The organism is Labrys miyagiensis (genome assembly GCF_030160835.1).
GTDB classification, from domain to species: domain Bacteria; phylum Pseudomonadota; class Alphaproteobacteria; order Rhizobiales; family Labraceae; genus Labrys; species Labrys miyagiensis.
This window is the reverse complement of record NZ_BSPC01000024.1, coordinates 1-57,671: the sequence shown is the minus strand read 5'-3', so window position 1 is coordinate 57,671 and position 57,671 is coordinate 1. Positions and strand designations below refer to the sequence as shown.

General features: G+C 59.1%; 51 protein-coding genes and 4 pseudogenes (1 of these 55 running past the window's edge). 28 read left to right on the top strand and 27 right to left on the bottom strand.

Annotated features, from left to right (window positions below; translation table 11 throughout):
- The 7 genes from QQL24_RS13515 to QQL24_RS13485 form a co-directional block, all read left to right on the top strand.
- On the top strand, window positions 1–124 hold the 3' end of the coding sequence (locus QQL24_RS13515) for an amino acid ABC transporter substrate-binding protein (protein WP_284312674.1). 893 nt of this gene lie to the left of the window's left edge; 124 of the gene's 1,017 nt are visible here — the last part of the coding sequence; its start codon lies off the left edge, out of view; the stop codon is at window positions 122–124.
- Between the two features lie 466 nt (window positions 125–590).
- Window positions 591–1,604, top strand: coding sequence for a LacI family DNA-binding transcriptional regulator (locus QQL24_RS13510; RefSeq protein ID WP_284312673.1), 1,014 nt, complete (start codon window positions 591–593; stop codon window positions 1,602–1,604).
- 22 nt (window positions 1,605–1,626) lie between these two features.
- The gene (locus QQL24_RS13505; protein WP_284312672.1) at window positions 1,627–2,946 is read left to right on the top strand and encodes an ABC transporter substrate-binding protein; all 1,320 of its coding nucleotides are present in this window, start codon (window positions 1,627–1,629) and stop codon (window positions 2,944–2,946) included.
- Window positions 2,947–3,095: 149 nt separating this feature from the next.
- Window positions 3,096–3,941: a carbohydrate ABC transporter permease gene (locus tag QQL24_RS13500; RefSeq protein ID WP_284312671.1), complete on the top strand. Its 846-nt coding sequence runs from the start codon at window positions 3,096–3,098 to the stop codon at window positions 3,939–3,941.
- 17 nt (window positions 3,942–3,958) lie between these two features.
- On the top strand, window positions 3,959–4,771 hold the full coding sequence (locus QQL24_RS13495; RefSeq protein ID WP_284312669.1) for a carbohydrate ABC transporter permease: 813 nt from the start codon (window positions 3,959–3,961) through the stop codon (window positions 4,769–4,771).
- A 30-nt stretch (window positions 4,772–4,801) separates the two neighbouring features.
- Window positions 4,802–6,910, top strand: coding sequence for an ADP-ribosylglycohydrolase family protein (locus QQL24_RS13490; protein ID WP_284312668.1), 2,109 nt, complete (start codon window positions 4,802–4,804; stop codon window positions 6,908–6,910).
- Entirely contained in the window at window positions 6,910–8,016 is a 1,107-nt protein-coding gene (locus tag QQL24_RS13485; RefSeq protein WP_284312667.1) for an ABC transporter ATP-binding protein, read from the top strand. The genes QQL24_RS13490 and QQL24_RS13485 overlap by 1 nt, the downstream gene beginning before the upstream one ends.
- A 63-nt stretch (window positions 8,017–8,079) precedes the next feature.
- Here the strand turns inward: QQL24_RS13485 and QQL24_RS13480 are convergent, their stop codons facing one another.
- From QQL24_RS13480 to QQL24_RS13430, 11 genes are all read right to left on the bottom strand, one after another.
- Window positions 8,080–9,615: a sugar ABC transporter ATP-binding protein gene (locus tag QQL24_RS13480; protein ID WP_284312666.1), complete on the bottom strand. Its 1,536-nt coding sequence runs from the start codon at window positions 9,613–9,615 to the stop codon at window positions 8,080–8,082.
- Window positions 9,612–10,646: a sugar ABC transporter substrate-binding protein gene (locus QQL24_RS13475; RefSeq protein ID WP_284312664.1), complete on the bottom strand. Its 1,035-nt coding sequence runs from the start codon at window positions 10,644–10,646 to the stop codon at window positions 9,612–9,614. Before QQL24_RS13475 ends, QQL24_RS13480 begins: the two co-directional genes overlap by 4 nt.
- A 68-nt stretch (window positions 10,647–10,714) precedes the next feature.
- Window positions 10,715–11,713 carry an ABC transporter permease gene (locus QQL24_RS13470; RefSeq protein ID WP_284312897.1) on the bottom strand — a complete coding sequence of 333 codons (999 nt, stop codon included), beginning with the start codon at window positions 11,711–11,713 and terminating at the stop codon, window positions 10,715–10,717.
- A gap of 33 nt (window positions 11,714–11,746) precedes the next feature.
- Window positions 11,747–12,580 carry an amidohydrolase family protein gene (locus tag QQL24_RS13465; RefSeq protein WP_284312663.1) on the bottom strand — a complete coding sequence of 278 codons (834 nt, stop codon included), beginning with the start codon at window positions 12,578–12,580 and terminating at the stop codon, window positions 11,747–11,749.
- Window positions 12,581–12,697: 117 nt separating this feature from the next.
- Complete coding sequence (locus QQL24_RS13460) at window positions 12,698–13,501, bottom strand: SDR family NAD(P)-dependent oxidoreductase (protein ID WP_284312662.1); 804 nt, start codon at window positions 13,499–13,501, stop codon at window positions 12,698–12,700.
- Window positions 13,502–13,549: 48 nt separating this feature from the next.
- Entirely contained in the window at window positions 13,550–14,665 is a 1,116-nt protein-coding gene (locus tag QQL24_RS13455) for a mandelate racemase/muconate lactonizing enzyme family protein (protein ID WP_284312661.1), read from the bottom strand.
- Between the two features lie 32 nt (window positions 14,666–14,697).
- Window positions 14,698–15,576, bottom strand: coding sequence for a substrate-binding domain-containing protein (locus tag QQL24_RS13450; protein ID WP_284312660.1), 879 nt, complete (start codon window positions 15,574–15,576; stop codon window positions 14,698–14,700).
- 77 nt (window positions 15,577–15,653) lie between these two features.
- A complete protein-coding gene (locus tag QQL24_RS13445; RefSeq protein ID WP_284312659.1) occupies window positions 15,654–16,658 on the bottom strand; it encodes a sugar ABC transporter substrate-binding protein in 1,005 nt (334 codons plus the stop codon).
- A 66-nt stretch (window positions 16,659–16,724) separates the two neighbouring features.
- A complete protein-coding gene (locus tag QQL24_RS13440) occupies window positions 16,725–17,729 on the bottom strand; it encodes an ABC transporter permease (RefSeq protein WP_284312658.1) in 1,005 nt (334 codons plus the stop codon).
- A complete protein-coding gene (locus tag QQL24_RS13435) occupies window positions 17,726–19,234 on the bottom strand; it encodes a sugar ABC transporter ATP-binding protein (RefSeq protein ID WP_284312657.1) in 1,509 nt (502 codons plus the stop codon). Before QQL24_RS13435 ends, QQL24_RS13440 begins: the two co-directional genes overlap by 4 nt.
- A 4-nt stretch (window positions 19,235–19,238) precedes the next feature.
- On the bottom strand, window positions 19,239–20,153 hold the full coding sequence (locus QQL24_RS13430) for an ABC transporter permease (RefSeq protein WP_284312656.1): 915 nt from the start codon (window positions 20,151–20,153) through the stop codon (window positions 19,239–19,241).
- A 305-nt stretch (window positions 20,154–20,458) separates the two neighbouring features.
- On the opposite strand from QQL24_RS13430, the gene QQL24_RS13425 reads away from it, so the two are divergent.
- Window positions 20,459–21,169, top strand: a complete 711-nt coding sequence (locus tag QQL24_RS13425; RefSeq protein WP_284312654.1) for a FadR/GntR family transcriptional regulator — start codon at window positions 20,459–20,461, stop codon at window positions 21,167–21,169.
- Between the two features lie 72 nt (window positions 21,170–21,241).
- Here QQL24_RS13425 and QQL24_RS13420 read toward each other — a convergent pair whose 3' ends face one another.
- From QQL24_RS13420 to QQL24_RS13390, 7 genes are all read right to left on the bottom strand, one after another.
- On the bottom strand, window positions 21,242–22,228 hold the full coding sequence (locus QQL24_RS13420) for a sugar ABC transporter substrate-binding protein (protein ID WP_284312652.1): 987 nt from the start codon (window positions 22,226–22,228) through the stop codon (window positions 21,242–21,244).
- Between the two features lie 60 nt (window positions 22,229–22,288).
- Window positions 22,289–23,254, bottom strand: a complete 966-nt coding sequence (locus QQL24_RS13415; RefSeq protein ID WP_284312651.1) for an ABC transporter permease — start codon at window positions 23,252–23,254, stop codon at window positions 22,289–22,291.
- A complete protein-coding gene (locus QQL24_RS13410) occupies window positions 23,251–23,973 on the bottom strand; it encodes an ATP-binding cassette domain-containing protein (RefSeq protein WP_284312650.1) in 723 nt (240 codons plus the stop codon). The genes QQL24_RS13415 and QQL24_RS13410 overlap by 4 nt, the downstream gene beginning before the upstream one ends.
- Window positions 23,970–24,785 (bottom strand): ATP-binding cassette domain-containing protein, encoded by an 816-nt coding sequence (locus tag QQL24_RS13405; RefSeq protein WP_284312648.1) that lies wholly within the window; start codon window positions 24,783–24,785, stop codon window positions 23,970–23,972. The genes QQL24_RS13410 and QQL24_RS13405 overlap by 4 nt, the downstream gene beginning before the upstream one ends.
- Window positions 24,782–25,750 (bottom strand): ABC transporter permease, encoded by a 969-nt coding sequence (locus QQL24_RS13400; RefSeq protein WP_284312647.1) that lies wholly within the window; start codon window positions 25,748–25,750, stop codon window positions 24,782–24,784. Before QQL24_RS13400 ends, QQL24_RS13405 begins: the two co-directional genes overlap by 4 nt.
- Window positions 25,751–25,866: 116 nt before the next feature.
- Complete coding sequence (locus QQL24_RS13395; RefSeq protein ID WP_284312646.1) at window positions 25,867–26,658, bottom strand: SDR family NAD(P)-dependent oxidoreductase; 792 nt, start codon at window positions 26,656–26,658, stop codon at window positions 25,867–25,869.
- Window positions 26,655–27,665, bottom strand: a complete 1,011-nt coding sequence (locus tag QQL24_RS13390; protein ID WP_284312645.1) for a LacI family DNA-binding transcriptional regulator — start codon at window positions 27,663–27,665, stop codon at window positions 26,655–26,657. The genes QQL24_RS13395 and QQL24_RS13390 overlap by 4 nt, the downstream gene beginning before the upstream one ends.
- A gap of 1,395 nt (window positions 27,666–29,060) precedes the next feature.
- On the opposite strand from QQL24_RS13390, the gene thyX reads away from it, so the two are divergent.
- The 5 genes from thyX to QQL24_RS13365 are packed head-to-tail and all read left to right on the top strand — an operon-like array spanning window position 29,061 to window position 35,233.
- Entirely contained in the window at window positions 29,061–29,981 is a 921-nt protein-coding gene (gene thyX, locus QQL24_RS13385; RefSeq protein ID WP_431310683.1) for an FAD-dependent thymidylate synthase, read from the top strand.
- A gap of 41 nt (window positions 29,982–30,022) precedes the next feature.
- Window positions 30,023–31,330 (top strand): TRM11 family methyltransferase, encoded by a 1,308-nt coding sequence (locus QQL24_RS13380; RefSeq protein ID WP_284312643.1) that lies wholly within the window; start codon window positions 30,023–30,025, stop codon window positions 31,328–31,330.
- A 10-nt stretch (window positions 31,331–31,340) separates the two neighbouring features.
- On the top strand, window positions 31,341–32,285 hold the full coding sequence (locus tag QQL24_RS13375; protein ID WP_284312641.1) for a phosphoribosyltransferase-like protein: 945 nt from the start codon (window positions 31,341–31,343) through the stop codon (window positions 32,283–32,285).
- A 10-nt stretch (window positions 32,286–32,295) separates the two neighbouring features.
- On the top strand, window positions 32,296–34,296 hold the full coding sequence (locus QQL24_RS13370) for an ORC-CDC6 family AAA ATPase (RefSeq protein WP_284312639.1): 2,001 nt from the start codon (window positions 32,296–32,298) through the stop codon (window positions 34,294–34,296).
- A complete protein-coding gene (locus QQL24_RS13365; protein ID WP_284312637.1) occupies window positions 34,289–35,233 on the top strand; it encodes a hypothetical protein in 945 nt (314 codons plus the stop codon). Before QQL24_RS13370 ends, QQL24_RS13365 begins: the two co-directional genes overlap by 8 nt.
- Before the next feature lie 62 nt (window positions 35,234–35,295).
- Here the strand turns inward: QQL24_RS13365 and QQL24_RS13360 are convergent.
- Both QQL24_RS13360 and QQL24_RS13355 read right to left on the bottom strand, forming a co-directional pair.
- Window positions 35,296–35,583, bottom strand: a pseudogene (locus QQL24_RS13360) (DNA gyrase subunit B); the annotation flags it as partial.
- A gap of 109 nt (window positions 35,584–35,692) precedes the next feature.
- Window positions 35,693–36,670 (bottom strand): LysR substrate-binding domain-containing protein, encoded by a 978-nt coding sequence (locus tag QQL24_RS13355; protein ID WP_284312636.1) that lies wholly within the window; start codon window positions 36,668–36,670, stop codon window positions 35,693–35,695.
- A gap of 88 nt (window positions 36,671–36,758) precedes the next feature.
- Between QQL24_RS13355 and QQL24_RS13350 the strand changes: the two genes are divergently transcribed.
- Complete coding sequence (locus tag QQL24_RS13350; protein ID WP_284312635.1) at window positions 36,759–37,664, top strand: fatty acid desaturase family protein; 906 nt, start codon at window positions 36,759–36,761, stop codon at window positions 37,662–37,664.
- A gap of 54 nt (window positions 37,665–37,718) precedes the next feature.
- Here QQL24_RS13350 and QQL24_RS13345 read toward each other — a convergent pair whose 3' ends face one another.
- The 4 genes and pseudogenes from QQL24_RS13345 to QQL24_RS13330 form a co-directional block, all read right to left on the bottom strand.
- Complete coding sequence (locus QQL24_RS13345; protein ID WP_284312633.1) at window positions 37,719–38,117, bottom strand: hypothetical protein; 399 nt, start codon at window positions 38,115–38,117, stop codon at window positions 37,719–37,721.
- 495 nt (window positions 38,118–38,612) lie between these two features.
- Window positions 38,613–38,909, bottom strand: a complete 297-nt coding sequence (locus QQL24_RS13340; RefSeq protein ID WP_284312631.1) for a BufA1 family periplasmic bufferin-type metallophore — start codon at window positions 38,907–38,909, stop codon at window positions 38,613–38,615.
- 291 nt (window positions 38,910–39,200) lie between these two features.
- Complete coding sequence (locus tag QQL24_RS13335) at window positions 39,201–39,866, bottom strand: haloacid dehalogenase type II (RefSeq protein ID WP_284312629.1); 666 nt, start codon at window positions 39,864–39,866, stop codon at window positions 39,201–39,203.
- Window positions 39,845–40,927, bottom strand: a pseudogene (locus QQL24_RS13330) (IS630 family transposase). The gene QQL24_RS13335 and the pseudogene QQL24_RS13330 overlap by 22 nt, the downstream one beginning before the upstream one ends.
- A 275-nt stretch (window positions 40,928–41,202) precedes the next feature.
- On the opposite strand from QQL24_RS13330, the gene QQL24_RS13325 reads away from it, so the two are divergent.
- The 3 genes from QQL24_RS13325 (at window position 41,203) to QQL24_RS13315 (ending at window position 43,076) form a co-directional block, all read left to right on the top strand.
- Window positions 41,203–41,787: a TetR/AcrR family transcriptional regulator gene (locus tag QQL24_RS13325; protein ID WP_284312627.1), complete on the top strand. Its 585-nt coding sequence runs from the start codon at window positions 41,203–41,205 to the stop codon at window positions 41,785–41,787.
- A gap of 91 nt (window positions 41,788–41,878) precedes the next feature.
- Window positions 41,879–42,454 (top strand): DUF308 domain-containing protein, encoded by a 576-nt coding sequence (locus QQL24_RS13320; protein ID WP_284312626.1) that lies wholly within the window; start codon window positions 41,879–41,881, stop codon window positions 42,452–42,454.
- A 106-nt stretch (window positions 42,455–42,560) separates the two neighbouring features.
- On the top strand, window positions 42,561–43,076 hold the full coding sequence (locus QQL24_RS13315; RefSeq protein ID WP_284312624.1) for a hypothetical protein: 516 nt from the start codon (window positions 42,561–42,563) through the stop codon (window positions 43,074–43,076).
- 90 nt (window positions 43,077–43,166) lie between these two features.
- Here the strand turns inward: QQL24_RS13315 and QQL24_RS13310 are convergent.
- A pseudogene (locus QQL24_RS13310) lies at window positions 43,167–43,820 on the bottom strand (ABC transporter permease); the annotation flags it as partial.
- Window positions 43,821–44,840: 1,020 nt separating this feature from the next.
- Here QQL24_RS13310 and QQL24_RS13305 point away from each other — a divergent pair.
- The 5 genes and pseudogenes from QQL24_RS13305 (at window position 44,841) to QQL24_RS13285 (ending at window position 47,669) form a co-directional block, all read left to right on the top strand.
- Window positions 44,841–45,005, top strand: coding sequence for a hypothetical protein (locus QQL24_RS13305; protein ID WP_284312623.1), 165 nt, complete (start codon window positions 44,841–44,843; stop codon window positions 45,003–45,005).
- Between the two features lie 366 nt (window positions 45,006–45,371).
- Window positions 45,372–45,701 carry a four-helix bundle copper-binding protein gene (locus QQL24_RS13300; protein ID WP_284312622.1) on the top strand — a complete coding sequence of 110 codons (330 nt, stop codon included), beginning with the start codon at window positions 45,372–45,374 and terminating at the stop codon, window positions 45,699–45,701.
- 58 nt (window positions 45,702–45,759) lie between these two features.
- Window positions 45,760–45,969: pseudogene (locus tag QQL24_RS13295) on the top strand (PCC domain-containing protein); the annotation flags it as partial.
- Between the two features lie 16 nt (window positions 45,970–45,985).
- Window positions 45,986–46,246 carry an alcohol dehydrogenase catalytic domain-containing protein gene (locus QQL24_RS13290; RefSeq protein ID WP_284312621.1) on the top strand — a complete coding sequence of 87 codons (261 nt, stop codon included), beginning with the start codon at window positions 45,986–45,988 and terminating at the stop codon, window positions 46,244–46,246.
- Window positions 46,247–46,658: 412 nt separating this feature from the next.
- A complete protein-coding gene (locus QQL24_RS13285) occupies window positions 46,659–47,669 on the top strand; it encodes a peptidoglycan-binding protein (protein ID WP_284312620.1) in 1,011 nt (336 codons plus the stop codon).
- A gap of 726 nt (window positions 47,670–48,395) precedes the next feature.
- On the opposite strand, the gene QQL24_RS13280 is transcribed toward QQL24_RS13285, so the two are convergent.
- Window positions 48,396–48,797: a hypothetical protein gene (locus QQL24_RS13280; RefSeq protein WP_284312619.1), complete on the bottom strand. Its 402-nt coding sequence runs from the start codon at window positions 48,795–48,797 to the stop codon at window positions 48,396–48,398.
- Between the two features lie 329 nt (window positions 48,798–49,126).
- On the opposite strand from QQL24_RS13280, the gene QQL24_RS13275 reads away from it, so the two are divergent.
- On the top strand, window positions 49,127–49,339 hold the full coding sequence (locus QQL24_RS13275) for a hypothetical protein (protein ID WP_284312618.1): 213 nt from the start codon (window positions 49,127–49,129) through the stop codon (window positions 49,337–49,339).
- On the opposite strand, the gene QQL24_RS36625 is transcribed toward QQL24_RS13275, so the two are convergent.
- Window positions 49,284–49,706: a Na+/H+ antiporter NhaA gene (locus QQL24_RS36625; protein ID WP_431310682.1), complete on the bottom strand. Its 423-nt coding sequence runs from the start codon at window positions 49,704–49,706 to the stop codon at window positions 49,284–49,286. The two genes, QQL24_RS13275 and QQL24_RS36625, sit on opposite strands and share 56 nt — an antisense overlap.
- Window positions 49,707–50,277: 571 nt before the next feature.
- Here QQL24_RS36625 and QQL24_RS13270 point away from each other — a divergent pair.
- The 5 genes from QQL24_RS13270 to QQL24_RS13250 form a co-directional block, all read left to right on the top strand.
- Complete coding sequence (locus tag QQL24_RS13270; RefSeq protein WP_284312617.1) at window positions 50,278–50,796, top strand: hypothetical protein; 519 nt, start codon at window positions 50,278–50,280, stop codon at window positions 50,794–50,796.
- 53 nt (window positions 50,797–50,849) lie between these two features.
- Window positions 50,850–52,751 carry a SulP family inorganic anion transporter gene (locus tag QQL24_RS13265; RefSeq protein ID WP_284312616.1) on the top strand — a complete coding sequence of 634 codons (1,902 nt, stop codon included), beginning with the start codon at window positions 50,850–50,852 and terminating at the stop codon, window positions 52,749–52,751.
- Window positions 52,752–53,113: 362 nt separating this feature from the next.
- Window positions 53,114–53,335, top strand: a complete 222-nt coding sequence (locus tag QQL24_RS13260) for a Na+/H+ antiporter NhaA (protein ID WP_284312615.1) — start codon at window positions 53,114–53,116, stop codon at window positions 53,333–53,335.
- Between the two features lie 52 nt (window positions 53,336–53,387).
- A complete protein-coding gene (locus tag QQL24_RS13255) occupies window positions 53,388–54,500 on the top strand; it encodes an efflux RND transporter periplasmic adaptor subunit (protein ID WP_284312614.1) in 1,113 nt (370 codons plus the stop codon).
- Between the two features lie 6 nt (window positions 54,501–54,506).
- The coding region (locus QQL24_RS13250; RefSeq protein ID WP_284312613.1) for an efflux RND transporter permease subunit at window positions 54,507–57,671 on the top strand (3,165 nt) is incomplete at its 3' end.

Sequence of the window (57,671 nt, the reverse complement as noted above, 5' to 3'; positions counted from 1 at the left end):
GGTCGGCAATTATGACGAGGTCTATGAACGCAATCTCGGCACGAAATCCAAGCTGGGCATCCCGCGCGGCCTGAATCAGCTCTGGAGCCTTGGCGGCATTCAATACGCCCCACCGGCCGAGTGACGATCGGACGTCCCGTCGGCGCGGGTCCAGGCACCGGCCAAGCAAGACCCGCTGCTGGTTGCCGCCGGACAATCGTCCCACGACCTCGCGAAGTGCACTGATGCGCACGCCGACCTCGGTCATGCGTGCGGATGCCTCCCGCTCCATTCTGGCCCTCTTGAGCCATTGGAAGACGGGCATGCGGAGCCTCTCGCGCGCCGTTCGGCGTTACGGCCGGCCTTGGCATCGGCGATGCCCCGGATTCGCATGACGGCACGTATCGAGCAGGCCTCTTCCACCGATCGACAATAGAGCTTTCGGCCGAAGCTCGGGCGATATCCCCGGCGGCCGAAGCAGCGGTTGATGAGCATCGCGAGCAGGCGCTCGATGTCCGCCGCTCGTTCCTGGCTTGAAAAAGCGGCACTTGACTTAAACGCAGCTCGACGGCTAATTATACGTATAAGTAATACGTATCAGAAAGCTGTCGATGATGAGCGGCCGTGCTACCCAGAAGGACGTGGCAAGACTGGCTGGCGTGTCCCAAGCGACCGTCTCCATGGTGCTCAGTGGCGGCGGTGCATCCATTCCGGCGGAAACCTGGGCGCGGATAACCAAGGCGGCAAAGGATCTGGGCTACGTTCCAAACCGCTTCGCGCAGGCACTCAAGACAAGCCGATCCATGACGATCGCGTGTATCGTGCCCGATATCACCAACCCGTTCTATCCATCGCTGATCCGCGGCATTCAATCGGTCGCGGATGGCCTCAGCTATGATGTAATCGCCGTGAATACAGACGGTTCGCCCGAACGGGAGCGCCACTTTCTCGACTGGGCACGGCAAGGGCGGGTCGACGGCGTGATCGGCGTGTTCTTCACGCTACGCGCCCAGGACTTCAGCCCCCTGATCGAGGCCGGCGTGCCTGTCGTGCGTATCGAATCGTCAAAGAAACACGGCGGCGAGATCGCCGTCGATGACATCTTTGTCGACAGTCGCGCCGCAGCTTATGCCGTAACCGAACATCTGATCACTCAGGGTCATTCGCGCATCGCCATGGTGGCCGGCCGGGGCGGTCCACAGACCACCCGCATCGAGGGGTACCGCACGGCGCTTGCCACCGCCGGCTACGAGGATCACGTCGTTGTCGACGGAGAATTCAGCGAGATCGGTGGCATGCGTGCCGCAGAAACCATCCTGGGAGGCACATTCGGACCGACCGCGATATTTGCCGCCAACGACTTGATGGCAATCGGCGTCATGCAGGCATTGCGTGAGCGCAACATCGAGATCCCTCGTGAGATGGCGGTCGTCGGCTTCGACGACATCTCGGCTGCCAGGCTGGTCACGCCGTCGCTGACCACGGTCGCGCAATTTCAATGGCAAATGGGCGAACGCGCCGCCCAGACACTGATGGATCGGTTACGCGGCGAGAAAAGCGGTCCGGGAACCGCAGTCGAAATGCCGTTCAATCTAATCCAAAGGGGCACGACGAAAGCCGTCTGAAACAAGCTGGAGGAGAAAAAATATGCAACGTCGTACAGTATTGAAAGCCGGGCTTGGTCTCACGATCCTGCCATTTATGACCCGTTTCGGGTTTGCAGCCGACCAGAAGCCGGTCGGATTTTGGTACGAGTCTGCATCGCCCGAAAATCAGGACAATCTCAAGACTATCCTGATCGACCCGTTCAACGCTGCCCATCCCGAAGACTTGCTGAGTATTGATTTCCGCGGTTCGGATCTCGACAATCAGCTGCGTATCGCCATGCTTTCAGGCACCGGCCCAGATGTCGTCTTCACGGCCGGACCGAGTTATGTGGCAGCCAAGGCCCAGGCTGGCCAGCTCCTGCCCCTTGACGACTACGCCAAGAAATACGGCTGGAATGACAATCTGCTGCCGCTCTTCCTCGACCTCGGCAAGTACGATGGCAAACTCTATGCGCTTGCCAAGACCTACGAAACGCTTGGTCTTTTCTACAACAAGACAACGTTCAAAACCAATGGCTGGAATGTACCAACCACCATCGCGGAGTTCGAAAGCCTGGCCGATGAGATGAAGGCCAAGGGGCTTATCCCGTTCGGCGCGGGCAATGCGGACTGGCGGCCAGCCAACGAGCACTATGTCTCGATCGTTCTGAATTCCATCGCTGGGCCGGACAAGGTCTATAAGGCGCTGACAGGCGCGATCCCATGGACCGACCCGGCCTTCGTGGCTGCGATCGACAAGCTGGCGCAGTGGTGGGACAAGGGCTATTTCGGCGACAACTACTTCTCGCTGACGCTGGAACAGGCCTTTGCGCAGATCGCCACCGGCCAGGCAGGCATGGCGCCGACAGGCACCTGGAACTTCACTGAGATTCCCAACTATTTCCCGCAGAACAATGCCGAGCCGGGCTTTGTCGGCTTTCCAAGCGCCAGCGGTGATCCGGTCTACGCGCTCGGCATTGGTTCGACGCTCTCGATCAACGCGAAGTCAGACAACGCCGATGGTGCCGCGGCGGTCCTGGATTACATCTTCAAGGACGATTTCTACAGCAAGATGAATTCGGTCTGGCAAGGCGAATGGAACCTGCCGCTCAACGATCTCTCCGGAGTAAAGCTCTCCGACAAGGTGTCGCCGCTTTACATCGAGGTCATGAACACGCTGTCCAAAGCTGTCAAGGCCGGCAATTACGGTTACACGACCTGGACTTTCCTGCCGCCCGCAACCGACACCTATCTGGTCAGCGGCATGGAGGAGGTCTGGCTCAAGAAGACCACCTCGGCTGATTTCCTCAAGAAGCTGGACCAAACCTTCAAGACCGAAAAGGACGCCGGGAAGGCGCCGGCTGTCCCAGCTCGCGTCTAAAGCGTTTTGCGATTTGCCGGACTCGGCAAGAATCACAAAGGCGCGTCGAAACAAAGAGTTAGAGCAAATTAGGGTTTACGCTTGAACGAGCTTTGCTCGAGGTTGCAGAAGGGCGGCGCCGATCGCGCCGCCCTCGCACGGAGGAAGACATGTATCGGCTCTATCTCATCCCAACGATGATTATCAATGTGGTGATCATCCTCATTCCCGCATTGCTGACAGCCGTTCTTGCCTTCTACAATTGGGATGGCATCTCGACGCCGACCTTCGCCGGCCTCGATAATTTTCGGGCACTCGCAGCCGATGGTGTCTTCTGGCGGGCACTCGGCAACAATATCCTCTGGACGCTGGTTTTTCTCACCCTGCCCATCCTGATGGGCTTGCTTGCGGCATCCATGCTCCTGATCGTGCGCCGGGGCAGCAATGTCTTCCAGATCGTCTATTTCCTGCCCGTTGTTATCGCCACGGCCATCACGGCACGCATTTGGCAGGGCATGATCTACAGTCCGGTTACAGGCGTATTCGGCGTTCTCAAGAGATATGGCCTGCCGATCCCCAATCCCCTGACCCAGCCCTCCATTTCTCTCTTCGGGGTGGCGACTGTCGACCTGTGGCACTGGTGGGGCTTCCTCTGTGTGATTTTCTTCGCCGCGCTCCGCCAAGTGCCGCAGGAGCAGATCGAGGCTGCCCGCATTGAAGGGGCCACTTACTTCCAGATGATGCGCTATGTGCTCCTGCCTGGCATCCGGTCAACGATCACTCTGATGATGATCATGACCGTGATCTGGTCATTCCTCGCCTTCGACTTCGTCTACATCCTGACCCAGGGTGGACCTGCGCTCTCAAGCGAACTTCTCTCCACCCTGGCCTACCGCAAGGCCTTCTACGACCTCAATGTCGGGCAGGCCGCGGCGGCAGCCTTGGTCATCAGCGTCTTCGGACTGGTTAGTACGTTCTTCTACGTCCGCATCCAATCGAAAGAAGGCGAGCAATGAGATTGGTCGAGAGCCGCATGACTCTGTGGATCTGCTATGCTGTCCTGGGTCTATTCGCCTTCATCGCACTCTTCCCGATCGCGCTGCTGGTGCTGAATTCGCTGAAGCCTGCCGCAGCGATTGTACAAAATCCGCTCGGCCTGCCGGAACAGATACGATGGCAGAATTTCGTCAACGCCTGGAACCATGCGAAATTCTCCAAGACCTTCATCAACTCGCTGATTGTCTCAGGTACGACGATTGTCCTCGTGAGTACAACGTCATCTCTGACTGCATATGTACTTGCACGTCATAAGATCAAAAGTTGGAAAATTTTTACCTTCTACCTCCTGGCAACCACGACTGCGCCAATCCAGCTGTACATCTTCCCGCTATATTTCGGCTTCGCCAGGCTGGGGCTGATCAACAACATCTTCGGTGTAGCGCTGATCTACACCGCACTTTACAGCCCCTTTGCCGTGATGCTGCTGAGGACTTACTTCCTGGCGGTGCCGAAAGAGCTGGAGGAAGCCGCAATCGTCGACGGCGCGACACATTGGCAGGTCTTCTGGCGGGTCATGCTGCCGATTGTCTCACCGGGTATTTTGACCGTCGCGCTGATCATTGGGCTGAATTCCTGGAATGAATTCCTGATCGCGACCACCTTCCTTCAGAAGCAGGACAACGCCACTGCCGTCATCGCTTTCTACCTGTTGTCCGGCCAGTACAGCTCCGACTGGGGTGAGATCATGGCCGCGGCCCTCATCATCGTTGTGCCGGTCGTCGCGCTGTTTGTCTTCATGCAGAAGCGTTTCATCGAGGGTATGGCCGGCGGTTCCGTCAAGGGCTGAGCGATTTCGATCAACTATATGGAGTGAACAATGCAATTTCCGAACGACTATCTTGAACGTGTCTATGCCGGTGTATTGGGCAAGCTGATCGGCGTGTATCTGGGCCGTCCCTTCGAAGGCTGGACGTACCAGAAGATCATGGAAGAACTCGGTCCGGTCGAATACTACGTCCATAATCGGCTGCACCAACCATTGGTGGTGACCGATGACGATGTCGCTGGCACATTCACTTTCATCCGAGCACTCGAAGACTATGGCATCAAGCCGAACCTTTCGGCCGAGGAAATCGGCAAGGCCTGGCTGAACTACATCGTCGAGGATCGCACCATCCTGTGGTGGGGTGGCAATGGCAATTCCACCGAGCATACGGCATGGCTTAACCTCAAGAAAGGCGTTGCCGCTCCGGCGTCCGGCTCAATCGCCACCAACGGCCGGGCCGTCGCCGAGCAAATCGGCGCGCAGATATTCATCGACGGCTGGGCAATGGTCGCTCCATGCCAGCCGGAACTTGCGGCAAAGCTCGCCGAGCAGGCCGGCAAGGTCAGCCACGACGGTGAATCCGTCTACGCGGCGATGCTTTGGGCAGCCATGGAAGCCGAAGCCTTCCGATCTGCGGATATCGATCACCTCATCGACACCGGTCTCGCCCAGATCCCGCCCGACAGCCTGATCGCCAGGCTGGTCGCAGACGTCCGGGCCTGGCACAAGGCAAATCCGGACTGGCGCGACACCCGCCAGAAGATCGAGGACGAGTATGGCTACGACAAATATCCGGGCAACTGCCATGTCGTACCCAACCACGCACTGATGGTCATGGCCGTGCTCTACGCGCCGCACGACTTCCAACGAGCGCAGATGATAGCCAACACGTCCGGTTGGGATACCGATTGCAATGCCGGCAATGTCGGCTGCCTGCTTGGCATCATGAACGGCTTGGATGGCCTGGAGGAAGGGCCTGACTTCCGTCGACCCATCGCCGACCGGATGCTGATCTCATCCGCCGATGGCGGCAATTCCATCAACGATGCGGTTCGCCAAGCCTATTACCTGACCAGTCTCGGGTTTCAGCTGGCCGGTGGTCAGGGGCTCTCCGCTCCAAAGAGCGGGGCTCAGTTTCATTTCTCGCTCCCCGGAAGCCAGCAGGGTTTCCGTCCGCAGGACGGGCTTGAAGCCTTAGCGTCCATTCGTGTCGGCAATGCCGAGTTCGAGGGCAGTCGCGCACTGACGATTGAATTTGAGGCGCTCGGCCCGACGCAGGTGGCTGCCGTGACCAGCCCAACCTTCTCCCCGCGCGAAATGCTGAACATGCGCACCTATGACCTTATGGCGACACCGCTCGTTTATTCCGGACAGACCGTCAAGGCGCGGATCAAGGCGCCGGACGCCAATCGTGGCGTGGTCGAAGCGCGGCTTCGCATTCGGATCTACGACGAGCGCGACGAGCTGCGCGACATCGACGCCACGCCGGTCACGATCGAGCCGGGCCGCGAAGCCATCCTCGAATGGATCCTGCCTGACACTGGCGGCCAGCCGATCGCCGAGATCGGCATCGCGGTGACCGGCACCGGCAAGCGCGCCGATGGACGCCTGATTGTCGATTTTCTGCGGTGGGATGGTGCGCCCGAACTCATACTCAAGCGCCCAGCGGGCGACGGCGATTTTTGGAGAATGGCCTGGGTAAACGGTGCGAGCTTCTTCTCCAAGAGATTTCCTTCGGCATTTCGCATTTCCCAGGCTACCGGCGAAGGCATCATCATTCACGGCACGCGCCAGTGGACCGACTATCAAGCTTCAGGGCAGGTGATGATGCATTTGGGCAATTATGGCGGTCTCGCCGTGCGCGCCCAGGGCTTGCGCCGTTATTACGGCGGCCGCGTGACCCGGGACGGCAAGATGCAGATCGTCAAGGTTCGGGACGACGATATCGAGATCCTGGCCGAGACCGCCTTTGACACCGAATTCGAGAAGAACATCGCAATGAAGGTCATTGCTCAGGGAAACCGCATCATCTTCGAAGCTGATGGCGTATCGCTTTCGGCGGCGGACGCGAGCCCTGAAGCCTTCTGCGATGGCGGCGTTGGGCTGCTTGTTCACGAGGGGGCGCTTTCATCCAACGAGATTCGGATCGGGGCGGTCTGATGGCAAACGTGACTATCGAAAAAGCTCGCAAGACCTACGGCGCGATCGATGTGCTGCACGGTGTTTCGGTCGACATCGCCGACGGCGAGTTTGTCGTGCTGGTCGGGCCGTCCGGCTGCGGCAAGTCTACTTTGCTGCGCATGATCGCCGGGTTGGAAAACATCTCCGGCGGCACGATCAGCATCGGGGGGCGCGTTGTAAACAACCTGCCGCCGAAGGAGCGGGACATCTCCATGGTGTTCCAGAACTATGCGCTTTATCCGCATATGACGGTCGCGGAGAATATGGCCTTTTCGCTGACCCTCGCGGGTGCGCCGAAGGCGGAAAAGCAGAAACGCATTGCGGAGGCGGCACAGATTCTCGGGCTTACGCCGTTGCTGGGACGCTATCCGCGGCAGCTTTCGGGCGGACAGCGCCAGCGTGTCGCCATGGGTCGTTCCATTGTGCGCAATCCGCAGGTCTTTCTGTTCGACGAACCACTTTCCAATCTCGACGCAAAGTTGCGCGGCGCCATGCGTGCGGAAATCAAGAGCCTGCACCGGCGCCTGGCGACAACGACGGTTTATGTCACGCACGATCAGGTCGAAGCGATGACGATGGCGGATCGGATCGTGGTGATGAATGCGGGCCACATTGAACAGATTGGGCGGCCGCTTGATCTCTATGACGATCCACAGAGCATATTCGTGGCCGGGTTCATCGGTTCGCCATCGATGAACCTCCTAGACGGCCGGTTCGACGAGGCCGAGGGAAGGATGATCTTCATGACCGACGACGGCTTTGCACTGGCCCTGCCCAGTGGCATAGCCAAGCCGAAGGGCACGAAAGCCGTCTACGGCATCAGGCCGGAGTATCTTGCGATGTCGCCGAAGGATTCGGGTGTCCCGGCGAAAGTCATGGTCGTCGAGCCACTCGGCTCGGAAACCCAGGTGATAGCTATTCTCGGTGAACAGACGGTCGTCACGGTATCCCATGAGCGGATCACCGTGGAACCCGACGAGACGATCTGGCTGTCGCCGCAAACGGAACGGGCATGCCTCTTCGATGAGGCGGGACGGCGCATAAACGCCCTCCGACATGATTCTGGTGACCGCGAAATGCATTGACTGGGCATGCTGTCGGACAGATGAGTGCGGGTCTTGCTCATGCCGCCCCCAGGCCGATAGGGGTCATTGCGGCACGCGGTTCGAACCGGAAAGCGACTGGTCATCGGACGCTATCGACGCCAGGGTCAGCAAGGTATGCTTGTCCAGGCTCGAGCTCGGCAGATCCGCGATCATGCGTCCGCTGCGCATGCAGATGATCCTGTCGGCAATATCGAGCAGCTCTTCCAGGTCCGAAGAGGTCAGGCAGATCGCGATGCTGTCATCGGCGAGTTCGCGAACCAATTGATGGATCGCTGCCTTCGCCTTGACGTCGACACCGCGGGTGAAATCACTCAGGAGCAAGATCTTCGGGCGCAGGTCCAGGCACCGGCCAAGCAGGAGCCGCTGCTGGTTGCCGCCGGACAAGCGTCCCGCGAACTCACGAAGGGCACTGATGCGCACGCCGACCTCTGCCATGCGTGCGGATGCCTCCCGCTCCATTCTGGCGCGGTTGAGCCATTGGAAGGCGGGCATGCGGAAGACCGAGGCGGTGTTGAGGTTGAAGGCCGTGCTGCGGTCGAGCCACAGGCCGCTTTTCTTGCGATCGGGCGGCATATAGACCACGCCATGGCTGATGGCATGGCCCGGATGGCGGAAGCGGACCGGCACGCCTTCGACTTCGATCTGCCCTTCGATACGTTCGACACCGCCCAGAATTTCCAGAACCGTCGAGACACCCGAACCTTCCAGTCCGACGAGGCCGACGATTTCGCCCGCACGCAAGGAAAGATCGATTGGTGGCAAGGCGGCCGACGATCCGTTGACTGCCATGACGACTTTGCCAGGCGGCACAACCCGGCGCACCGGCCTCAGGGCCTCGGCAGCCTCGCCGACCATGGCGCGGGTGATCGCGGGAATATCGACCTCGGCCGTGCGCCAGCTGCCCGCGACACGGCCATCCCGGAGCACCGTGATGCCGTCTGTGATGGCAAAGACCTCGTCGAGGCGATGCGAAACGAACACGACCGTCGCGTCATCCGCCACGATGGATCGGATCGCCGAAAACAGGCCCTCGGCTTCGGGCAGCGACAGCGCCGATGTCGGTTCGTCGAGGACGAGCACGCGGCCGCCAGAGCAAAGAGCCCGAGCGATCTCCACCAGCTGGCGATGGGACAGCGGAAGCTCGTCGACACGCCGTCGCAGATCGATGACTGCGCCGACACGCTCGAGTGTCGCCTCCACCTTGCGTCGGCGCGCACGCATGTTGACGAAGCTGAACGGCGCGGCGGGCAGTACACCGGCGAAGATGTTTTCTTCCGCCGTCCGGTCCGGAAAGAGCATGAGTTCCTGATGGACCACCGAAAGGCCGGCCTGCCGGGCTGCAGAGAGGGAACCTGGAGCAATCTCGCGCCCGGCAATAGTCACGCTCCCGCTCTCGGGACGGATGGCGCCCGACAGGACGCCGATCAAGGTCGACTTCCCGGCGCCATTGGCACCGAGAAGCCCGTGCACCTCGCCGGCCTTCACCTCGATGGAGACATCGCTCAAGGCACGGAATTCACCGAACTGCTTGCTGATGTTCCGTGCGCTGAGCAGCGCGGCGCCAGGAGCCCCGTTCATCCGCGGAACCGCTCTTCCCGGATCAGATATTGGTCGACATTGTCCTTGGTGACGATTTCGTTGGCGAGATAGAAATTGCCGCCCGGCAGATCGAGCTTGGGCGCGCCAAGGACGACCCGCTGATAGGCGTAGGTGATCGGCAGATAGCCCTGGAGATAAGGCTGCTGCCCGATCGTCGCATCGATATAGCCATCCTTGATCAGCTGGAGCGTCTGGTAGAGCAGGTCGGTGCCGACGATGGGGATATTCTTGCCCTGGTTCTTGCGCACCAAGCCGGCGGCGGCGGTGTCGGGACCGCAGAGCGGCATCATCGCCGCCAGGTCCGGATGAGCCTTGAAGATATCCTGGATGGTGCCGAGTTCGCTCGCCATGTCGGCTGGATTGGTGTTGTAGACGCCGACGGCCTCCATGCCGCCCTGTTGCACGCCCTGCTTGGCGCCCTGAACACGAAGGTCGAGGGCCAGCGATCCCGGCGCGCAATTGGTCATGGCGACCTTGCCCTTGCCGCCGGCGAGCTTGGCGATCAGTTCGCCCTGCGCGACCGCAGCGGCGACGAGGTCCTGGCCGAAATAGAGTTCCCGGCCACTCTTGGGCGTGTCGTTGTTGGCGGTGAGGACAAGCACGCCCGCCTTCATCGCCTTCTTGATCGGCGCAATCCAGGCATCAGGCTCGAATGCCACGACCACGATCGCCTGGAAGCCGGTGTTCACCAGCTGCTCGAATTGAGCGATCTGGTTGATGGTGTTGCCATCGGGAACACCGCCCCATTGCATCTCGATGCCGAGCTGCGCGCCTGCATCCTCCGCGCCCGCTTTGACGGGCGCAAAGTACGGGTTGGTCGTACCAGCGCAGGAGACCGCCATCTTGATCGGCTTGCCATAGAACTTGTTGACCCAGCCCTTCCAGTCGTCGGCCTGCTGCGCCAATGCCGGCGTCGCGATCGCCGCCGTGGCGCCCATCGCACCGGCAAGCCCCAAGAGCTTGCCGAATTGGCGCCGGTCGAAGCCGTTCGATTTGTCATGCTCAGTCATGTCATCCTCCTCCTGATCGGCCCGTGGGGTGGGCCTGTCTTGTTTGGCTTTGTCGATGGCGTGTCTCGTCAGCGTGGGTTCGCGCCCTCCCGCCTTGTCAGCCAGGTCAGCGTCATCGCGGCGATCAGCACCAGTCCGGAGACGCCCTGCGACCAGTTCGGCGAGATGCCCCACAGCACGATCAGGTTCTGGATGACACCAATGACGCACAAGCCCAGCAGCACGCCGAGGATCGAGCCGCGGCCGCCGCTCAGCTTGACGCCGCCGATGATGGTGGCAGCGAGAACGGAAAGCTCGTAGCCGGTGCCGCCGGTCGGGCCCGCCGTCTGTAGATAGGCGACGGCGCAGACACCGGACAGGGCCGCCATCACGCCGGAAAAGGCGAGCAGCACGATACGCGTTCGCTCGACATGAAAACCGATCAGATGGGCCGCGTGCGGGTTGCTGCCGATAGCCAGCAGCCGGAAGCCGGAGGACGTCCAGCGCAGCATGATCTCGACGATCACGGCCAAGGCGAGGAACAGCAGCGTGATATAGGAAACCTGACCCACACCGCCCTGACCGAACCCGTCGAAGAAGGCGGGAATGTCCGGCAGGCCGCCCACCGGCGAACCATTGGCAAGCACGAGCGCCAGCGCCCGATAGATGCCGAGCGTTGCCAGCGTGATGACCACGACAGGGACCTTGATGAGCTCGGCGACGAGGCCGTTGACGAGGCCGCAGACCAGCCCGACCGCCAGGCCCGCGGCAATCGCGACGGCAACCGGATACTCGGCCTTGAGCAGCAGGGCGGTGACGATCGATGAAAGTCCGAACACCGAGCCGACCGAAATGTCGATTTCGCCGGCCATCAAGGTCAACCCGACACCGATGCTCAGAAAGCCAAGGAAAGTGACGTTCTGCAGGATGCCGGTCAGATTGCCGAGCGTGAGAAAGTAGGGACTGCTGAAGGCACCCACGATGAAGAACAGCAGCACGGCGAGCGCTATGCCGAGTTCGTCAAAAGCGAGGCTGGCGATGCCGCGCCGCTTGAGGCCCGCCGTCTCCCGATCCTGCGAAGGTGCCATCGTCAAACCCGATTTCCTTGCCCAGGCGGTGTATCATAGGCCATAGAAACGCCCGCCATTATCGGCCCAGATCTTCTGCTGATCGGCTCGGGTCAGGTCGGCCAGGGCGCCATCGAGCGTCGCGATCCAGCGTCCGTAATCGGCGACGAGATTGACCACCGGCCAGTCGCTGCCGAACACTAGCCTGTCGGGACCGAAGATGTCGATGATGGCCTCGAAATAGGGCTTGAGCCGTTCGGGCGACCAGTCCGGGCCGTCTTCGGTCAGGACGCCCGAGATCTTGCAGTGGACGTGCTTCAGGTCGCGGAACTCTTCCATGTCACGCCGCCACGGCTCGAAAGCGCCATCGCGGATGCTGGGCTTGGCCATGTGATCGACGATCACCGGTAGGGTCGGATGGCGTTCGATGAACTTGACGGTGTTGAGGATATGGCGCGGCTTGATGAGGGCATCGAAGCGCAAGCCGAGTTCCAGCATCGCCTCGATGACCGGATCCAGCTCCTTTTTCAGGATCCAGTCGTCCTCCGGCAGATCCTGAAGATAGGGCCGGATGCCCTTGAGCTTGCGGAACCGAGCCCAGCCCCGCAAGTCGCCAGCGGCGTTCTTGTCGAGCATATCGACCCAGGCGACGACGCCGCGGATGAAATCGTGCGAGTCGGCCAGGCCCAGCAGATAGGCTGTTTCGTGGATGGAAGACGCTGCCGAGACGAGAACGATGCCCTCGACATCGTTTGCCACCATCAACGGCCTCGCATCGCGCGGGCCATAATCGCCGTAGAGCACCTTGAGGTCCGGCGTCATCCAGAGCGCATAATAGGGCTCCATCGCCAGGGTCCAGAAATGCATGTGGCAGTCGATGCGGCGCACGGTGGCCTCCAATTATCTGGCGCAAAGCGCGTTTAAGCGGAAACGCTCTTTTGCTCTAACTCTTTGTTTCGACGCGTCTTTGCGATTCTCGGCGATGCCGTCAAATCGCAAGACGCTTTAGAAGATGCGAAGGCCTGCGAGCAGGCCGCCATCCGCGGTGAATTGGGATCCGGTGCAGAAGCCGGAACGGGGGCTGGCCAGGAAGGCGGCCAGCTCCGCGATCTCCCAGGCCTCGCCGAGCCGTTGCAACGGCACGGGGCGCGCGAAGATCTTGTACATCTCCTCCACGCTCTTGCCCTCGCCATTACCCCTGGCAAAATGCTCCTGCATCGGCGTGATGATCGAGCCGGGGCAGATTGTATTGGCCCGGATCTTGTGCTTGGCGAGATCGACGGCGAGCGTGTGGGTGAAGGTGACAATGGCGCCCTTGGTCGTCGCATAGGCGCAGACATTGGGGGTGTTCGAGGTCGCCTGGACCGACGACACCGTGATGATCGAGCCGCCGCCGCGTTCGATCAGATGCGGCACGCCGTAATGACAGGTCAGGTACATCGACTTGACGTTGACGGCGAAGGCCCGGTCCCAGGTCGCCTCATCGGTCTCGACGACGTCGCCGAGCGGATGAATGGCGGCCGAGCACATCAGGATGTCGAGCGCGCCGAATTGGGCAACCGTAGCGGCAATCGCCGAGCGGACGAAGTCGGCCTGGCTGGCATCGCCATGGAAACCGATCACCTTGCGCTTTCCATCAGCCGAAAGCTGTTCGGCAATGGCAAGCGTATCCTGCGCGTGGCCAATGATGGCAACATTCGCGCCGCGGTCGGCCAGCAGCGTCGCGGACGCAAGGCCGATGCCGGAGCTGCCGCCTACGACGAAGGCGGTCCTGCCTTCGAATTCCCGATCGATCGATGGTAGCGTCATGTGGATCTCATAGGTTTTCGCACGCTCGCTGGCGGCGCAGCGTGGTTCTCAGCACGGCTTGGAAAAAGCGGCGACGGCATCCTTGGTGAGCGTGCAGCCGGCACCCGGCATCTGCGGGCGGACATAGTGGCCATCCTCGATGCGGATGGGCTCGGCAAAGCAGTCCTTGATCCAGGGAATATATTCCAGCATCGGCGTCGCCGGATGCCAGTAGGAGAGATGGACATGCACCTGGCCCATGTCGCCGACATGCGCCACCACCGGCAATCGGCTCGAATGGGCTGTATGGGCGACCTGGATATATTCGGTGATGCCGGCGAGGCGGGTCACGTCGGGCTGGACGTAGTGCACGGCGCCCGAGGCGATGAAGGCGTTGAAGGCCTCCGCCGTGTAGAGCTGCTCGCCCAGGGCGATCGGGATCCAGGTGGAGCGCGCCAGCGCGACATGGGAGGCAATGTCGTCATACCACATCGGCTCCTCGAACCAGAAGATATCGAGGGCTTCGGCCTGGGCGCAGAAGCGCTGGCAGGTCGGCAGGTCCCATTTGCCGTTGCCGTCGATGGCAATGGTGACACCAGGCCCCACCGCCTTGCGAACCGCCTCGATGCGGCCGATGTCGATCATCGGATCGGCATGACCGACCTTGAGCTTGAGGCGCTTGAAGCCCTCATGCTCGATGGAGCGCAGGCTTCCCTCGACCAGCCGGTCCTTGGGGATGGAAAGCCAGCCGATATCCGTGTTGTACGCCTCGAGCCTGTCGACCGTGGCGCCGCCGAGCAACTTCCACAACGGCAATCCCGCCCGCTTGGCGCGCAGATCCCACAGCGCGATGTCGATGGCCGCCAGGGCGATATGGGTCACGCCGGCCCGGCCGACCCATTGCACGGCCGGATAGCGCGCCAATTTTGCCCAGAGCCGATCGCCGTCCTGTGCGTCCTCCCCGATCAGCATCGGCGCATAGCATTCCGAGATGCAGGAGGTGATGAGCCGATCGGAGGGCAGATGGGCATGCGTGCCGGTGAAGCCGTAGCCCTCCAGCCCATCTTCGGTGACGATCTTGGCGCCGACGACACCCCAATGGCTGATGGTGTGGGTGGAGTCCGAGATGGAATCCGTGTTGAGCGGAGCGTGCAGGATGAATGGCTCGACCGATTTGATCTTCATGTCAGGTCTCAGACAATTTTCGAGAAAAGGGCTCAGCGAATGGACTGACGGCTCAGGTGTCGAATGGCTTCGAGATTGGCGCGGTCGATGAACGCGGCGCCGGCATCGAGAGAGGAGGGCAGCAGCCCGTAGCGCAGATAGAGCGCAAGCTGGACGATGGGATAGAAGCCCTGGGCATAGGGTTGCTGGTCGATGGCGCAGTCGATGTATCCTTCCGCCATGAGCTCGACGATGCCCGGCGACAGGTCGAAGCCGGCGACATAGGGCTGGGAGGGCGCGAGGGATTTTGCCGCCAGGCCGCAGGCCTCGGTGTCGGCCTGGCCGGTGCCGAGGAGGGCCTGCACCGGGAAGCGTGCGATCGCCTCGTGCAGAAGCTCGGCGCCCTTTTCGGGATCCTGGCCCGTGCACAGGCGCTGCCAGTTGATGGCGTGATGCTGCAATCCGGCCTGGACGCCGGTCAGGCGCTCCTCCAGAGCGCTGACCCCCTCGTCATGGACGGTGATGATGACGTTGGCGCCTTTCGGAATCGCCGCAGCGGCGCGGCGGCCGAGCGCTTCGCCGGCGCTGTGGAACTCCTGCGCGATCGAACTGAGATTGCCGCTCCTGCCCCGGGAGGCATCGATGTTGAACGCGACGACCGGAATGGATCTCGCCCTCGCCTCGGCGATCACCTCGGTGAAGGCATCGGCGTCGCAGATGTTCAGGCCGATGCCATCGACACCATCGGCGATGGCCTCGCGTGTCAGGCGGACGAGCTCGCCGGGATCGACGCCTGGCGTACCGGCAAGGTCCGCCTCAACCTGCATCGCGGCAGCGGCGTCGTTCATGCCCTTGCGCACGACGGTGAAGAATTGCTCATTCACCGCGATGGTGAGCAGGCGCAATCTGAATTTGGTCTGACCGGAATTCATGGCTCCGCTCCATGGCTTCTCAAGGGAGCCCCGAAGAGGGCAGGCTTCTTCGGGGCCTCAAACGTGGGGCGGGCTTGTCACTGGTCGTTATATTTTTTGGACCAGATGTTATCCATCGAGTTGATCGTCGCGGGCGTGCCGATGCGGCCATTGACTAAGCAGCCCTTGTCGCCGCAGCCCGGATCCTCACCCTTGGCGATGGCGATCAGGACGCGGTCGAGTTCGCGGGCATGGCCATAGGTGTCCCAAAGGGCAGAGTCGTCGAGATAACCGCCTTCCATCGCCTTCACCGCTGACGGCATCAGCCCGACCGAGGCGATCCACACATGATTGGGATCACCCTGGGGCTTCCAGCGGCCGATCTTGTCGAGGGCCGATTTCACCGCCGACAGGGCAAAGTCGCTGGCAACGAACAGGCAATTGGCTTCCGGATGTGCCTTGAAGGCGTTGGTGGTGCCGGAAAGAAACAGTTCCGGATTCCATTCGGTCGGAACCTGCATCAGGTTCTCGACGACGCCACTCTCCTTGGTGACGTCATTCCAGGCCTTGGAAAAGTTGACGGCATTGGTGTCGACCTGCGACCCCAGCAGCTCGATGCACTTGGCCTTGGCGTCGTGCTTCTTGAGGTCGTCGACCAGGGCGGTTGCTGCGAGCTTGGCATGGGCATAGCTGTCGGCGCCGACATGCGCAGTGGGCTTGATAGTGGAGGATTCCCGGTCGAAGGTCACGAAGGGAATGTTGGCGGCCTTGGCCGCCCGGATTGACGCGCCGATCGCGGTGCCATCCTTGGCGCGGGCAACGATGACGTCGACGCCCTGGTTGATCAGATCCTCGATGTTGGAGGCCTGCTGAGCCGGATCGTTGTTGGCAACGTTGATGATCCACTTGAAATGAACCCCTGCCGCGTCGCCCATCGTGACGCTTTCGGACTGGAAGTAATCCTCCCAGGCCTGAACCAGCGTGTCCTTGGTGTCCCAGGACAGGCCGACGACGAAATCCTTCGCCAGGGCTGCGCTGGAGCAAAAGAGTGAAGCGGTGAGGATGGCCGCCGCTGCGAGGCCGGTGCGTTTTCTTGAAAACATGGTGGTCTCCCTTGTTCCGGTGTGAGCGGGCGTGTGTCATCACGCCTTTTGTGTTGGGCTGATCAGTCAGGTTCTTTCCAGGATCGAGCCGGCCTTCCTGAGCGAGGGCTTGAGAGCGTCCGCATACATGGCGATGAAGATGACGGTGCCGCTGACCAGCCTGTAGGCATAGGGATTGGCGCCCAGATGGTTGAGGCCGTTGCGGATCATCTCGAAAGCGAGGGCACCGAGGATCACGCCCTGCAGGATGGAACCGCGGCCGCCGAACAGGCTGATGCCACCGACCACGACGGCCGCCACCGCATTGAATTCGAGCCCGATGCCCATATAGGCGGTCACCGAACCGATCTGCAGCGTGCTCATCAGTCCGCCGACGCTGGCAAGGAGGCCGCACAGGACGAAGTTGCGGAAGACGAGGCGACGAACGGGGAGCCCGATGCGCTGGGCGAGTTCCGTGCCGTTGCCGATGGCGGTGATGTGGCGTCCGAAGGTCGTCGAGCGGTGCAGGAGGTGCATGGCGATGACGATCGCCAGCGCCAGGAAAACGTCGATGGGGATCGAGGCGATGCTGAGATCGTTGACCTGCAGGACCCCATCCGGCAGATCGATGGTGCGCGCCGCGGTGAGTTGCAGGGCCGCGCCGCGGAAGGCGATCATGGTGCCAAGCGTGGCGATGAGCGGGTTGACGCCCATGATCACCACGATGAAGCCGTTGATCGCGCCAAGCAGTGCCCCCACGGCCACTACGGCCAGGCAGGCCAGCAGCGGGTTGACGCCGTAGCGTACCATCAGGATCGCACCGACGGTCGAAGACAGGAAGGCCGCCGACCCCACGGAGATATCGAGCTGGCCGGCGATCACCACCAAAGCGAGGCCGCTGGCGATGACCATGAGAGGCGACATCGCATGGACGAGCGAGATCAAGTTGCCGATCTCGTGGAAATGCTGGGTCGCCAGGCTGAAGAACACGAAGATGGCAAGGATGACGACGTGAAAGCCGTAGCGTCGCGCAAAATGGCGCAGGCGCGCCGATCCTGTCGCAGGGCTTGCTGGTGTGCCGATACTCGTCATGATGCCAACGCCTCCAGCGGTGCTTTCCCGGAGACGGCATCCATCAATTGCGACTTGGCGCTGGAGCCGGAAAGTTCCTCGATGATCCGTCCGCGCGACATCACCAGATAGCGGTCGCACACGCGCATGAGTTCTTCGATTTCCGAACTGATCATCAGGATCGAGACGCCGGAGCGGGCGAGCTCGACCGCGAGCTTGAGGATCTCGTTCTTGGCGCCGACGTCGAGCCCGCGCGTCGGCTCGTCGAGGATGAAGAGCCGGGGCCTGGTCGCCAGCCAGCGGCCGAAGACCACCTTCTGCTGGTTGCCGCCGCTCAAGGTGCCGACGCGCTGGGCGGGGTTGGACACCTTGATGCCTAGCCGCTCGATCAAGTCTCGGGCCAATGCCTGCTCGCGACGGCGATCGATCATGAGAAAGCTGTTGAGCAGGGTGCCCAGGCTGGCGAGCGACAGGTTCTGACGCACCGATTGGGGCAGGAGCAGCCCCTCACCGCGGCGATCCTCGGTCACAAGCCCAACCTGGCGATGGAGTTGCTGGGGCGTGACGGTCCTGAGCCCGCCGCCTGCATCGAAACGCAAGTCACCGGCGTCGATCGGATCGAGCCCCGTGAGGGCGCGAACAAGCTCGGTGCGCCCGGAGCCCAGAAGGCCCCACAGACCGACGATCTCGCCCTCGCGAATTTCAAGGTTCACATCCGCCAGCACCCCCTGGCGATTGAGGCCGGATACCGTCAGCAGGGGTTTGTTGCCACCGGAGCGCGGCTCGGACAGGCGCTCCTGCGAATGGTTCTGCCCCAGCATCATATGGACGATCTCGAGCGGCGTGACCTCGCCCATCATCCTGGTGCCGACCGTCGCGCCGTTGCGAAGCACGGTGACGCGCTCGCAAATCTCGAAAATCTCATCGAGAAAATGCGTCACATAGATGATCACCACGCCTTGCTGTTTGAGCGAGAGGATTACCTCGAAGAGCTTGCGCTTTTCACGGTTCGTCAGCGACGAAGTCGGCTCGTCGAAAATGAGGATCTTTGGCTCACGCGCCAGGGCGCCGGCGATTTCGACCATCTGCCGATCGCCCATGCTGAGGTTTTCGACCGTCTCATCGACGCTAAAGGGGCAGTTGAGCCGCTCCAGGAGGGCCGCCGTGTGGCGGCGCATGGCCTTGCCGTCGATCAATCCGGCCCTGGTCGGGAAATCGGAGATCAGGATATTCTCGGCCACCGTCATGGACGGCACGACGTTCAGTTCCTGCTGGACAAAGGCGATGCCGTGGGCCTTGGCGTCGCGTGGCGAGCCGATCTCGATCGATGCGCCGTCGATCGAGATGGTGCCGGCGTCCATCCGGGCGATGCCGCCGAGCACATTCATCAAGGTGCTCTTGCCGGCCCCGTTGGCTCCCATCAGGGCCAAGGCTTGCCCGCGATAGGCCTCCAGATGCACGCCGCTCAGGGCCTGCACGCCGGGATAGGCCTTGGTGATGCCGTCGAGAACGAGATCAGCAGCCATATCCTCACCTCGCCTTGGCGTAGTTGTCGGCGAAGATGAAGAGGACGATCACCGCGCCCTTGATCATCAGGCTGAAATAGTAGGAAACGCCGAGCATGTTCAGGGCATTGCTGATCAGCGTGATCAGGATCGCCCCGATGATCGCCCCGAGCGGGCGCCCGACGCCGCCATAGATGCTGATGCCGCCGACGACGCAGGCGCTGATGGTGTCGAGAACCACGCCGTCGCTGCCCATCGCGGCGGAGGCCGAGCCGAGGCGGGCGGTCAGGAGCACGGCGGTCAGCCCAGCCATCAGGCCGGCAAAGGCGTAGCTGGCGCCCATGACGACCTGGATCGGCACCCGCGCCACGCGGGCGGCTTCCCGGTTGATCCCGACCGCATAGAGCCATCGACCATAGACCGTGGCTGACATGATCGCGGTCGCGATGGTGCCGCACACGATGAGCACGGCGACCGAGACGGGGATCCGATAGAGGCTCGCCAGGAACACACTGTAGAAAGCGTCGGAATTGACGGCGACACTCACCGAATTGGTCACCCAGATGGTCACGCCGGTGACCACGGTGAGCATGGCCAGCGTCACCACGAAGGGAATCATGCGCAGATAGGCGACGGCAAAGCCATTGAGCAGGCCGATCGCGATCCCCGAAACGATCATCACCAGGGTGCCGACCAGGGGATTGAATCCAGCCGCCATATACATCGCGCCGAGGACGGCCGCCAGTGCCATGTTGGCCGGCATCGAAAGGTCGATACCGCCACCGATCATCACGAAGGCCATGCCGATGGCGAGGATGCCCAACGTTGAGGCCTGGACGATGATGTTGATGCCGTTTTGGATCTTGAAGAAATTCGGCGCAAACAAGACCAGAACAACGGCGATCGCACCCAGCAATACGCAAAGCAATAGCGATCGCATACTTATGAATGATTGCCCGACGACAATTTGCACTGCGTTCCACTCGCTAGATGATTTCGATAGATCGGTTCCTTTGGTCCCAAGATGCTGTCGGCATCCCAGTCCAGGATCCATCTTGTTTATTGGTCCAGCCACTGGACATTTGGACTAATAGGCCGCTTTGCAAACGACGTCAACATCGATATGTTGGCCCGGTCGGCGCCGACATGATCCGGCGGTCGATGCGCAAGCCCACCCCCGAAGGCACCATGAAAAGATTGCCCCAATCCCGTCTGGCGTTTCCCGAGAAGGCCGCGGAGGCTCGCTTGCCTCAGCTCGAGCCGGTCCGCCTCTATCGCCAGATCGCCGATCTGATCAGCGACAGGATCGATCAGGGCCTTTTCCCAATCGGGACCCTCCTGCCGGCCGAGCGCGAGCTGGCACAGCAGCTTGGGGTCAGCAGGACTTCGGTGCGCGAGGCCCTGATCGCCCTTGAGGTCAGCGGCAAGGTCTCGATCCGGGTTGGCCATGGCGTGCAGGTCCTGGAAGCGATGCCACAGCCGGATCCCGCGGACCTCGCCGCCGGGATGGAAGAGTGGGATATTGGCCCGATCCAGCTGATGGAGGCCCGTCTTCACGTCGAACTCAAGACAGCCGGGCTTGCCGCGGCAAACCGGACCGAGGCCAATCTCCAGCGGATGCGGGAAGCGATGGAGCTGCAGGCCGGTGCGGAATCGGTGAGGGCACCGCACTACCGCAATGGCGATCGCAACTTTCATGTCGAGATCGCCAAGGCCGGTGGCAATGCCGCCTATGCCTTCGTGGTTGCCTCGCTGTGGGACAATCTTTCCCGGCCTCTGTTCAACAAGTTCGAGGAGCTGTTCGCCGGCCCCGACCGGCCGACGAAGACAATGCAGGAGCATCATCGAATTTTCGATGCGATAGCGGGCCGGGACGAAGAGGGTGCCCGCGAGGCGATGAAAAACCACCTCGATGCGGTGTTGTTCGCATTCTCGCGAGGCCTCGGAGACGAATAGGGGGCCTTCGCGGCCGCCGGCGTCGACGAGCGCGTGGTGGCGGCCTCGTCGACGCCGGCTTGGGGCCCGGTACTATTTGAAATCGCGAGACCACAGATTCTGCGTGTCCTTGATCGTCGCCGGCGTTACGACACGGCCCTTCGCAAGGCAGCCGTCAGGCCCGCATTTGGGGTCTTCCTTCTTCTTGATCGCGATAATGACACGAACGGCTTCCTTTGCCTGCAGATAGGCGTCCCAGGTCGTCGCCACGTCGATGTAGCCATCCTCCATCGGCTTGATGGCCGCCGAAAGAAGATCGTTAGTCGCCAGCCACATATGCTTGGGCTGTCCCGTTGGAGCCCAGCGGCCAGCTTTTTCGAGGGCGGCCTGGATGGAGGGGAAGGCGAAGTCGCTGGCTGCGAAGACGCAATTGGCTTCAGGCTTTGCCGTCAGGGCGTTGGTCAATCCGGACAGAAACAATTCAGGATTCCATTCGGTTGGGACCTGGACGATGGTCTCGAATTGGCCGGTTTCCTTGGCGACTTCGTTCCAGGCCTTGCTCCGGTTGACGGCATTGATATCGGTGAGCATGCCCTGGAGCTCGATGCATTTGCCGTGCACGCCGGCCTTTTTGAGGATGTCGGCAAAGGCCTCGCCCGTTGTCTTGGCCTCGTCATAGCTGTCGCCACCCACGTGCGCCGTAGGCTTGCCGCTGGTGGAGCCGCGATCGAAGGTCACGAACGGGATGCCCGCATCGTTGGCGGCCTTTATCGACGTTCCGATCGCGCCGGAATCGAAGGCCCTGGCGATGATGACATCGACGCCGGATGTGATGAGATCGTCGATGTTGGCGGCCTGGCGGGCCGGATCCGCATTGGCGACGTTGATCGTCCACTGGAACTCGTAACCCGCCTCCTTGCCCTGCTTCTCACCTTCGGATTTCAGGAAATACTCCCACGCGGTTTCCAGCGAGGATTCCTTGGTGTCGAGCGCAAAGCCCACTTTCAACGGCTCCGAATGGGCCGGAACCATGCCGCCAAGGCCGATGGCCAGGCAGGCGCCGAGAATATAACGTTTCATTGGTGCTTCCTCTTGGTTGACTCCGGGCCTGTCGGGCTTACTGGCAATCCGTCTCCGATTTTAGGTCTTCGCGTCCCGCTTCATGGAAAGCCGGCCACTTTTTAGTGCATCCGCATACATTGCTGCGAAGATCTCGGCACCGCCGACAAGCCGGTAGGAGTAGGGATCGGCACCGAGATTGGTGAGCCCGTTGCGGATCATCTCGAAGATGAACGCACCGGGGATAATTCCGAACAATATCGTGCCTCGTCCGCCGAGGAGGCTGATGCCACCGACGACGACGACCGCCAGCGCCGTGAATTCCAGCCCGCTGCCGAGCCAGGGGCTGACGGCGCCGTTTTGAACGGTCGTCAGAATGCCGCCGACCGCTGCCAAGGCGCCGGCCAGGACAAAACTGAGGAAGCCCGTGCGATCGACGGGGAGCCCGACCTTTCGCGCAATCGCGATGTCGTTGCCCATGGCCACAAGCTGGCGTCCGAAAGCCGTCCTGGCGTGCAGCAGATGCACGAGCGCGACGAGGACCAGCATGATGAGGATATCCGTGGGGATCGGCCCCAGCCTGGCATTGCCCAGAACGCGAATGGGCTCAGGCAATTGCACCAGCAGGGCATCCGTCAGTGCGAGCGCGAGGCCCCGATAGACGATCATGGTGCCGAGGGTCGCGATCAGCGAATTGACGCCGAGCGCGACGATGATGGTGCCGTTGATGGCACCCAGCAGGGCACCGCAGCAGATCACCACAAAGGCGGCGAGGGGAGGAGCCAGGCCGCTCTGCTGCATCAAGAGGGCCCCGACCGCGCAGGAGAGGAAGGCCGTCGAGCCTATCGAGATATCGAGGCGGCCGGATATCACCACCAGGGCCAGCCCGCAGGCCGTAATCGCCAGGGGCGACATGGTGTGCACGATGTTCAGGATATTGTCGGCCTGAAAGAAGTGCTCGGTGGCGACCGAAAAGAACAGGAAGGTCGCGGCAAGGACGATCAGGAAGCCGTGCTGGCTCAGGAGGTCGCCGATCTTGATCCTCATGACACCGCCTCCGTTGGATCACTCACCTTGGCGATCGATTGCATCAGCGCTTGCGTATCCGCGGAGCCCGGCAGATGGCCGATCAGCCGCCCCCGGCTGATGATCAGATAGCGGTCGCAGACCCGCATCAGTTCCTCGAGCTCGGAGGACACCAGCAGGACGCTGCATCCCTGTTCCGCCAGCTCGACGACAAGCTTCATGATCTCGGTCTTGGCGCTGACATCGAGGCCGCGCGTCGGTTCATCCAGCAGGAACAGGCGAGGGCTGGTCGCGAGCCAGCGGCCGAACACGACCTTCTGCTGGTTGCCGCCGCTCAGGGTGCCGACGGCTTGCTGGCGGCCCGACACCTTGATCTTGAGCCGCTGGATCATGCTGTCGGCCAGGAGGTTCTGGCGGGGCTGATCGACGAGCCGCCACTTGTTGAGCAGGGATCTCAGGTTCGGCAGCGCGATATTTTCGGCAACGGAAAGGGGAAGCTGGATACCCTCGCCGCGGCGATCTTCCGTGACGATGCCGACATGAGCGTGGAGCTGCTCCGGCGTGATGGGCGTCAGGCCGCTTCCGTTGTTCCAGCGTATTGCGCCGGCATCCTTCGGGTCCAGTCCGATCAGGGCGCGCAGCAGCTCGGTGCGCCCCGAGCCGAGCAGTCCCCACAGGCCGACAATCTCACCGGCGCAAATCTCGAAGCTGATGTCGTCCAGCACACCGCGCCGGCTCAAGCCATCGACGGCCAGGAGAGGCGCTCCAGCCGACGCGATCGGTGGGCGGATCCGGCCCCGTTCTCGGTCACCCCGAGCATGAGGTGCACCACCTTGGCAGGGTCCACGTCGGAAATCGGCGAGGCCCACACCGTCTCGCCGTTTCGCATCACGGTGACGCGTTCGCAGATCGAGAAGATCTCGTCGAGGAAATGCGTGATGTAGATGATCACCACACCCGCCGCCTTCAGGCTCCTGACAACCTCGAAGAGGCGCTGACGCTCGGGGCCGGTCAGGGAGGAGGTTGGCTCGTCAAAAATGATGATTCTGGCGTTGTGACGAAGCGCCCGCGCGATTTCGACCAATTGCCTGTCGCCGATGCTGAGGCGTTCGACCCTGGCCGCCGGCGAAATCGTGCAGCCCAACCGGGTGAGCAGGGCCTGGGATTGGCGGATCATGTCCTTGGTGTCGGTCAGGAAAGCTTGGGATGGCAGGCTGTCGATGAAGATGTTTTCCGCCACGGTCATGGTGGGAAACATCGTCAGTTCCTGATGAACGAAGGCGATGCCATGCTTTGTCGCATCCCGCGGCGACCGCAGGGAAATTTCGACGCCGTCGATCACGATCTGGCCGCTGTCGCTGGACGTCACCCCGCCGAGAATGTTCATCAATGTCGATTTGCCGGCACCATTCGCACCCATGACGGCCAGGGCCTCGCCGGCGCGGGCTTCGAGGTGGGCGCTCCTGAGCGCCGGGATCCCGGCATAGGCTTTCGAGATGTCCGTCATCCGAAGCGGCGTCTGTGCCTGGCCCGGTGTCTGTGCCTGGCTCATTGTCGAGCCTCCTTGCGCCGGTCCGCGGCGACAAAGGCAATGATCACCACGCCCTTGATGACCAGGCTCAGATAGAAGGACACGCCGATCAGGTTCATCGCGTTCGACAGGACGGTGATCAGCAAGGCGCCGAGCAGGGCGCCAAGGATCCGGCCCGATCCGCCATAAATGCTCACGCCACCGACGACGCAGGCTGAAACGACGTCGAGCACCACGCCGTCATTGCCCATGTTGGCCGAAGCCGATCCAAGCCTGGCGGTCAGCAGGATCGCGGTGATGCCGGCCATCAGCCCCGAGAAGACATAGCTCGCGAGCACGACGCGCTCGATCGGGACCCGGGCCACGCGCGCGGCGCGATCGTTGATGCCGACCGCATAGGCCCAGCGCCCGATAATGGAGGAGCGCATCAGGATGCTGACGATCACGGCCAGGACGGCCACCACCAGCACCGTTATCGGCACCCTGAAGAAGGGTCTGGCGGCAAAGAGGTCGACGAACGTCTCCGGCAATTGGGAAATGCTGAGCGAGTTCGTGATCCAGACCGATGTCCCCGAGATCACCGTCATCATGGCCAGGGTGACGACGAAGGGGATCATCTTGAGGCGGGCGACAGCCAGGCCGTTGATGCTGCCGATCAGGGCGCCGGTCCCGACCATGATCAGGGCGCCGAGGGCCCAGTTGCCGGTGGCCTTCATGGCGAGCGCACCGAGAACCGCGCTGATCGCCGTGTTCGCCGGCAGCGAGAGATCGATACCGCCAACGATCATCACCACGGTCATGCCGGTGGCCAGCAGGCCCAGCAGGGAAGCCTGCAGGAGCACATTCATGATGTTGTTGTATCGAAAGAAATTGGGGGCGAGAAAGCCGAGCGCGATCAGGATGGCGATCAGGAAGGCCATCGAAACCAGCACTTGCCGTGATGGCCACAGGCGTGACGGCGCCGGTGCAGCGTTTATCGCCGTCATGGGCGGATGCTCCGCCGGCCAACCCTATCGCGGCACTTGATCATCTCGGTCATCTCCCTCCACCAGGCATTTTTCTTTTATGAAACGTTATATCGGCCCGCACGATTTTTCATGGGCTAGTCCGGCAGGGCGACGCCGAGGCTGGCCATCAGTCCTCCATCCACCTTGAATTCCGCGCCGGTGCAGAAACTTGCGCGATCGCCGGCAAGGAAGGCGACCACCTCGGCAACTTCCTCGGGACGCCCCACCCGGCCCAAAGGCTGCGCCTTGCCCCACTGCCTGATAATCTCCTCCTCGCGGCCCGGGGCGGTTTCTGCGGCGGAGAAACGCGTCATCGGCGCGTCGATGCAGCCCGGGCAGACGGCGTTCGCCCTGATGCCGAAGGAACCGAAATCCACGGCAAGGGAGCGGGTCAGCGCCAGCATGCCACCCTTGGAGGTCGCATAGGCAGCCACACGCGCCTGATTGGCGAGCGCCTGCACCGAGGCGATGTTGACGATCGACCCTCGTCCAGCCCTGAGCATGTGCGGCAAGGCGTGGTGACACGCCAGATAAGTCCCGCGCAGATTGACATTGATGACGCCGTCCCACTGTGCCGATCCCATGGACGCCACGGTGCCGTAAGGCTGGATGGCCGCGTTGTTGACCAGGATATCGAGGGAGCCCAGGACCTTTGCCGATTGCTCCATCGCCTGGGCAATGTCCGCCTCGCGGCTGACATCCGCGATGATGGCGGTTGCCGTGAAGCCTTCGTCCCGCAACGTGGTCTCGGCGCCCTGGAGTGTTTCCCGATCATTCCCCAACAGCACCACGGCCCCGCCGCGCTGCGCAATCAGCCGCGCACAGGCCAGCCCTATGCCCCTGCCGCCACCAGTAATGACCGCCCCTTTGCCAGCGAACTCGCTCACAGCGCCACCACTTTCCGCCCGGCCCCCACATAGCCCACGGTCGAGCCTCGGATGATCAACTGCGCGGCTGCGCGAATATGAGGGGCCGCAATGCTTCGCTTGCTGAGTTGATGAAACATCAGGCGCCAGGCTTCCACGGCGATCTGGTCGACCGGCTGCTGGATGGCGCTGATCGCAGGCTGCAGGAGCTTGAGCCATTCGAAATCGTCAAACGCCAGCAGCGAGATCTCGTCCGGAATCTTGAGTCCGCTGTCGATCTGCGCGCGGACCGCCCCGAGCGTCACAAGATTGTTGGCCGTAAACAGAGCCGTGGGCCGATCGGGCTCCCGAAAAAGACTGCTGATCGAGAGCTGGGCCTCTTCGACAGTCATGCCCACGATGCGAAGATCGGCCTTGGCCTGCGCCTCGCGCATCGCCTGTTCGAAGCCGATGATGCGCTCCTGGGTGTTCCACAGGCGTGGTGTATTGACGGCAAGGGCGATGTGCCGGTGGCCGAGGGACAGGAGATGCCTCGTTCCCTGATAGGCCGCGTCGACATTATCGGTCGCCACGCTCGGGTAGGGGTCGTTGGCCGCAATGCGATCGATGATCACGCAGGGCATGTCGTCTCCGACGGCCGTTGCGAGCAGGCCCGAGCTGTCCAGCGACGGGATGACGATCATGCCATCGACCTGCCGCTGCTTGAGGACGCCAATGCGTGCCTGCGTACGCTGCGGGTCTTCGCCCGTCGTGACGATGATCACGGTATACCCGGCCGCGGAAGCCAGGTTTTCCAGCTTTTCGACCAAAGCTGCATAGAATGTGTTGAGAATATCGGGAATGATGATGCCGATTGTATGGGTGTGGCGCCTTCTCAAGCTTGCTGCGATCTGATTGCGCTGGTAGTTGAGCCTGTCGCATGCGGCGAGAACACGCTCCCGCCGCTCGGCCGCGACGGTTGCATCGCCGTTCAGAACCTTGGACACCGTGCCGAGCGAAACCTTCGCCTCCCGTGCCACCTCATTCATGGTCGGCTTTCCGCGCATCTTGTTCTTCAGAATCCAGCCCCTGCAATATGAAACGTTATATTTTCAGTGTCCGCGCTTTGTCGTTCGAAGTCAACTCCATCCGACATGGTATCGCCCTGGCGCCTTCGCCCGAGGCCACAGCTTCGCGTTTCCGCGCCCTGGATGGGCCGGAGCATGAAGAAGATCGGGGCGACGGCGGCCGCAAATGCGGCCGCGAATTCTGTTCGTGGAGTGCTGGCTGCCTGTCGATGCGGCTGCCGTCGCCCCTTCCTTCACCCCTGGCCCGCGCGCCGACAGCAGCGCGGCAAGGCCGGGGCGTTTCCATCGCCTGGGAGCCTCGGCGACGGCGTGGCCTTCCGGCCCCGTCGTCGCCATGCGTCCAAGCCGCCAGATGGAAGGCATGCCGAGGACAGGAGGGCGCGGCCCCTCCCCTCCAAGCCATGCCGGTCAGACGATATCAGCCGTGATTGCTTGCGAGCCAGGCAAGCCAGCGGCCTTTTCCATCGTCTCGCCCACGGAACCGGCACGAGGATAGGAGCGCAGGGAGCGATCTCTCGCTCCGCTCGCCGGCGCCGACAGCCCTGTCCTCGCTGTCACCGCCGCCGCTGCCGGCACGCCGGCAGGGTTCCAGACGGGCCTGCGGACCGGCCTTGCAGGCCGGACCGGAAAGCCCTTCCTCGTCGCTCTTGGATCCCCAGGGCGTGAAACGCCCTGATGGCGGCTCCACGGGCCGCCGATCCAACAGGTTCCTCATCAAGCCCCGTCAAGCAGGCCAAACGGACCGGATCGAACCTCCGGCACTGCCGAAGGCGAGAACCCCCCGCCGCCCGAAGACGGCGAGCCGGCCTGCCTGATCCCCCGCTCCCCTACCTCATCCTGGCTTGCAGCCATGACGAGCCAAGCAGGAAGAGCGATGCGGCTGGCGAGCCGCCGGCGAAAACCGGGATCAACGGGGCGGGCGGAAGCGGCGGTGCGATCGGGCCTCGGATCGAACCGCATGTGCTTCATACCGGGCGTGAGTAGGACATAAGGGGAGGCTCTTGTCAAGATCGGTTCTTGTTATGTCTTCTGCATACATTAAGTCTGGCGCGCCGGCTGCGCGGTAGTGAGCGGGAAGGAACTGGAGGCATCTGCGAGGATGCGCGTGGCCTCATTGGCCTGTACGCCAACTGCTGGGAAACACTTCCATTTTGAAACTCGACGGTGTGCGAATAAAGTAAACTGTCGCCGCAATAATGTTTGCAAGGTCGCGTAATTCGAGCAGCTACTCAGATCTTCCCCGGCACACATGGCCCTTTGAGGCCTACATGACTGACCCGCTCCTGATCTGCCATTGATGCGATCGCAAGAAGTCGCTAGGGGTTAAAAATTAGCCCACGGGATAGGCAGAAAAAAGTGAGCAGGGACCAAAACGGCGACCTAAGAGGTACCTCGCAGGAAACGCTTCGACCCGTATCTGCTGGGCTCGAGGAAATCATTCATAGGCCTATTCCTGTACTGGATCACGGCTTTATCCGGGTGGTTGACTATATGGGTGATGATGCCGCTGTCGTCCAGGCAGCCCGGGTTTCTTATGGTAGAGGGACTAAGCAGGTTAACGAGGATCGAGGGCTAATTCGTTACCTCATGCGCCATTCTCACACGACACCTTTCGAGATGGCCGAGATTAAGCTCCATGTCAAATTACCGATTTTTGTCGCCCGCCAATGGATAAGACACAGAACTGCCAGTGTAAATGAATACTCTGCGCGTTATTCCGTTTTAGACAAGGAGTTTTACATACCGGATGTTAGGGATCTAGCTGCTCAATCGGCCTCAAATAAACAAGGTCGCGATGATCACACGGTGGATAACCCAGACTGGATCCTCACTTTGCTGAGGGAGGATGCCGAGAGAAGTTATCTAAACTACAGGAGGCTTCTTAACCAAAACGAGCAAGGAGAAATCATGGACTCGACGCGCACAGGCTTGGCTCGAGAACTGGCTCGGATGAACTTGAGCCTAAATTTCTACACGCAATGGTATTGGAAGACAAATCTTCACAACCTACTAAATTTCCTACGGCTTCGAGCTGATCAGCATGCTCAGTACGAAATTCGAGCCTATGCAGAGAAGCTCCTCCATGTAACCAAGGAATGGGTACCCCTGACTTTTGAGGCCTTCCAAGAATACAAACTGGGCGCAGTCACCCTCTCCGCTTCAGCTTTAGAAGTCGTCAAATTGATGTTAGCGGGACAAATCGTCAATCAAGCTAAAAGTGGGTTATCTCAACGAGAGTGGTCCGAACTGATGAGTGATTTGGGGCAAAAGGTTTAGCCCAACTGATGGATACGTGTCTAACCTACGGTCCAACCTCGGTGGTCAAAGCCGGTCGTCCATTCCGAGACCTGACTGATTGGAATTTTGAGAACAAATACGGTTGGCTTGAGAGCCAATGGCAGCGACTCAAAGCACCGGTTGAGGTAAACTTCCGCGAGTTAGTCCCGCTGGGATCTGGGGTAGATCGTGCGACCCATTTGTTCCACCCCTATCCCGCAAAGCTGCTCCTCAACATACCGCTATTCTTTCTAAATGCACGCCAGGTCACATCACCAAACAGTCGCGTCTTTGACCCGTTCTGCGGTTCGGGAACTGTGTTGGTTGAGGCGATGCTCTCCGGTCACCGCGCCGCCGGGGCTGATGCAAACCCGCTTGCTCGCCTCATTGCGCGAGCCAAGACACGATTCATCCCAGAAGTTGATCTAATGCGATCGCTACAAATCGTCCTCAGAGAGATCAATCCAGCTAAAACATCGGGGTTTTCGCCCGTTGTGAAGCAGGAGTTATGGTTCATACCGCATGTTATTAGCGATTTATCCGCCCTCTTAGATTCGATTCGGAGAACGTGCGAAGGCAATATCTTGACGTTTATGGAAGCTTGCTTTTCGAGCTGTGTTAAACGTCTGAGTACAAGCGACCCTCGATTGTCAGTTCCGGTAAGGTTAAAGGGGGACGCTTTGAATTCTCACCTAGGAAACCTCCCAGATGTAAAGTTGCTGTTTGAAAAGACTGCGCGTCAGAATATCGCAAGGCTCGGAAAGCTTCCGGAGCAGAGCTGCGGCTGTGAAATTGAGGAAGATGCTCGTCGGCTTGAAGATCACCAAAGCCAAGCTGACGTTATCATCACCTCCCCGCCTTACGCTGGTGCGCAGAAGTATGTGCGAGCGTCATCCCTCAGTATCGGGTGGCTTGGATTAGCCCCCGAGAACAACCTTCGAGATCTTGAACGTCAAAACATTGGGCGAGAGCATTTTTCAAAGTCAGAATACGCTAGCGGCGAGTATGTTCAGGATCTCGCCAACGATTTCATTAACACCATCCAATCAATCAACCCCCTAAGGGCTCATATAGCGGATGTATACCTTCAAGAAATGACTGTCGCAGCAGACGCGATTACCCGACGGCTTGCTAATAGCGGGAAGCTAGTGCTTGTTGTTGGAGATAATATGATCTGTGGGCGCGCCTTTCCCACCAGCGCGCTGTTGAAAGAGATATTTCTAAAAAAAGGCTTGAGCCTAACCCTTGAACTTGTTGACGATATTCGCTCACGGGGTCTTATGACAAAACGAAATAGGACTGCCAGTACGATAGAGCGAGAACATGTGATGGTTTTTCAGAAAGAGTGAGAGAAAAACAGTGTCGCGGGAGGAAGTTTTTGATCGCTTGCTGCGAAAGGTAAAGCAGCTGACCGAGTCTGCTTGGTATGGCAAGGTTTTGGAGCCTGACGTACGGCAGTGGCTTGCACAATTTACGGAAGCATCTCTTATTGAAGACGACGAGCAGCTCCAGGCTCTATTTCTTCTGACCAATTTTATCTATTTTGGGCAACAAGAAATTCGAGAGTTACTCAAATCCCTCTATCGAGATCTTTTCAGGACGCCAGCTATCCATCAGATCAGAAAATCGAATGGTGGAACAAAAGATCTTGCATTCCTAGCTGCCGGCTATCAAGACCATCTTCGTAATACAAGATTCCTAGGCGTCGGCAATCCCTCGGAAAGCGGCGTTCATTTACTATATTACTTTCGGCAAGAGAATTTGCTTTCCAGCGCCCAATTCATAAATACCCATGAAATATTCGCTAGAGACGCGACATCCGGTGGAGTTACACTGAAGATCAGAAATGCAGCAATTCAAAATTATGTTTTCATTGACGACATATGCGGTTCCGGGACTCAGGCAGAACTATATTCCAGGGATATAGTGAACCCGCTTCGCGCACTGAAGCATGATGTTCGCATCGACTATTTGGTCCTTTTTGCGACGAGAACGGGATTAGAGTTTATAAAAAACCTAAACAGATATGATACCGTTGCTGCCATTTACGTACTGGACGATAGTTTTAAATCACTGGATCCCAACTCACGCATCTTTGGTACTAGTGTTGCGGAATTCGACCGCCTCAAGGTGCGTGCTACCTGTGAGAAATACGGAAAGATGCTTTGCCCGTTGCATCCGCTCGGATACAAGGATGGGCAGCTTCTGATGGGCTTCAATCACAATACCCCAGACAATACTCTTCCCATATTTTGGGCCGATGATCCCTGGCGACCAATGTTTAAACGATATAACAAAGTCTGAAGGGATCCGCATGAAGGCAATTCGCACGCGTAACCCATTTGGAATAACTAAGGCCGTTGATCTTAATAACGACCAGATTGAACAGCTTTGGGTTGAGATGGCAATCGAAGATGATCGAATAAAGCCCGAGGTCGATCATCCCACTTCGCCAATGCCCACGTACATTTTGGGCGCAAAGGGCAGTGGCAAGACCCATCTGATGCGGCACCAGTCTTTTGAACTGCAGAAAATTCGCTTTCAGGCGGCGGGGAAGCGCGCTGAGGATGGTCTCAGGGACGACGGTTATCTGGGCCTATATGTCCGATGTAGCGGTCTACAGTCGAATAGGTTCTCTGGAAAGCGTCAGGATGACGAGATTTGGAGTCAACTCTTTGCCTTTTACTTTGAGCTTTGGCTCGCCCAACACGCAATACGCCTTTTGGCAGAAGTTTTAGCGGGACAACCTATTTCCTTAATCGAGGAAATCACGTCTGCGATTGTCGGTCTTCTCGATAAAACTCCGAAGCAGGGATTAAGAGACCTTTCGGAGCTATCTGCGTTTCTGTTCTCAACACAGAAAGATCTCGACTATCAGATTAATAATTGCTTAATTACGGGTATATTAACGCCGGATATAATTGTTACCCCGGGAAATTTAATATTTGGGATCCCTAGAATAGTTTCAGAGAACGTTCTTTTTATGAAGGATATACTTTTTGTATACGCTATTGACGAGTTTGAGAATCTTACCCGGGAGCAACAGATCCACGTTAATACCATCTACCGCGAGCGCGAGCCTCCGAGCACTTTCCGGATTGGGGCGCGAACGTACGGTATCAGAACATATCAAACCAACAGCGGGGGAGAGGACAATATAAAGGATTCAGAATTCTCCGAGATCCAGCTTGACGTGGAGCTGCGCGAGCTAGACCGGCAGTATGGGGATTTCTGCAGGACACTCATTTCGAAACGTTTGAGCCAGCTCGGTTTTGCCACGAGTCAGGATCTAGACCGGCATTTTGAAACCTTCGAGATTGGCGCGCGAAGCAGTGACTGGAACACGATTATGTCGCCTGTTTCAACGGAGAGGGAGCATTTTCGCCGATTCTCTCAGCAAATCAGAAGAAGCTTTAAGACTTTTAACGTAGAAAAGGCCATCGATTTACTCAGTAACGCAGATCGCCCGCTTTTGGAGAAGCTGAACATACTGATTTTCATGCAGAATTGGGCTAGGGGCTCCGATAATCTACTTTCGGTAGCCGAAGATATTGCTTATCAGATGGAGGCGTACGAGCGTGGTGACGCCGCTGAGAAGTATAAGCAGGCGCTTGGTCACTATTCCGGAGATTTGAGTGCTCAATTACTCAAAGAGAGTCGACGGCCTCAGTATTACGGTGGGTTAAGTAACTTTATCGGTATGTCCTCCGGAATTCCGAGGGCTCTGCTAACTATACTTCGATCCGTATTCGAATGGGCACGCTTTGCAGATGAGCGCCCGTTCACTGGTGGAGTCATAAGCCTCAAGTCGCAACATAAGGGCATTGTTGATGCCTCCGATTGGTATTTCAACAACATGCGAAAGGCAGGGCCGGATGGTATTGCTATTCAGGGGGCCGTAGAGCGATTAGCAAACATCTTTCGGATAAATCGCTTTGGAGATAAGCCGGTTGAGATTTCTGTTTCGAGCTTCAGTGTTTCGGAACGCGAGATCAGCGAGGAAGCTCGGAGAGTTCTAGGTTTGGCGGAGGCACGAGCCTTTATTCATCGCATTTCAGGTGGCCAGAAGGAGAGGAATTCAGAGGACATCACTGCAAAATTCCAAATCAGCCCAATGCTGGCGCCGCGCTGGGAGCTGCCTATTGCGAGAAGGGGTGTTGTGACCTTTTCACCGGATGACTTTAACTCCGTCTTCGACGTGCGGCAGGTGGAAGCTTACCAGGCACTTTTACAAGAATGGAGACAAAAGGTGACTGCGCCGTTTCGGCGCGTTAGCAGTCCCGGCGATGACCAAATCGGACTGTTCGATGTTTGATTATACGCTTTTCTATAAGACCCCTTTGAACGTGCCCGATCTTGGCTCTCAAGTTTGGGATATATTCGTCTCCGCGTTTAATCTGTCCGAGCGTGTAAAAGCCGTTCATTCGGCAGTTATGGCTACTCATAAGGTCTGGATAATACATCACGAGTATCAACTCTCAGAGGCAGATATTCCTGAGAGCAGCTTTCGCAGTCTTTCCGAGAGGGAAGACGAGTTTATAATCGATTTCATAGCTTTTCTGTCCACCAGATGTGGGCCGCTGAGCGGACAGCGTTTGTGCATTGACGTTACTGGGTTCATGCGACCACACCTGCTGTTTCTCATTCGGCTACTGAAGATGCGCGGTGTGACCAGATTCGATATCTTGTACGCCGAGCCCGGGCATTATACCAGCTTGGACCGTACCCAGTTCGCAAGCGAGTTAGTTAGTGAAGTTAGGCAAGTCGCCAGCTATGAGGGCTTCAGTAATAGTGTCTATGACAACGATCTTTTGATCGTTGCCGCGGGGTATGAGGATGGACTTACGGCTGAAGTTGCCGAGGACAAAGAGCGCGCGCGAAAGGCTCTTATTTTTGGCTTACCGTCACTGCAAGCTGACATGTACCAGCAAAACGTGCTTAGAAGCCACCAGGCGTCAGACGCTCTCGGCGACGTTGTCCACCGAGTATTTGCCCCAGCGAGCGATCCTTTTGTGACCGCAACAGTACTTAGTGAACTGGTAGCGCGCGAAGAGGGAAAGAAACCTCTAACAAATCTGTATCTCTCGCCACTGTCGACTAAACCACAAGCGCTGGGATTCGCGCTATTCTACATCAGAGAATGCGAGGGGCGCGCGGCTAGCATAATATATCCGTTTAGTAAAACATATTCTCCCGATACCAGCAGTCGGATAGGGCGAATATGGAAGTACGAAATTGATATGGATTGGTGACAACGAGCCTTGGCGCAACTCCTCGAGCTCGGTGGCCCAAAGCCACACGAGACCTCCTACCCTCACACGTCCAGATTCGCCGTCAGCGCATTGTCCTGGATGAACTCGCGCCTCGGCTCGACGATGTCGCCCATCAGCTTGGTGAAGATGTCCTTGGCCTCGACCACTTTCTTCACCTGCATCTTGAGCAGGGAGCGGACATTGCAGTCGAGCGTGGTTTCCCACAGCTGGTCGGGGTTCATCTCGCCCAGGCCCTTGTAGCGTTGCAGCGAAAGGCCTTTGCGCGCGGCTTCCGTCATCGACTCGAACAAGGCGACGGGGCCGTGCACGCTGAGCTCGTCGCCGCGGCGGGTGCGTGCGAGTTAAGTAAACTGTAGCCGTAGCCGTGCAGTTTGGCCGGGCAGATCGAAGACGACCAGGGCTTCGCCAGCATCCGCGACGATCATGGCATCGCTAAACTCAGCCGCCGTTGATCGGTCTCGCATTGGTGCTGGCAAGGGCCGAGGATCGGATCGCATCTTGGCACTTTGCAACCAACCAATGCCGAAATGCCACGACAATCGGCCGGTGATCGCTTCGAGGTGTCGTCGTGATGCAATAGGGCTGGCTCAGTACCAGCGGATGCGGGCAGGCAAGGACGAGCTGGCCGGCCTCGATCAGATCCGCAACATAGAGGCCTTGCCCGAGAGCTACGCCGAGACCGCTGACAGCAAGCTCAAGAGCGGTCCGTGACGAGTTTGCCGAGAGTTCGAACTGAACCTCTCTGCCCATCTCGACGTCGTGCGATTTGAACCAGCTGTGCCAGGCGGGAAATGTCGCGGCCGTCGGTCCCCATTCGGTGTGGATCAAAGGCATTGCCAGCATATCGGCAGGTTCGATCGGCGAGCGCGTTCCGATGAGTACGCGGGGCGAGCACACCGGATAGACGGCGTCAGTGCCGATATCCACCGTGTCGCGTCCCGAATGATGGAAACGTCCGTATGACAGGCGAATGTCGATCGCGTCTCGCTCGAAGGGCACCGGGTCCTCCTCGCCGCGCAAGGCGATATCCACGGGGCCGTGCTGCTCGATGAATTCGCCCACATGCGATGGCAGCCATCCGTTGGCCATGGAGGGCGGAACGGACACGATGAGGCGCGGACGGCGTCCGGCGCTCGCCAAGTCCATCGAGACATCATGCAATGTCTCGAAGGCGGTCAGGAGACGAGGGAGAATCTCCCTGGCTCCCTCCGTCAGCACGATACGTCGATTGATCCGATGAAAAAGCTTTCGCCCGATCTGGTCTTCCAGCACGCGAATAAGCTGGCTGATCGCCGCGGGCGACACATGCAGTTCGCCAGCCGCAGCCACGAAACTGCCGGTGCGTGCCGCGCTTTCGAAGGCCTGGAGACTGCGCAAGGAGGGCGTGATGATGCGAACTCGATTAGATAAGCTCAACTTATCTTATCATCAGAACTTCTCGTTTTGAATAAGGAAATCTCATCAATAAACAAATGAGGCCATCAACTTGAATGGATTCACGCCGATGGATCACCGCGACATCATCGCGTCGCTGGCTGCCGAGCAGCGCGGGCGGCTGCTGGAGAAATCAGATCGGGCAGGCCTGGCGCAGCTCGCTCTCCATGGGGGAGCGATCGGCGTTCTCGGAGTCCTGATCGCGCTGAAGATTCCCTTCTGGCCGCTGCTGATGCTGCCACAAGGCATCCTTGTCATTTTCCTGTTCACGATGCTTCACGAAACCGTCCACGAAACGGCTTTCGACACGCCCTGGCTCAACCGGGTTGCTGCCGCCACCGCGGGCTTCCTTATCCTGGTGCCACCCTCCTGGTTCCGCTATTTTCACTTCGCGCACCATCGATTCACGCAGGATCCGGCCAACGACCCGGAGCTGCAGTCGCCAAAGCCGGAGACGATGTGGGAATACATGGTGCACGTCTCCGGCATCCCGACCTGGTGGGGCGAGATCCGACAAGTATGCATCAATGCCGCGGGGCGTTGCCGCGACACCTTCGTTCCGGCCAAGGGGCAGGCGAAGGTGCGCAAGGAAGCCAGGCTGATGCTTGTCGGCTATGCGACCGCAGCGGGGAGCTCGATCTATTTTGGCTCACCCCTGCTTCTCTACATCTGGCTTTTCCCGATCGTGCTGGGACAACCCTTCCTGCGCCTCTATCTTCTCGCCGAACACGGCCGCTGCCCCTACGTCGCCAACATGCTCGAGAACAGCCGGACCACGCTGAGCAATTGGCTGGTGCGCAAGATCGCCTGGAATATGCCTTTCCACGCCGAACACCACGCCTATCCGGGCGTTCCCTTCCATCGTCTGCCGGAATTCCACGCGATCACCAAGGCGCACGTCACCGAAACGGAGCGCAGCTATTCCCGGTTCCACACCCGATATTGGCTGCACCTGCGCCGGCGCCATGGAAGATAAGCGTGGCGGCCAACAGAGCGGATGCGGGCAAGCGAACTTCGAAAGGGCGATGATTTACTTCTGGATTGGTGTGCAGTCCATGACTTTCACGGCATCCACGGAACTCGTCACCTTCAGATATTGCGTTCCGTTCGTCTCGTCTTTTCCAAGATAATATTGCAGCGCTCGACGTTTTCCGCCGCCGTCTTGAGCAGGAAGGACCTTCTCGTAGGCCTGCCCATCCTTCCTGAGCCTGGCGACACTATCCAGCGAGACCAGCGCCAGGAACGTCTCGAGATCCGAGGCGATGACCAGTTTGTCCCCTCGCTCGCCATAGACAGCAACCATTTCCTGGGTGACGGTCATCGCAGGAAGATGCGTGCATGAGAACACACTATATCCATCCGGCCGTTCCTGGGCCGACACCGGCCCCGCCACCATGGCCGCCAACGCGGCGGCGAAGATACGCCTCATTCCCGCATTCCCTTTCCGACGGGCCATGACGGACAATAGGGACAACTCCATGCGTAAGTCCAGACCGGTGCGGTTCCAGTGATTGCGAAGAAAGGCTGGAACCGGTAGCGTGTCATGACAGCGACAAGGTCGAGGGCCTGACGATGTCGCCTTCGGATTTCGAGAAGCTGCAAGCAGTTGTTGATCGTCGAAACGCCGAAGACCCCTCCGATGACACCGGGGAAGATCCGGGATAACCAATTTGGATCTTATCAAGACGAGAGCTCAGAGATCATCAAGGGATCTTCTGAGGGCTGTCTCATCGCAAGTCGGGGCGGGCGGAAAAACGATGGCACTTGTGACCGGCGGCATGCTCATTCCAGCCACACGACAAGGACATCCGTCACCGGGGTGTTAAAGTGACAACGCCATTCAATCAAAGGGTTTGGTAGGCAACTATCAGAGACCCCTCTTCCGAAATCCGGAAGAGGGATAGAGCGAACCCGGTTGGCAAACTCAGCTCTTAACAGGCTCCAGAGAACCCATGCCGGTCGGTGTCTTCATGGTCACACAACTGCCTTTTGGGACGAGCTTGAATGACTGGCCATCATAGTCAATTGTCGATGTACCTGCGCAGGAATGATTGCCAGCGGCGCAGTCATTCTGGCCCTTAAGCGAAATACCAAAGCATTTTTCTTTCGTACCGTCGTTGGCCACCGGACCGGCGCTGGCCGCTGTCGATAGTATCGCCACAGCAGTAGCAACAGCACCGGCGAGCACCAAAGCCGACGTAGGCTTGTTGAAACCTGACATTGGGTGTTCCTTCCTCGTTGATATCGGAGTGCACAGCGCGTGGACCTGGCACCCACTGGCTCTACGCCTCGTGTAGAGTTTTCGTTACACCAACCAAGGAGGATTCGTGCGTTCATTCATAATTGCCGCATAGCAATGTGACCCACGAAGCTAAATCATTGATTTGCAGGGAATACCTTTCTTCCCCGACCTGCCGCCATACTCCTGGACCTCCCGCAAAAGGGGGCCCGCAACCTGTTGATGAAGGCCCCGAATGATCAAGCCATTCGTTTAGGCCGGAGCTTTAACGATTCAAAGGCTCGCCAACTGAATGACACACGTCATATCTCTGGTCGCGAGTGGAATATCGCCCCCCAACGTTTCGGCCTGCTGTCCCGCGCGGTTGACCCAGCAGGTTGGGTAGCCGAACCACCGTGCCCCAACGGCGTCCCAGCCGGCGAACGCGGCGAACCCGATCTCCGAACGTTGGGCGCCGAAGGCGGCTTCTCCCATGCCATAAGCCTCGGTCGCAGGCTTGAACCGCCGCACGCGGTCAGTGCTCAATGGTGGTGCTAGCAGGCCGTTCAGGCCGTTGCGGGACATGTTCGCCAAGAGATAATCATCGCTGAGGTTAGAAAGGAGAGCCAAGCGAAAACCCGCCGAACGCAGCCGCTCCAGCGCTGGCCCCACGTCCGGCCAGACATCGAGCTTGCGATATTGCTCAGTGAGCGTTTGTCTCTGAGCATCGCCCAAGGGGAGTGCCAGCGCATCGGCGGTCTGGCGCAGGGAGGCATTTGCGAGTGCTACGAACCCGGAATAACGGCCAGCCGCAGTTTCAAGCCAAGTATATTCAAACAGCTTGCTGGACCATTGAGCCACAAGCTTCGTTCCGTTCTCTCCCCAAATATCTTTGGCCAAGGCTGTAATAGAGCGCGGATCGAATAATACCAGGCAACTTAAATATTGACCTGTGCCCATTGTCTTGTCCCGATTGACCGGATTCGACGTGGATCGTTGATGAGGAAGAGCCAGGCACTCTGGCAAGCGTCGAGGATCTGGTTGTAGGTATTCCAGACGGTGGCACAAAGCTTGTTCTGGCGCAGATAGGCCCAGACATTCTCCATGGGATTGAGTTCGGGACAATAAGGCGGCAGGGGTATCAAAGTGATGTTTTCTGGGATGACCAGCCTGCCGCCTTGCTGATGCCAGCCGGCGCCATCGCAGATCAGGATGGCATGAGCACCCGGGGCGATCTCGGCGCTGATGACCTCAAGGTGCCGGTTCATGGCGTCGGCATTGGCATAGGGCATGAGGAGGGCGGCGCCGACGGCACGATCGGGGCAGATGGCGCCGAAGATGTAGGCGTTGGTATGGCGGTTGTCGCGGATCATCGGAGGCCGCGAGCCGATGGGCGCCCAGACATAGGCATGCCCGCCCTTCTGGCCGACCCGGGCTTCGTCCTGATCCGAAGGACGCGTAGCGAAACCAGATTTCTAGCGGCCGAGCCTGTGCGGTTTGGGGGAGTGCGGCTTTGACCAGATCGGTGAAGTTTTTTTAAATGCCTCCTCGGCCTCAGGGTCTTTCTTGGGATGATAGGGCCGCGGTTGCAGGCGCGTCAGGCCCAGTTCATGTAGCCAGCGGGCGATCGTGTTCTCATGCACCTTGACCGAGAACCGCCGCTCCACCTCCGCTTGAAGGTCGACGCAGCGCCAACGAACCACACCGTGGATGTCCGGATCGGGCCCCGCCAGCACCAGATCGAGCAGTTCCGCCTTCTGCAGCGGGGTCAAGGCGGGGGCACGGCCAGGATTGCGGCGCGACTTCAGAGCTTCCAGGCCACCGTCATTGTAGCGGTGCACCCAATCGCGCAAGGTCTGCCGATCCATGCCGTTGAGGCTGGCCGCCTCCATCCGCCCGCGCCCCTCAAGAACCAGCGCTATCGCCAAAATGCGACGGACCTGCGCCCCGTCCGAGCAGCGGCTACTCAGCGCGCGGAGCTCTTCGGCCGTATGCTCAGTACGCGTAATCTCCAGAGGCATAGCAAACCCTCCTCGATCCAAGTCTCACATCGAATCAAAGGTTCGCTGATTTGGGAAGCCCCGAGTCAAACTCAACGCGGCCTGGTATTACTTTCAGATCGGATCACCAAGAATCGCAAAATGCTTTTGATACCAGTAAGTTAATTTAAAAATCAGCTCCTGCCTGAACGCATTTTGCTCTAGGACAAGACGATAGCGGAGGTGGCGGCATCGGTAGTTTGTCGCTCAGCCCAAAAAGGACTTGACAGCCATCCTACTAGAAGGTAGGTAACGGCATGAGTAATTTGTCGACCACCTCCGATGACATCCTGGCTTGCGCGCGTTCGCTGATCGTCGCTGGCGGCTATAACGGTTTCAGTTATGCCGACATTGCGGATGTGGTCGGTATTCGTAAGGCGAGCATCCATCACCATTTCCCAAGCAAGGTCGATCTGGTTCGGACGTTGGTTGCACGCTATCGGGAGGAAGCTGAAGCGGGGATCGCCAATCTCGAACTTCAGGTGTCCAATCCGTTCGAACAGCTCCGGTCCTACGTTGGTTATTGGGAAGCGTGCATCGCGGACGCCAGCGCTCCGTTTTGTGTCTGCGCGCTGTTGGCAGGCCAACTCCCCGTCCTGCCGGAGGAAGTTGGATTGGAGGTCAGGGCACATTTCCGCTCGCTATCGGAGTGGCTGACCTCCGTGATGGAGCGCGGCGCGCGGCACGGCCAACTTCAACTGACCCATACCCCACGCGCCGAGGCCGAGGCATTCATGGCGACGGTTCACGGGGCGATGCTTTCGGCGAGAGCCTATGGTGATACGAAGATCTTCGGCGTCGTGACAGGCCCGCTGTTGGAGCGGCTCGCTTTGCCGGTGTGAAACGTCGGGCTCTGCTGGCGCCGGATCAGACGTTTGAAGTAGCCGGCGGAGCTTGTCCTCATTGGCTACCTACTAGTTGGAAGGAATCTCGATGACGAACAACCGACCGAATTTCGCTCCTGCCAGCCAAGAGCAATGGTTGAAGCGCTACTTTTCTGTTCGCACAGCGTTTTCCGCTCTGTGGGTGGTGGCCGCATTTACTATCGGGCAGCAATCCTCGCCCATCGGAGCGGTTTTGCTGGTGGCATATCCCGCATGGGACGCTCTGGCCAATTACATCGATGCGTTGCGTAGCGGAGGATTGAGCCGCAATCGCACGCAGATGATCAATGTCGTCGTCAGTGCGGCGACAACACTCGCAGTCATTCTCGCACTGACGATGAGCATGAATTGGGTGATCGGGGTGTTCGGCCTCTGGGCAATCCTGTCCGGCTTGCTTCAACTCGGCACTGCAGCCCGCCGTTGGAAAAGCCACGACGGGCAGTGGGCGATGATCTTGAGTGGAGCGCAATCCGCGCTGGCAGGCACATTCTTCATCGTTCAGGCGCGAATGCCGATGCCTCAATCCATCACCAACGTGGCCGGCTATGCAGCAGTAGGTGCGTCCTATTTCCTGCTTTCAGCCATATGGCTGACCGTGAGCCAACTGCGGAGGAGGGCCACGTAGGCCCGATCCCATCACAGCTATCGCTGAACCGATCGGACGTGTTGCCAGCCGGCACCGCCTCACTCGCTGAATTATCGACCTCATACTGAACACGAAGGAGACGGAGATGTTTGGAATCTCACCTATCGGCTGGGTGCATACGCTCGGCAGCTTGCCCGCAATTCCCTTGGCTATCTATATGTTTGCTCGCCACGGACGGATTGTGCCTCGCTCAAGGCCCGGGGTCGCTTATTTCGTCTCGATGTTGATCGGCGCGGTTACGGTATTCCTCGTCGCGCATCAGCCGGTGAGCTATGGGATTGGTGCGGTAACGATCCTGCTGCTGCTCGCCGGATATATCATCGGTCGGATCCCGAGCTTTGGGCGAGCGTGCAAGTACCTCGAGACGCTCTTCCTCAGCCTGACGGCATTTCTGCTGATGTTGCCGACCGTGACCGAAATCCTGCGCCGCGTGCCAGACGGCCACCCCCTAGTCACCGATCTGAACTCACCGTTGCTCCTCGGCTCTCAAGCCAGCCTTCTCGTCATTCTCATTGTTGGCCTGACGGCCCAAATCATTCATTTGCGCAGGCAAAGCAAGCTCGCGGCATTTGCTTCGCCAGCCAAGTTGTCCGCCGAATAATATCGGACGGCGGATAATGCGGCGACCCTGACAACATCAAAAGATGTCTGGTGAGCTGTGCCAGACCGGCCGGCTCCAGACCCGCACGGCCTAGCCCCGTCTCCGTCTAAGACCATCAAAATAGACGATCACGATAATCAGGCCGCCGGTGATGATGAACTGCCAGAAGGAGTTGATGCTGAGTAAATTGGCGCCATTGTTAATGGTCGTCAGCAGGAAGGATCCCACCAGTGGCCCGAGTACCGAGCCGACGGCACCAAACAAACTGGTTCCGCCAATGACGGATGAGGCGATAGCCTTAAGCTCCCAGCCCTGCCCCTGGGTAGCATTGCCGGTACCGATGCGTTGCGCCAGCAGGATGCCAACAAAGGCCGCGCAGAAGGCCGACAGTGAGTAGGCAATGTAGATCATCAGACGGGTGTTGACGCCGCTCAGCCGCGCAGCCTCCATATTGGAGCCAATTGCATAGAGATAGCGACCCCAGCGGCTGTGATGAAGAAAGATATAGGCCGGTATCGCGACAACGATGACCATCCAGAAGAGATTGGGGACACCAAGAAAGTCGTTGCGGGAAAACTGCGTGAAGGCGTCGTTGGTTATATTGATGCTGGCGCCGTTGGTGATCAGGAGGCCTGCGCCGAACAGCACCTGCAACGAAGCCAATGTCATGATGAAGGGCGGCAGGCCGAGCTGGACGATACCGAAAGCATGAAACATGCCGACGGCCCAGCCGAAGCCGAGCGTGATCAACACATCAATACCTATAGTAATAATAGCGATGAGGGTGATAATAATAGATATGCGGTCTGTAGTAATACCGATGATAATAGTGAGGATGATAATAATAGTGGTGTACGTAGTAATGATGATAGTAGTGGCGTCTGTAGTAATAATATGCCTGTTGGGTCGGGCCAGGGCTGCTGTGCTCGCCCGTCGCTTGTTTCGAACTATCAATTGGTGCGACGGTCAATGCCGAGGATGGTGTTGACGCGATTGCCAATCCCAACACTATCATAGTAGCGGCGAACAACGCTCTGATGGAAAGGCGCATTTCTTCTTCCCTAACCAATGGCACAATTCAGCCTGTCTTAGTTATGGCACGCCCGTGAGAAATTCCTATTGTCCTTTGAATACCAAAGGAAAATAAGTTGTCTTGGTGAGTTAACCTCGTTGGTAGCAGGGACGAGGGCTTGAGGTAATCTAGCCACGCCCATTCGGCCGCTGCAAAATCGCCGCTCACCCATTGCAGATCCGCCGCGCAACAAAATGCGCTACGAGGCGTTGTAGCCGCGTCGGTAGATTGACCTCGCCCGACCGGGCCTGGCGGTTTTCGTGAGCGCTCAGCCGATAACCGCCAGGCCGCCGCAAGAAATGGGAGGTTGTGAATTAGAGGGCATCCAATGATTTTCTCCAGCCTGATTCTGCTGCCCCTCCGATGGCACGAGAAGCGCCTGGCGCGACGCCGCTTGCGGCGCGCTTTTTTTGCTCGCTCCGCTCGGAGAGGAAGCAGGCTGCCGTGGGTGTGGTGGAAATAGTCGGCAATGGCGAATGCGACGGATAGGTTCCAGGCTTACGGCTCCTTATCAAATAGGTACACATTCAGGAAGAAAATGTGTAAGAACTGTTACAGGGGCGCTATCATCTCATGATTCCGTGCCTTTGATTACTGCCACGACCCGCGAAATGCAGGCGCGCGTGGCGTACTGGGAGGCCTGCTAAATGGGTTCCTTGCGAGGCTACGTCTACGAGAGCATTAGCCCTTGCATGCCGATCGTGGCACTTGTTTTCGATCAGACCGATAGCGTCGTCGAATCCAAGGTTGTCGACACCGCGGAAGAAGGCGCGCAATTCATTGCACTTGCGCTCACCGCCTGTGACCGAGTTGAGGAGGTATGCGGAGCGATTGCTGAAGTAACATTGCCTATGTGATCAGGCGGTGATCGTCTTTCCCATACTAGCCAGCCCGTTGTTATGACGGCCGCACTTCAGGTATGAAGCCTGCCCCTGGTGTCCTGTCCGTTGTTCCCGGCAAGATCCTGCGCTTCTGCATGTGAACCGCTCTTGAGCACTCTCACGATCATTTCTGTCGGCTCGCGATCCGGGCGATGCGCGCGAGCTATGATGCCTTCGCGCGTATGAACCATGTAGGCGCGATAGCACGTGTCCACGTCGTGCTTGGCCATCGCGAAAAATTACGCCGCGCCCGCCCGGCTCCTTCAAAGTTGCTCCGCAATGGCCTCTCAGGAACCACGCGAGCGGCGGGGCGTTACTGTGAAAATCCGCGCGAGGTGCAATATGGCTTTGTCCCCGGAAATGCAAAAGTCCGTCGACGTCTGCCTGAACTGCTACAAGACCTGTCTCGGCATGGCCATGAATCACTGCCTGGAGAACGGCGGCGAGCACGTAGCGCCAGCGCACTTCCGGCTGATGATGGCCTGCGCGGAGATATGCCGGACCTCGGCGCACTTCATGCTGATCTCCTCGCCGCATCACAAGCACACCTGCCGGGAGTGCGCCGAGATCTGCGCGGAGTGCGCAAAAGACTGCGAACGGCTCGACGGCATGGAGGAATGCGTCGCGGCCTGCCGAGCCTGCGCCGAGTCCTGCAGCGCCATGGCAGCGTGAGGCTGACTTGAAAAGCCAACGGATTGCAGCAGAGGGCAGGGCCGAGATCCTCGTTGTCGTGCTCGACGACGGCGGGGAAGCGTTCTCCGCGTTGCTGGAGTTCGCCCGAGAGGAGGGCGTTTCCGCCGCGTCGCTGACGGCGATCGGCGCGTTCTCGTGTGCGACTATCGGCTGGTTCGACTTTGCCACCAAGTCCTACAAGGAGATCGCGGTCGACGAGCAGTGCGAGGTCCTGGGCGCCATCGGCGACGTGGCTATTGGTGACGACGGCAAGGCGAGCCTGCATGTCCACATGGCGTTCGGACTGTCGGACGGGTCGACGCGCGGCGACTCCACCTCCTCAAAAGTACCCGGCGGTCAAGGAAGACCGCCTGCCGCACACACTCGGGCGCAACGTCTCTGGCGTCGTCGAGAAGTGCGGCGCGCCGGCCACTGCCTTCAAGGTCGGCGACGAGGTCTTCGGCATGGTCAGCATCAACGGCGGCCGCTACGTCGAGAAGGTGGTACTCGACCAGTGCCGCGGTCTCGCCCGAGGGAGCAATTGAAGAGACGATACGGATCTTTCTGCAACGCTATCGGCGCACATAATCCAAAGGGCCCGGGTCACATCAGAAAGTTCGCATAACGTCTGTCATGGCTGGGCGCTGGTGGACCAGAAGAATGCTTCGACCCGCGGTGTGAGACGTTGGTTTGGCTGCGAGATGCGCCTAAGCTGCGAGCCGCGGGATGGTGTCTTACGCAATGCGTTGTTCTGACCTTGAGTGGTAGAACACGGCGCGTCGGGGTTGATGAATATCAGTGATGGAACATGATCAATTGGCGCCAATGGCGTAATAGCCACAACCGAGAAACTGCGCCAATGGCTGCTCGAATGTAAATCAACCAGACTGCCTAAACATTTGTACTTGGGCTTGCGTCGTTCTAACCTCCAAAGGAGATTTCCTCGGAGTGCAAGCCATGGCTCGATTTTTGATGATGCCGGCGGTCGGCAGTTGCATTCCGATGTCCGAATTGCCTGCTGCTTTCGACGGAGCGATATCGATTATTAAGCCGGTTGGTCAGGGCCCGCTGGCACGCAATCTTCCGGACGACGTCAAGACCATTCAGGAGGCGCTCAATCAGGTCACCGTCAACGGACTGCCGGGAGGGCCGATACCCTTTCTGGTTGTCGATGGAATAGTGGGTCCAAAGACCGTGGCCGCGATCATCAACTTCCAGCGTCTGCAGGTAAGAGAAATGGGCAACCCCGATGGTGTCGTGGAGCCCGGTAAGAAGACCATCCTTCACCTCAACCAGATTGTGACGCCGCAATCTAAATTTGACCTCAATGCGAAGCTGGCTCTGGTCTTGCCTCGCGCTAGAGCGGCGCTTTCGGCAGCCGTGCGCAACATCACAGCCGTTATTACGGGCGGACCGGGTGCCGCTCCACTCGCCGAAGACAGGCTCAACCGGCATTTTCTTCTTAATAGGCTCGACCCGGCCGGGCAGAGCGCCGCTCGTGTTACGCTTTTCGAAACGTTCAGCGAAATGGGGTTCGTAATAGACCGGCCCGATCTTTTTGGCATGTTTGGCGCAATCGAGGCCTTCGATGTCGATCCGAACAACGCCAAGATCGCTCTCACGACGCCAGAGGGTGTTTTCGAGCCGCCGCTGATTAACGGGGAGGACAATCCGGCGAGACATATTCGCCTCGGCTTTGGTTTCTTCGCGCCTTCAGTCAGCCCGGACTTCGGCGCCTTTATCATCATGCACGAGCTATCGCATTTCACCGGTCGCCGTGACGGCGAGTCGATCGAGGACAATGGACGCGGCTGGTTCAACGACACGTTTATCGTACCTCTCGGCGCTGCGGCGCGTCTCCTCAACGCCGACAGTTACGCAGGCTTCGCCTTCGAATGCCTGACGGAGAGCTCGACCAAGCCACCCTTCGTCAAGACCGCGCCGGGCGGCCTTGGTGGTGCTCGCTGAGAGGTCGCTGACCGCTTCCATCTCCTTCAAAACCTACGTGAGGCGATCGAGACCCGACTGAGCCGCGATGAGGTCCGCGAGGTCGGCGTTGCCTTCAAGCGTATGGCCGAGGAGATCAGCTACCATACTGGGGTGACGATACGAAAGTGACCATTGCGTACCGCTCATGAGAACAGGAATGGAACTACGCCGCCAGCAGTGAGGCAATCCTGCGAAGTGGGGATCGGAACAAGATTTGCTCCCTCAGACACGCTTAGTGGAACCAAATGCAGACCGGATGATCCGAGTTCGCAGGCAAGGCTTGGAAAAGGCCTGAAATACACGACATTCGACATAAAGGCAGGGCAAAGTCTTCCTGACGCAATTCAAAGGGAGCTGAACGAGCGGCCTCTCAACTGTTTGGAAAACCTGAGCTATTGGCTTAGCGTGCCTGAGGGAACAGATCTTGTTCCGACCCCAAGCCTGAGCGACCGGAAGCCTTCAGGCATCTGGTGTTCTGCATCCCATGTGTAGATGCCTGTCAGATTGGGATCGGAACAAGAGCTGCTCAAAATCGTACGTTAAGAGGACAGGTTTCGAAAAAGCGGCCACGAATGCGACAATTTGGGCAATAATTGGTTCTCAGGAGACCGTTGCCGCTTAAGGCTGGTTTCCTCCTAAGCGTCTGAAAACTCTAGCGTATTTCGTTAGCGTACGATTTCGCACTACTCTTGTTCTGACCCCTGGCTACGTGTTCGCACGCCCTGAAGAAGGATCGTCGATCGCCTTGCCGAACCGTTCCAGTTCCAGGGCGTAACAGAAAAGCGCAAACAGGATCGCCATAACGATCAGCAACTTCAACATCGCCTGCCCAAGAGGGGGAAACATATCAAATTCCGGGACATGCCGGAAGAAGATCACGGAAAAGAGCGCACCGCCGAAAAAGAAACTGACACGGCTGGCGAACATCACGAGGTGCCCGACGGGCGCGCTTCGAAACGGCACATGGATTGTAACCCAACGATATCTGAGCCAATAGCTGCCTTGAAGCGCGATGGCGCCGGCTATGATCGCCGCTTGTGTCAAAGGATCGATGTCCTGCTGCACGCCAGGGTTTGAAATCAGTTGCAGGAAGATCGGGAGGATCATCCAAAACAGGAGGGACGCGAACAAGGTTTGGGCTATGAGCAAGATTGCGCAGGCGGCGACTGGTCCGGATGATCGATGCATAGGAGGACCTATGGCCGGGTTGTTCCCAGTTCAATCTCCCTCCGTTTGCAAATCTTGTCCAGTGACGCCACGACGGCGTGCATTTCGACAGCCAATCCGCGGCAGGTCAAAAGTGGACCGTGTCTAAGAATGCCCCGACCGGCGGCCAGTTCTCGCTTCGTGCGCATTTTCCCCTATCGCGCATATGATGCCCGAGCGACCGTCAGTCGGAGATGGACCGCGTGATAGACCTACGGAGGGAAGAGACCATGAGACGGACGATTGAGGTGAAGCTGGACGTCTGGACCAAAGTGCTGCTCGGTCTCGTCGCGCTCGGATTGATCGGAAATGCGATCGTTCAGGTCCATGTGGTGACGCCAGCATTGGCGCAGCTACAGACTGTGACGGTGAGTGGAAATCTCGGTCTTATGAATGCTGCGAAAACCACTCTGATGATTCAATGTCCCGACTGCCGCAAATAGCTATCTGCAAGCTCTGAAAGCCTGGGGCCACGTTCACGTCACCTCGCCAGCCGCGAAAGGTCGCTCGGCGAAGGCGCGCTGCTGGAATTCGGCTGCCTGCTTCCCGGTCTCCTGAGACGCGTAGCAGCAGATATCCGCAAAGACAGGAGAGGATCGACCCCGGGAACACCCCGAGCCTGATCCCCGTCGCTCGCGCCCGATCGGCGAAAGCCAACGAGCCGATGAAATGGCCCATCGTGAAACCGATCCCCGTCAGCGGGCCCACGCCATAGGATGCGGCCGACGCGATGTGGTGCGGCGGACGGCAGAGCTTCGGTTTGATGGCGGCCCAGGATGCACCGAAATGCGCCGTTATCACGATGATCATGGAGCCGTCGCGACCGCCAGAACAGGGACAGTTCGAAACCGCCGCGAGCGGCTGACACCGTAGTTGCCACATTGGGGATCCTTCGACGCGACTGTCGAAGTTTGGTGGGTTCCTTGAGCTCGAAGAGGCTGGCGGCCGAAAGAGAGCTGTCGCATTGGAGCCGCGCCGCGTTGCCGTCGACGACAACTAATCAGGCGATCTTGGTTGTCTTGTCCAAAAATTGGAAGAAGAGTACAGGTGGTCGGTTGCCGATAGTTTTATTGTGGCAATAATTGACTCGAGCCGGACCCACGCTGCGACGGAGGCAAGGCACTGGGTTGAAACACTTGCGTGTTGGCATCTGATCTAGGGCGCGATTGGTCATCGCAGCCATGAGGCCGCGCAACGCCTGGTTTCCGCGCTTGCTCGGGCCCCTACTCTTCATTCGGAGGTGGAGGACTGGAAGGGAAAATCGCGGCGAGCCGGGCTTCGACACCGCGACGACGTCCTCCGAGTATAACGGTGCGGCTCTTGATGAATTTGGCCCAGGGCGCATCGAAGCCGCCCATGCCAGAACAGGACGGAACCGGACATGGGCAACGAGACTGCAGACCCGTCGCATTATGGGCCAATCACCGAGGATGAAGTGAATGCCGCCCAGACGGCGTGGTGCGACGCGCTGGTGAAGATAGGTCAGTTCTACGGCGACGGCGGTGACTACAGAGAGATTGCCAGCCGGCTCATCGACGACCTTTACGACTACAAGGACGGCACCGTATTCTTCAAGCCGACGCTTGCATTCGGAGCGAACGCCTTTCGGAGCACGAAGGAAGGCGCGCTGTCTTATTTCGTCGGCGGCAACCCGAGCTTTCCAGAGGATACAGGCTTCGCACTGAAGCGCTGGGTAAAGGTTCGCTACGACAACAACGCGGCGGAGAACGGCATCCAGATCCATGGCAACATCGCCATCACGATGGGGAATTTCTACCTGACCAGCATTGAGGGCCAAGAGATCGTCGTTGAAAAGACACTCGCGTTCCGGCGGTGCGATGACGGTAAATTACGTCTCTGTGCACACAAATCCGCACTGCCGTACGACCCGGACAAATGACTCGAACTCTGGGACCATGATCACGGCTTCGCTGTGCGCCAGAGATGCCAGCGATGACGGAGTTGGTTCCGTCGCTTCATGCCGGAAGCGATGGGCGGGTCGCGACCGATGCCGCCGTTTGGGGACTTGCCCTGCCTCGCTACTTCACAGGGGCGTCCAAGCAGTTCAAGGTTGGGGGGGTTTGGGGCTTTCAAGAAGGCGTATGCAGTTCATCGAGTCTATCTTGCGATTGCCAGCGTCTGCAGGCCAAGGGGTCAGGAGATGAAGGAGAACGCCAAGCCATGAACGTAATCGCTGATCCTCGCACCCCCGCGTCGTCCTGGAAGATCGGACGCGGTGACTTTTTCGGTGGCGTCGCAGCAGGCGTGGTGGCGCTGCCACTGGCACTCGCTTTCGGCGTAGCTTCAGGATTAGGCCCAGCGGCGGGCCTTTACGGCGCCATTGCGACCGGCATCTTCGCGGCGGTGTTTGGAGGCACGCCTGTGCAGATCACTGGTCCGACGGGGCCGATGACGCTGGTCGTGGCCGGCGTTGTAGCGACGAACACGCTTCCTTCTGGACAAGTGAACCTTCCTGTCTTGGTCGGGATTATTGTTCTTGCCGGTTTGGCGCAAGTTGTTCTTGGGATGCTCCGGGTCGGGGCCTACATCCGCTATGTTCCCTACCCAGTCATCTCAGGCTTCATGAGCGGCGTTGGGGTGATCATCATTGTTCAGCAGATATTTCCAATGCTGGGAGTGGAGCCGCCGTCTTCGAATCCTTTGTCGATCCTGCGTCAGTTGCATCTGTTGGGCGGACACATAGTATGGGGTGCCGTTGCCTTATCTGCCTTGACCATCGCGACGGTTTTGATACTGCCGCGATTCACCAAGGCGGTTCCTTCCTCGCTCGTTGCGCTGGTGGTGCTGACGGCGCTTGCGGTTTTGCTGAAGCTCGATGTTTCGGTGATCGGCGAGATACCGTCAGGATTGCCGAGACTCGTTATGCCGTCGTTCGATTTTCAGCAACTGCCGGCGCTGCTAGCCGTCGCGATCGAACTCGCATTCCTTGGAGCGATAGACTCACTGTTAACATCGCTTGTCGCTGACAACCTGACGCGCACTCAACACGACAGCAATCGCGAACTTGTTGGTCAGGGCCTGGGAAATATCGCGGCCGGCCTGATCGGCGGCATTCCCGGCGCCGGCGCTACCATGCGCACCGTCATCAACGTCGAGGCTGGCGGCAGAAGCCGTCTATCGGGTGTGATTCATGGCCTATTCCTCGCCGCCGTGCTGCTTGGCTTGTCGAGCCTCGTTCAGCATATTCCTCGGGCCGTCCTTGCAGGTCTGCTCGTTGCGGTCGGAATTGGCATCATTGACTACCGCGGCTTAAGCCATGTCCTCAAGGTGCCACGGTCGGATGCGTTCTTGATGCTCTTTGTCCTGGTGCTGACCGTAGCCACTGATCTGATCACCGCGGTGGCCGCGGGCCTCATCATAGCGTCGTTCGTCTTCATGAAGAAGATAAGCGACGTCGCGGCACGTGAGACGATGCTCACTCCGGTCGCCGATGAACCCTGGGCGGATGAACTGACCATTCCGAACGCGATCCGAGACAAGCTCTACATCAAGCACGTCGACGGGCCGCTCTTTTTCGGCTTCGCCAGCCAGTTCCTGGACATCGCCCGTCAGGCGATTCCCCAAAGCAAGCTCCTGGTTCTGCGCATGGACCGTATCTCCTACATGGACCAGACAGGTGTCTATGCGTTGAGGGATGCGCTCATCAGACTGATCGCAGCTGGAGTGCGCGTGTTGGTAGTGGGCGTTTCCGTGATCCATGTCGATCTTCTTGAGAAGCTACAGGTGATCCCAGCCGTCGTTCCCGAAGCCGACGTCTTCAGCGATTTCAATGCATTGCAGAAGGCGCTTCCCGGCATTATCAGCGAGATGCATGCGAAAACGGATCTGGGTTAGCAATGAGTCCGTCACTATTTATGGCGCCTGATTCATGGCAACCGCGGCTCGCCAATTCCGAGCGCGCCGATCCGCCCCGTCTGCCACAAACAGCGATCGGCAGGCATGGATGCCGCAGCTGCTTCCACCTTACCTTACCAGCCTGGATACGGCACCCCGCCAAGGGCCCGGGGGCATGGTCGATTGCCTCGTTCTCGGTCACCGCGCGCTTCGTCTCAGCCATTGGATAATCGGCAAGGTCATGTCACAATTAGCCGCTGAACAGCCGCCGCTTTGCCGCTGCCACCTGCCGGCGGTCCACGATCGTTTCTCCATTGCGTCAAACTGCTTAGCCCGACTGGTGAACCCAACTGGATGCGAAGATGGCCCAGAACACTGATCTCCATGGCGTCGCAATCCTGACCGGGGTGGGATTTTCCATCAGTCTCTTCATCGGCACGCTTGCATCCGAGGGCGAGCAGTTCATGGCGCAAGTTCGGCTCGGTGTTCTCTCAGCCTCGATTGTTTCGGGCCTGGCCCAGTGGCTCATGCTTAGTCTTGTAGCGCAATCCGCTGAAGGCAGAGCGGCGCGACCGCATCGTTAATTCTGAGGTGCACGACCTAGACAACAATTGGGTCACATGACGGGGTAAGGCCGTGAAAGCGGGCAAGTCCATATCGGTGCTCTTGATTTCCCTCGGCGTTGCATCCGTGCTGCCGAGCTGCGGCAAGCAGAATGAGCAGACCGAGGAGCAAGCCATTCGAGGACTGCGCACATACACGGTATCCGCCAAGGCGGAGAGTCGCGTTCGCCGATTTCCAAGCATTCTGCAGCCGGCCGACCTTAGCGTACTCTCATTCGAGATCGCTGGGCAGTTGAAAGCAATTGATTTGCAGGCTGGCCAGAGAGTTCAGTTGGGAGATGTGCTCGCGGAAATAGATCCGCGATCACTTCAGACCCAAGTCGAGCAGGCGGGCGCCAGCGTACAACAGGCCGAAGCGCAGGTCACCAATGCAGAGGCGGACTTCCAGCGCAAGCAGGAACTTCTGAGAAAAGGCTTTACGACACAGGCGATCTACGACCAGTCGAAGGCCAACCAGCTCACGGCCCAGGCCCAGCTAGATCAGGCGCGCCGTCAACTCGAACTTGCAAATCACAATCTCGACCGAAGCAAGCTGCTGGCTCCCTTCGCTGGCACCATTGCTAATGTCGAGATAAAGTCGTTCGCGCAGGTCGCAGCCGGGCAGTCGATCGTCACGCTCTACAGTGACGACCGATTCGAGATGTCATTCCTGGCACCGGCGGCGACGTTCCAGAGCCTGCGGATCGGCCAGGAGGTCGAGGTCAAGGTCGCCGACCTCCCCGACCTTTCGCTGAGAGGCGAGATCAGCGAACTCGGATCGAAGGCCGAGCAGGTCTCGGCGTTCCCCGTCGTCGTCAGGCTGGAAAACAACGTGCCCGGGTTGAATCCCGGAATGTCCGTCGAAGTCGCCTTGGAGGAACCGCTGATTGGCGGCGGCCGGGGATTCCTGTTGCCGCTGAGCGCGCTTGTGCCTGAAGGCGGCAACGATTTGCAGGGTACGGGGACAGTCTTTCTATACGACAGGTCCAGTTCGACGGTGAAGAAGACCCAGATCACTGTCGGCGGGATCCGCGACAACTATCTGGTTGTGACGCATGGCATCAGTGCGGGCGACGTTGTCGCCTCGGCCGGGGTGTCGTATCTGGCTGATAACCAAAAGGTAAAGCCTCTTTCGCTTCAGGAGTAGGCGGCCTTGAATTTTCTGACGCGCTTCGGGCTCGAACGCTCCCGATTAACGGTCGCGATCATGGCAGGCCTTCTCGTGCTTGGTATCGCGCTTTATCCCAATTTTCCCAAGCGGGAAGATCCGGTTGTGGTGATCCGCACGGCGGTCGTGACTGCGTCGTTTGCCGGAATGGCGCCCGAGCGTATAGAGAATTTCGTCGCGATCCCGATCGAACGCAAAATCCGGGAACTTGCCGAGGTCAAGGACATCCGGACCCTCGCCACCGAAGGTTCGCTGGTCATTTACGTCGATCTGAAGGACGAAGTTGGCGACGTCAATGCGACGTGGCAGCGCCTGCGCGACAAGATGGATGACGTCAAAGTGGACCTGCCGGAAGGGACGGCCGGCCCTTTCGTCAACAGCGACTTCGGAGACGTTTCGATTGCAACGATAGCGCTGACAGGCGAGGGATTCTCATATCGCGAATTGAAGGATGTCGCGGAAGACCTCCGTAAGAAGCTTTATGACTTGGCTGGTGTCGCCAAGATCGAACTTCTGGGCACGCAGGAGGAGCGCGTTTGGCTGGAGATCGACATGAAGAAACTCGCGTCGGTCGGCGTTCAACTGAATACCCTGCTCAAAGATCTCCAGGCGCAGAACATCATCCTGCCTTCCGGGAGCATCAATGCGAACGGCACGCGCGTCTTGCTGGAAACGTCTGGCGATTTTCCGAACGTGCGCGCCATCGAAACCATGCTCACGCGCGTCGGCGCCACGGACAGCTTGGTGAGGTTGTCAGATCTCGTGACGGTTCGGCGCGATTACGTCTCGCCAAAGGTCAAGCCTATCTATTTCAATGGGCGTCCTGCCGTCGTGCTGAGCGTCGTGATGCAGCCCAACCAGGATGTGACTCAGCTCGGGAAGACCCTTCGCGCCGTCGCAAGCCGGTATCTCGATGAACTCCCCATCGGCTATGCGATCGACTTTGCAACATATCAGGCAGAACAGGTCGGCGTTGCAGTGAACTCCGCACTGGCCAACGTCGGGCAGACCTTCCTCGTCGTCAGCGTCCTCGTCATCCTCTTTCTCGGGCTGCGGGCCGGGCTGATCGCGGCGATGATCGTGCCCTTTGCGGTCATGTTCTCAGTCATCGGCATGCGCACCTTCGGCATCGCACTCGAGCAGGTATCGATTGCCGCGATCATCATCGCACTCGGCCTGCTGGTCGACAACGGCGTCGTAATTGTCGAGGACGTCGTGAGTCGGGTGGGGCGGGGCGTACCGGCGAAGGAGGCCGCGCTGGCGGCAGGGGAGCAATATGCCTTTCCCCTGCTTATTTCCTCGATCACCACCGTTGCGGCCTTCCTGCCGCTATTCCTGCTGTCGGGTTCTTCCGGCGAATATGCATTCTCGCTCGGCGCCGTGGTTGCCCTCACGCTGACCGGCTCGTGGATCGCCGCGCTCTACATCCTTCCGGCATTGACGGTATGGTTGATTGGCAAGGCGGCTCATTCAGGTGTGCAGAGCGGGTCGCCCAGCCGCGTGCAGGCGATCTATGGCTCCCTGCTGCGCTTCGTGATGCCGCTCTCGCTGGTCGTCATCGGCGTTTGCATTGTGCTGGTTGCGGCGTCCATCGCGCAATTTGGATCCTTGTCCAAGCAGATGTTTCCGCTAAGCGAACGCAATCAGTTCCTGATCTACATGAACATGCCGGATGGAACCGATATCTCCGAGACCGAGGCGAGAGCCTTGGAGGTATCCAAATGGCTCGCGAACCCAGTAGAGAACCCGGAGATCGCGAGTCACATTCTTTATATCGGTGACGGAGGGCCACGATTCTATCTGACCTTGACGCCGGCTTCTCCGGACCCGGCAGCGGCGTTCTTTCTGGTCAATACCAAGGATTATCAGGGTGCCGTGCGCGCGGCCGATCGTGCTTGGAGATATCTCTACGGAGCTCACCCCGAAGCTCGCTTCAAGATCAAACGCCTGGCCATGGGCGCGGTGGAATCCGGCATCGTTGACATCGAAATCTCCGGGCCCGAGGCAAATCACCTGCTTGCACTGGGGGAGCGCGTTCGATCGCTGTTCCAGGCCGCTCCCGACATACGCGATAATGACGACGACTGGGGCAACAAGAGCCTCAAAGTCATCATCGATATCAACCAGGATCGGGCTCGGCAGCTGGGAATAACATCGGAAGATATAACCCAGATGCTGAGGACATACTTTTCTGGATCCGCTGTTTCGGTCTATCGCGAGAAGGACAACACGATCCCTATCGTACTTCGGGCGGGCGCGGAAACCAACCAGAGCCTGGAGGGTCTTACCAATGCATCCTTTTCGAAGGATGGAAGGGTCATTCCGCTTGCTCAGGTTGCGACCTTCCGGGCAGGGTTCGATTTTTCGAAGATTCGTCGGAAAAATCAGGAAAGAGCAATCATCGTGACCGGACGCAGCGCCTCGCTGACAGCCGGCGAATTGCTAAATTTCATTCAGCCCGGCTTGCAGGCATTGGATCTCTCTGGCGGGTACCGCGTAGATATCGGTGGCGAGATTCAGACGAGCGCCGAGACCAACGAAAAACTAGCGGTCGGCATCCCCGCAGCTCTCGTGGTCATGGTGATCGCGATCATCCTGCAATTCAATTCGTTCCGCCGGACCTTGCTGATCTTTGCGACGGTGCCGTTGATTCTGGTCGGCATTCCGTATGGCCTGCGGGCGACCGGGCAGCCGTTGTCGTTTTTCGGCACGCTCGGCGTCATCAGCCTGGCCGGAATCATCATCAACAACGCAATCGTGCTCATCGATCAAATCGACATCGAGCGATCGCACTTGGGCTTGTGCGAGGCAATCGTAACGGCGTCTCAGAAGCGCTTGCGTCCTATCATTCTGACTTCGGCGACAACAGTTCTCGGCCTGACGCCGATGGCGCTGGCCGGTGGCGCCCTGTGGCAGCCAATGGCGGTATTGATGATGTCGGGACTGGCCGCGGCTTCATTGCTCACGCTGATCTTTGTGCCTACCGGTTATTTCTTGCTGTTCAGGTCAGATCATGCGGCGAAGAAGGACCTCCGTGGGCTGGAGGCGGCGACGCCGGCCGTAGCGGTTACCGGCGGCGGTGGCGCTCAAGACGTAAGCGCTGTTGCGATCCCACCTTTCGGATTTGAGTGTGAAGCAGGATGTTTGAAG

Bases quoted from the DNA above. Each gene is read 5' to 3' on its own strand.
- QQL24_RS13475 (WP_284312664.1), bottom strand. From the start codon at position 10,646: ATGACTGAGCATGACAAATCGAACGGCTTCGACCGGCGCCAATTCGGC.
- QQL24_RS13315 (WP_284312624.1), top strand. From the start codon at position 42,561: ATGTTTGGAATCTCACCTATCGGCTGGGTGCATACGCTCGGCAGCTTG.
- QQL24_RS13270 (WP_284312617.1), top strand. From the start codon at position 50,278: ATGGGCAACGAGACTGCAGACCCGTCGCATTATGGGCCAATCACCGAG.
- QQL24_RS13370 (WP_284312639.1), top strand. From the start codon at position 32,296: ATGAAGGCAATTCGCACGCGTAACCCATTTGGAATAACTAAGGCCGTT.
- QQL24_RS13265 (WP_284312616.1), top strand. From the start codon at position 50,850: ATGACGGAGTTGGTTCCGTCGCTTCATGCCGGAAGCGATGGGCGGGTC.
- QQL24_RS13390 (WP_284312645.1), bottom strand. From the start codon at position 27,665: ATGAATGAGGTGGCACGGGAGGCGAAGGTTTCGCTCGGCACGGTGTCC.
- QQL24_RS13490 (WP_284312668.1), top strand. From the start codon at position 4,802: ATGCAATTTCCGAACGACTATCTTGAACGTGTCTATGCCGGTGTATTG.
- QQL24_RS13445 (WP_284312659.1), bottom strand. From the start codon at position 16,658: ATGTTTTCAAGAAAACGCACCGGCCTCGCAGCGGCGGCCATCCTCACC.
- QQL24_RS13285 (WP_284312620.1), top strand. From the start codon at position 46,659: ATGGCTCGATTTTTGATGATGCCGGCGGTCGGCAGTTGCATTCCGATG.
- QQL24_RS13290 (WP_284312621.1), top strand. From the start codon at position 45,986: ATGTCCACATGGCGTTCGGACTGTCGGACGGGTCGACGCGCGGCGACT.
- QQL24_RS13480 (WP_284312666.1), bottom strand. From the start codon at position 9,615: ATGAACGGGGCTCCTGGCGCCGCGCTGCTCAGCGCACGGAACATCAGC.
- QQL24_RS13450 (WP_284312660.1), bottom strand. From the start codon at position 15,576: ATGAATTCCGGTCAGACCAAATTCAGATTGCGCCTGCTCACCATCGCG.
- QQL24_RS13305 (WP_284312623.1), top strand. From the start codon at position 44,841: ATGCCGATCGTGGCACTTGTTTTCGATCAGACCGATAGCGTCGTCGAA.
- QQL24_RS13350 (WP_284312635.1), top strand. From the start codon at position 36,759: ATGGATCACCGCGACATCATCGCGTCGCTGGCTGCCGAGCAGCGCGGG.
- QQL24_RS13275 (WP_284312618.1), top strand. From the start codon at position 49,127: ATGAGACGGACGATTGAGGTGAAGCTGGACGTCTGGACCAAAGTGCTG.
- QQL24_RS13420 (WP_284312652.1), bottom strand. From the start codon at position 22,228: ATGAAACGTTATATTCTCGGCGCCTGCCTGGCCATCGGCCTTGGCGGC.
- QQL24_RS13455 (WP_284312661.1), bottom strand. From the start codon at position 14,665: ATGAAGATCAAATCGGTCGAGCCATTCATCCTGCACGCTCCGCTCAAC.
- QQL24_RS13415 (WP_284312651.1), bottom strand. From the start codon at position 23,254: ATGAGGATCAAGATCGGCGACCTCCTGAGCCAGCACGGCTTCCTGATC.
- QQL24_RS13470 (WP_284312897.1), bottom strand. From the start codon at position 11,713: ATGGCACCTTCGCAGGATCGGGAGACGGCGGGCCTCAAGCGGCGCGGC.
- QQL24_RS13505 (WP_284312672.1), top strand. From the start codon at position 1,627: ATGCAACGTCGTACAGTATTGAAAGCCGGGCTTGGTCTCACGATCCTG.
- QQL24_RS13335 (WP_284312629.1), bottom strand. From the start codon at position 39,866: ATGGGCACAGGTCAATATTTAAGTTGCCTGGTATTATTCGATCCGCGC.
- QQL24_RS13430 (WP_284312656.1), bottom strand. From the start codon at position 20,153: ATGCGATCGCTATTGCTTTGCGTATTGCTGGGTGCGATCGCCGTTGTT.
- QQL24_RS13435 (WP_284312657.1), bottom strand. From the start codon at position 19,234: ATGGCTGCTGATCTCGTTCTCGACGGCATCACCAAGGCCTATCCCGGC.
- QQL24_RS36625 (WP_431310682.1), bottom strand. From the start codon at position 49,706: ATGATCATCGTGATAACGGCGCATTTCGGTGCATCCTGGGCCGCCATC.
- QQL24_RS13325 (WP_284312627.1), top strand. From the start codon at position 41,203: ATGAGTAATTTGTCGACCACCTCCGATGACATCCTGGCTTGCGCGCGT.
- QQL24_RS13500 (WP_284312671.1), top strand. From the start codon at position 3,096: ATGTATCGGCTCTATCTCATCCCAACGATGATTATCAATGTGGTGATC.
- QQL24_RS13300 (WP_284312622.1), top strand. From the start codon at position 45,372: ATGGCTTTGTCCCCGGAAATGCAAAAGTCCGTCGACGTCTGCCTGAAC.
- QQL24_RS13340 (WP_284312631.1), bottom strand. From the start codon at position 38,909: ATGTCAGGTTTCAACAAGCCTACGTCGGCTTTGGTGCTCGCCGGTGCT.
- QQL24_RS13400 (WP_284312647.1), bottom strand. From the start codon at position 25,750: ATGACGGCGATAAACGCTGCACCGGCGCCGTCACGCCTGTGGCCATCA.
- QQL24_RS13365 (WP_284312637.1), top strand. From the start codon at position 34,289: ATGTTTGATTATACGCTTTTCTATAAGACCCCTTTGAACGTGCCCGAT.
- QQL24_RS13460 (WP_284312662.1), bottom strand. From the start codon at position 13,501: ATGACGCTACCATCGATCGATCGGGAATTCGAAGGCAGGACCGCCTTC.
- QQL24_RS13485 (WP_284312667.1), top strand. From the start codon at position 6,910: ATGGCAAACGTGACTATCGAAAAAGCTCGCAAGACCTACGGCGCGATC.
- QQL24_RS13345 (WP_284312633.1), bottom strand. From the start codon at position 38,117: ATGAGGCGTATCTTCGCCGCCGCGTTGGCGGCCATGGTGGCGGGGCCG.
- QQL24_RS13495 (WP_284312669.1), top strand. From the start codon at position 3,959: ATGACTCTGTGGATCTGCTATGCTGTCCTGGGTCTATTCGCCTTCATC.
- QQL24_RS13405 (WP_284312648.1), bottom strand. From the start codon at position 24,785: ATGAGCCAGGCACAGACACCGGGCCAGGCACAGACGCCGCTTCGGATG.
- QQL24_RS13260 (WP_284312615.1), top strand. From the start codon at position 53,114: ATGGCCCAGAACACTGATCTCCATGGCGTCGCAATCCTGACCGGGGTG.
- QQL24_RS13510 (WP_284312673.1), top strand. From the start codon at position 591: ATGATGAGCGGCCGTGCTACCCAGAAGGACGTGGCAAGACTGGCTGGC.
- QQL24_RS13280 (WP_284312619.1), bottom strand. From the start codon at position 48,797: ATGATCCTCCCGATCTTCCTGCAACTGATTTCAAACCCTGGCGTGCAG.
- QQL24_RS13440 (WP_284312658.1), bottom strand. From the start codon at position 17,729: ATGACGAGTATCGGCACACCAGCAAGCCCTGCGACAGGATCGGCGCGC.
- QQL24_RS13320 (WP_284312626.1), top strand. From the start codon at position 41,879: ATGACGAACAACCGACCGAATTTCGCTCCTGCCAGCCAAGAGCAATGG.